General features: G+C 52.4%; 45 protein-coding genes and 1 pseudogene (1 of these 46 running past the window's edge). 26 read left to right on the plus strand and 20 right to left on the minus strand.

Annotation, left to right across the window (positions count from 1 at the left end):
• Nucleotides 1–265: 265 nt before the first annotated feature.
• Complete coding sequence (gene purB, locus FHS90_RS15570) at nt 266–1,618, minus strand: adenylosuccinate lyase (protein WP_182513729.1); 1,353 nt, start codon at nt 1,616–1,618, stop codon at nt 266–268.
• Nucleotides 1,619–2,060: 442 nt separating this feature from the next.
• On the opposite strand from purB, the gene FHS90_RS15575 reads away from it, so the two are divergent.
• Nucleotides 2,061–3,857, plus strand: a complete 1,797-nt coding sequence (locus FHS90_RS15575) for a biosynthetic peptidoglycan transglycosylase (protein ID WP_246387081.1) — start codon at nt 2,061–2,063, stop codon at nt 3,855–3,857.
• A 212-nt stretch (nt 3,858–4,069) separates the two neighbouring features.
• Here FHS90_RS15575 and FHS90_RS15580 read toward each other — a convergent pair whose 3' ends face one another.
• The 3 genes from FHS90_RS15580 to hemG form a co-directional block, all read right to left on the minus strand.
• The gene (locus FHS90_RS15580) at nt 4,070–5,023 is read right to left on the minus strand and encodes a TerC family protein (RefSeq protein ID WP_066835199.1); all 954 of its coding nucleotides are present in this window, start codon (nt 5,021–5,023) and stop codon (nt 4,070–4,072) included.
• Between the two features lie 195 nt (nt 5,024–5,218).
• Nucleotides 5,219–5,950, minus strand: coding sequence for a polyprenol monophosphomannose synthase (locus tag FHS90_RS15585; protein ID WP_182513730.1), 732 nt, complete (start codon nt 5,948–5,950; stop codon nt 5,219–5,221).
• A gap of 24 nt (nt 5,951–5,974) precedes the next feature.
• Nucleotides 5,975–7,294, minus strand: coding sequence for a protoporphyrinogen oxidase (gene hemG / locus FHS90_RS15590; RefSeq protein WP_182513731.1), 1,320 nt, complete (start codon nt 7,292–7,294; stop codon nt 5,975–5,977).
• A gap of 129 nt (nt 7,295–7,423) precedes the next feature.
• Between hemG and FHS90_RS15595 the strand changes: the two genes are divergently transcribed.
• A complete protein-coding gene (locus FHS90_RS15595; RefSeq protein ID WP_241499014.1) occupies nt 7,424–7,951 on the plus strand; it encodes a D-glycero-alpha-D-manno-heptose-1,7-bisphosphate 7-phosphatase in 528 nt (175 codons plus the stop codon).
• 388 nt (nt 7,952–8,339) lie between these two features.
• On the opposite strand, the gene FHS90_RS15600 is transcribed toward FHS90_RS15595, so the two are convergent.
• Nucleotides 8,340–8,504, minus strand: coding sequence for a hypothetical protein (locus tag FHS90_RS15600; RefSeq protein WP_182513732.1), 165 nt, complete (start codon nt 8,502–8,504; stop codon nt 8,340–8,342).
• 84 nt (nt 8,505–8,588) lie between these two features.
• Complete coding sequence (locus tag FHS90_RS15605) at nt 8,589–9,989, minus strand: type III PLP-dependent enzyme domain-containing protein (protein WP_182513733.1); 1,401 nt, start codon at nt 9,987–9,989, stop codon at nt 8,589–8,591.
• Between the two features lie 85 nt (nt 9,990–10,074).
• Between FHS90_RS15605 and FHS90_RS15610 the strand changes: the two genes are divergently transcribed.
• From FHS90_RS15610 to FHS90_RS15625, 4 genes are all read left to right on the plus strand, one after another.
• On the plus strand, nt 10,075–11,052 hold the full coding sequence (locus FHS90_RS15610; RefSeq protein WP_182513734.1) for an arginase: 978 nt from the start codon (nt 10,075–10,077) through the stop codon (nt 11,050–11,052).
• Nucleotides 11,053–11,059: 7 nt separating this feature from the next.
• On the plus strand, nt 11,060–12,856 hold the full coding sequence (gene argS, locus FHS90_RS15615; protein WP_182513735.1) for an arginine--tRNA ligase: 1,797 nt from the start codon (nt 11,060–11,062) through the stop codon (nt 12,854–12,856).
• A 117-nt stretch (nt 12,857–12,973) separates the two neighbouring features.
• Entirely contained in the window at nt 12,974–13,564 is a 591-nt protein-coding gene (locus FHS90_RS15620) for a glutathione peroxidase (protein ID WP_182513736.1), read from the plus strand.
• Nucleotides 13,565–13,570: 6 nt separating this feature from the next.
• Nucleotides 13,571–14,512, plus strand: a complete 942-nt coding sequence (locus FHS90_RS15625) for a 1,4-dihydroxy-2-naphthoate polyprenyltransferase (protein WP_343049736.1) — start codon at nt 13,571–13,573, stop codon at nt 14,510–14,512.
• Between the two features lie 89 nt (nt 14,513–14,601).
• On the opposite strand, the gene FHS90_RS15630 is transcribed toward FHS90_RS15625, so the two are convergent.
• Nucleotides 14,602–16,098: a DEAD/DEAH box helicase gene (locus tag FHS90_RS15630; RefSeq protein WP_246387084.1), complete on the minus strand. Its 1,497-nt coding sequence runs from the start codon at nt 16,096–16,098 to the stop codon at nt 14,602–14,604.
• 675 nt (nt 16,099–16,773) lie between these two features.
• Between FHS90_RS15630 and FHS90_RS15635 the strand changes: the two genes are divergently transcribed.
• The 4 genes from FHS90_RS15635 to FHS90_RS15650 all read left to right on the plus strand — a co-directional run bounded on the left by FHS90_RS15635 (nt 16,774) and on the right by FHS90_RS15650 (nt 24,295).
• A complete protein-coding gene (locus tag FHS90_RS15635; RefSeq protein WP_082893598.1) occupies nt 16,774–19,218 on the plus strand; it encodes a T9SS type A sorting domain-containing protein in 2,445 nt (814 codons plus the stop codon).
• A gap of 581 nt (nt 19,219–19,799) precedes the next feature.
• Nucleotides 19,800–22,091 carry a PKD-like domain-containing protein gene (locus FHS90_RS15640; protein WP_182513737.1) on the plus strand — a complete coding sequence of 764 codons (2,292 nt, stop codon included), beginning with the start codon at nt 19,800–19,802 and terminating at the stop codon, nt 22,089–22,091.
• A gap of 226 nt (nt 22,092–22,317) precedes the next feature.
• Complete coding sequence (locus FHS90_RS15645; protein ID WP_182513738.1) at nt 22,318–23,541, plus strand: CaiB/BaiF CoA transferase family protein; 1,224 nt, start codon at nt 22,318–22,320, stop codon at nt 23,539–23,541.
• A 73-nt stretch (nt 23,542–23,614) separates the two neighbouring features.
• Nucleotides 23,615–24,295 (plus strand): hypothetical protein, encoded by a 681-nt coding sequence (locus FHS90_RS15650; RefSeq protein ID WP_066835183.1) that lies wholly within the window; start codon nt 23,615–23,617, stop codon nt 24,293–24,295.
• 591 nt (nt 24,296–24,886) lie between these two features.
• Here FHS90_RS15650 and FHS90_RS15655 read toward each other — a convergent pair.
• Nucleotides 24,887–26,782: an ABC-F family ATP-binding cassette domain-containing protein gene (locus FHS90_RS15655; RefSeq protein ID WP_182513739.1), complete on the minus strand. Its 1,896-nt coding sequence runs from the start codon at nt 26,780–26,782 to the stop codon at nt 24,887–24,889.
• Nucleotides 26,783–26,916: 134 nt separating this feature from the next.
• Nucleotides 26,917–27,345: an SPW repeat domain-containing protein gene (locus tag FHS90_RS15660; protein WP_182513740.1), complete on the minus strand. Its 429-nt coding sequence runs from the start codon at nt 27,343–27,345 to the stop codon at nt 26,917–26,919.
• A gap of 157 nt (nt 27,346–27,502) precedes the next feature.
• Here FHS90_RS15660 and murI point away from each other — a divergent pair, with 157 nt between their 5' ends.
• The 4 genes and pseudogenes from murI to FHS90_RS15680 form a co-directional block, all read left to right on the plus strand.
• A complete protein-coding gene (gene murI, locus FHS90_RS15665; protein WP_066839456.1) occupies nt 27,503–28,318 on the plus strand; it encodes a glutamate racemase in 816 nt (271 codons plus the stop codon).
• A 95-nt stretch (nt 28,319–28,413) separates the two neighbouring features.
• Complete coding sequence (locus tag FHS90_RS15670; protein WP_066839459.1) at nt 28,414–29,046, plus strand: Cj0371 family chemotaxis-regulating polar lipoprotein; 633 nt, start codon at nt 28,414–28,416, stop codon at nt 29,044–29,046.
• Between the two features lie 428 nt (nt 29,047–29,474).
• Entirely contained in the window at nt 29,475–30,656 is a 1,182-nt protein-coding gene (locus tag FHS90_RS15675; RefSeq protein WP_182513741.1) for a glutathionylspermidine synthase family protein, read from the plus strand.
• Between the two features lie 1,597 nt (nt 30,657–32,253).
• A pseudogene (locus FHS90_RS15680) lies at nt 32,254–32,637 on the plus strand (flavodoxin family protein); the annotation flags it as partial.
• A 142-nt stretch (nt 32,638–32,779) separates the two neighbouring features.
• Here the strand turns inward: FHS90_RS15680 and FHS90_RS15685 are convergent.
• Nucleotides 32,780–33,373, minus strand: a complete 594-nt coding sequence (locus tag FHS90_RS15685; protein ID WP_182513742.1) for a DUF1801 domain-containing protein — start codon at nt 33,371–33,373, stop codon at nt 32,780–32,782.
• 318 nt (nt 33,374–33,691) lie between these two features.
• On the opposite strand from FHS90_RS15685, the gene FHS90_RS15690 reads away from it, so the two are divergent.
• From FHS90_RS15690 to FHS90_RS15715, 6 genes are all read left to right on the plus strand, one after another.
• Nucleotides 33,692–34,330 (plus strand): Crp/Fnr family transcriptional regulator, encoded by a 639-nt coding sequence (locus tag FHS90_RS15690; protein ID WP_182513743.1) that lies wholly within the window; start codon nt 33,692–33,694, stop codon nt 34,328–34,330.
• A 63-nt stretch (nt 34,331–34,393) separates the two neighbouring features.
• Nucleotides 34,394–35,251, plus strand: coding sequence for a sulfite exporter TauE/SafE family protein (locus FHS90_RS15695; protein WP_343049738.1), 858 nt, complete (start codon nt 34,394–34,396; stop codon nt 35,249–35,251).
• Between the two features lie 78 nt (nt 35,252–35,329).
• Complete coding sequence (locus tag FHS90_RS15700; protein WP_066839471.1) at nt 35,330–36,739, plus strand: MBL fold metallo-hydrolase; 1,410 nt, start codon at nt 35,330–35,332, stop codon at nt 36,737–36,739.
• A 453-nt stretch (nt 36,740–37,192) separates the two neighbouring features.
• Complete coding sequence (locus tag FHS90_RS15705) at nt 37,193–37,768, plus strand: YeeE/YedE family protein (RefSeq protein ID WP_343049739.1); 576 nt, start codon at nt 37,193–37,195, stop codon at nt 37,766–37,768.
• Between the two features lie 13 nt (nt 37,769–37,781).
• Nucleotides 37,782–38,195, plus strand: a complete 414-nt coding sequence (locus tag FHS90_RS15710; protein ID WP_182513744.1) for a DUF6691 family protein — start codon at nt 37,782–37,784, stop codon at nt 38,193–38,195.
• A 115-nt stretch (nt 38,196–38,310) separates the two neighbouring features.
• Nucleotides 38,311–39,012, plus strand: a complete 702-nt coding sequence (locus FHS90_RS15715; protein WP_182513745.1) for a hypothetical protein — start codon at nt 38,311–38,313, stop codon at nt 39,010–39,012.
• Between the two features lie 4 nt (nt 39,013–39,016).
• On the opposite strand, the gene FHS90_RS15720 is transcribed toward FHS90_RS15715, so the two are convergent.
• Nucleotides 39,017–39,445, minus strand: a complete 429-nt coding sequence (locus FHS90_RS15720) for a DUF6640 family protein (protein WP_182513746.1) — start codon at nt 39,443–39,445, stop codon at nt 39,017–39,019.
• A 202-nt stretch (nt 39,446–39,647) separates the two neighbouring features.
• On the opposite strand from FHS90_RS15720, the gene FHS90_RS15725 reads away from it, so the two are divergent.
• Both FHS90_RS15725 and FHS90_RS15730 read left to right on the plus strand, forming a co-directional pair.
• Nucleotides 39,648–40,925: a replication-associated recombination protein A gene (locus FHS90_RS15725; protein ID WP_182513747.1), complete on the plus strand. Its 1,278-nt coding sequence runs from the start codon at nt 39,648–39,650 to the stop codon at nt 40,923–40,925.
• Nucleotides 40,926–41,211: 286 nt separating this feature from the next.
• A complete protein-coding gene (locus FHS90_RS15730) occupies nt 41,212–41,550 on the plus strand; it encodes a DUF4844 domain-containing protein (RefSeq protein ID WP_161947696.1) in 339 nt (112 codons plus the stop codon).
• 221 nt (nt 41,551–41,771) lie between these two features.
• On the opposite strand, the gene FHS90_RS15735 is transcribed toward FHS90_RS15730, so the two are convergent.
• Nucleotides 41,772–42,083 carry a ferritin family protein gene (locus FHS90_RS15735; protein WP_182513748.1) on the minus strand — a complete coding sequence of 104 codons (312 nt, stop codon included), beginning with the start codon at nt 42,081–42,083 and terminating at the stop codon, nt 41,772–41,774.
• Between the two features lie 158 nt (nt 42,084–42,241).
• The gene (locus FHS90_RS15740; protein WP_343049740.1) at nt 42,242–42,754 is read right to left on the minus strand and encodes a hypothetical protein; all 513 of its coding nucleotides are present in this window, start codon (nt 42,752–42,754) and stop codon (nt 42,242–42,244) included.
• A gap of 292 nt (nt 42,755–43,046) precedes the next feature.
• On the opposite strand from FHS90_RS15740, the gene sppA reads away from it, so the two are divergent.
• Together sppA and FHS90_RS15750 are read left to right on the plus strand one after the other, a co-directional pair.
• Nucleotides 43,047–44,816: a signal peptide peptidase SppA gene (gene sppA / locus FHS90_RS15745; RefSeq protein ID WP_066831687.1), complete on the plus strand. Its 1,770-nt coding sequence runs from the start codon at nt 43,047–43,049 to the stop codon at nt 44,814–44,816.
• A gap of 181 nt (nt 44,817–44,997) precedes the next feature.
• Entirely contained in the window at nt 44,998–45,816 is an 819-nt protein-coding gene (locus FHS90_RS15750) for a purine-nucleoside phosphorylase (RefSeq protein WP_182513750.1), read from the plus strand.
• Between the two features lie 116 nt (nt 45,817–45,932).
• Here FHS90_RS15750 and FHS90_RS15755 read toward each other — a convergent pair whose 3' ends face one another.
• From FHS90_RS15755 to trxA, 4 genes are all read right to left on the minus strand, one after another.
• A complete protein-coding gene (locus FHS90_RS15755) occupies nt 45,933–46,697 on the minus strand; it encodes a DUF4249 domain-containing protein (protein ID WP_182513751.1) in 765 nt (254 codons plus the stop codon).
• Nucleotides 46,698–46,768: 71 nt separating this feature from the next.
• On the minus strand, nt 46,769–49,090 hold the full coding sequence (locus tag FHS90_RS15760) for a TonB-dependent receptor (protein WP_220483084.1): 2,322 nt from the start codon (nt 49,088–49,090) through the stop codon (nt 46,769–46,771).
• Nucleotides 49,091–49,315: 225 nt separating this feature from the next.
• Nucleotides 49,316–51,184 (minus strand): M61 family metallopeptidase, encoded by a 1,869-nt coding sequence (locus tag FHS90_RS15765; RefSeq protein ID WP_182513752.1) that lies wholly within the window; start codon nt 51,182–51,184, stop codon nt 49,316–49,318.
• A gap of 258 nt (nt 51,185–51,442) precedes the next feature.
• A complete protein-coding gene (gene trxA / locus FHS90_RS15770; RefSeq protein ID WP_066836602.1) occupies nt 51,443–51,751 on the minus strand; it encodes a thioredoxin in 309 nt (102 codons plus the stop codon).
• Nucleotides 51,752–51,924: 173 nt separating this feature from the next.
• On the opposite strand from trxA, the gene FHS90_RS15775 reads away from it, so the two are divergent.
• Nucleotides 51,925–53,145, plus strand: a complete 1,221-nt coding sequence (locus tag FHS90_RS15775; RefSeq protein WP_182513753.1) for an alpha/beta fold hydrolase — start codon at nt 51,925–51,927, stop codon at nt 53,143–53,145.
• A 254-nt stretch (nt 53,146–53,399) separates the two neighbouring features.
• Here the strand turns inward: FHS90_RS15775 and FHS90_RS15780 are convergent, their stop codons facing one another.
• A complete protein-coding gene (locus FHS90_RS15780) occupies nt 53,400–54,629 on the minus strand; it encodes an MFS transporter (RefSeq protein ID WP_182513754.1) in 1,230 nt (409 codons plus the stop codon).
• 309 nt (nt 54,630–54,938) lie between these two features.
• Between FHS90_RS15780 and FHS90_RS15785 the strand changes: the two genes are divergently transcribed.
• Nucleotides 54,939–55,247, plus strand: coding sequence for an HNH endonuclease (locus FHS90_RS15785; RefSeq protein WP_066836606.1), 309 nt, complete (start codon nt 54,939–54,941; stop codon nt 55,245–55,247).
• A 312-nt stretch (nt 55,248–55,559) separates the two neighbouring features.
• Here the strand turns inward: FHS90_RS15785 and FHS90_RS15790 are convergent, their stop codons facing one another.
• Both FHS90_RS15790 and FHS90_RS15795 read right to left on the minus strand, forming a co-directional pair.
• A complete protein-coding gene (locus FHS90_RS15790) occupies nt 55,560–55,847 on the minus strand; it encodes a DUF1456 family protein (RefSeq protein ID WP_066836608.1) in 288 nt (95 codons plus the stop codon).
• 172 nt (nt 55,848–56,019) lie between these two features.
• On the minus strand, nt 56,020–57,671 hold the 3' portion of the coding sequence (locus FHS90_RS15795) for a TonB-dependent receptor (RefSeq protein WP_182513755.1). It continues 850 nt past the right edge of the window; 1,652 of the gene's 2,502 nt are visible here — the last part of the coding sequence; its start codon lies off the right edge, out of view — the gene reads right to left on this strand; it ends in the stop codon at nt 56,020–56,022.

Raw genomic sequence — 57,671 nt, forward strand, 5'->3', positions numbered from 1 at the left:
CCACCACTCCGGCCATTGGGCCCCTGCAAACAGTGTGCCTTCAGCCGTTGCCCTGTTGGAACAGTGCTGATCAGCACTCCCTATTGCGTTACCTCATTCGCTAGTCTTTCTTATCAACCTGCTTTTGACTGCTTATTCACATTTATAAATTGCTCTTTAAATACCAATAGAATATTTGGGATTGGAATGTCTTTTTGAATTATGACCGACATAAAAAAGGGGGGTAGTGAAATTTTCACTACCCCCCTTTTTTATGTCGGTCATATTAATATAAACTTACTCCCACGTAATTGTAAGGCGAAATTTTTCTCAGCTCCTCTTTCACCTTCTCTGAAACTTGTAAGGTTACTATAAATTGGCTCATGGTAGAAGCAGTTACTTTTTCGTTGGTTCTGGTTAAACCTTTCAGTGCTTCATAAGGAGATGGGTAGCCCTCACGTCTTAAAACTGTTTGTATTGCCTCGGCTACTACAGCCCAATTATTCTCAAGATCTTTCTCCAACGCCTGCTGATTTAGCTCTAGTTTATTTATTCCCTTTTTCAATGACCTTAAGGCAATAAGGGTATGGGCAAATGGTACGCCCACGTTCCGCAATACAGTAGAGTCTGTCAAATCCCGCTGTAATCTGGAGATGGGCAGTTTTTCTGCTAAATATCCAAAGATGGCATTGGCAAGACTTAAATTCCCTTCTGCATTCTCAAAATCAATAGGATTGACTTTGTGCGGCATGGCAGAAGATCCTATTTCTCCGGCTTTTATCTTTTGCTTGAAGTACCCCATTGATACATATTGCCAAATGTCTCTTGCAAAATCTATCAAAATGGTGTTAAGTCTTCTGACATTGTCAAAAAGAGCAGCCAGATGGTCATAGTGCTCTATCTGGGTTGTTACCTGACTGCGGGTAATCTTGAGGGTGTCAGAAAGAAAATTGTTTCCGAACTCAACCCAATTGATAGTAGGGTAGGCCACATGGTGGGCATTAAAATTACCCGTAGCGCCTCCAAACTTACCGGCCATGGGTACTGATTTTAACAGCTCCAGTTGTTGCTCCATGCGTTCCAGAAATACATAAATCTCCTTTCCAAGTCTTGTAGGGGAGGCTGGTTGGCCGTGGGTATGGGCAAGCATAGGTATGTCTTTCCACTGTTGAGCCATTTGAAGCAGCAGCTCCTGTACCTGTTTTATTTCTGGAAGAAGTACTTCCTGCAAGGCATCTTGCAGAGAAACAGGAATGGCTGTGTTATTGATATCTTGAGAGGTTAATCCAAAATGCACAAACTCTTTCTGCTCGCCAATCCCAAGCTTTTCAAATTTATCTTTGATGAAGTATTCAACTGCCTTTACATCATGATTAGTGACTTTTTCTGTCTCCTTGATCTGTAGGGCATCTTCCTCAGTGAAATTTTGATAGATATTTCTCATCTCAGAGAAAAGAGAATGGTCAATACTTTGAAGTTGGGGGAGAGGCAACTCACAAAGGGCAATAAAATATTCAATCTCTACCAGCACTCTGTACCGGATGAGGGCAAACTCTGAAAAATAAGGGGCAAGTTCTGCCGTTTGGTTTCTGTATCGGCCATCAACAGGGGAGATGGCGGTTAAGGTGGTTAATTCCATGTAAGTGAAAGTTTCCCAAATATAAGCATGTTCCCGTTAATGGCTAATGGGTAGGGTTACCAAGAAAATCACTGTTCAGCCAGACATTTGAAAAGAGGAACAAATGCGGAAAGATTACGTATTTACGCACTTGTCCGCTAAGCCATTTTGAGGTAAAGGGTAAAGCCTTACATTTGCAGTTGGTGTGGTATACATTTTGTTATATAGGCACCCGTAGAACTTATTTTTAGAAGCCTTGTCTAAGATCAAACAATTTTTTGTTCGTAATAAAAAGAAGATACTCATAGGGCTGGGAGTGTTCCTGGGGCTATTATTAGTTGCGTTTGCCATCTTCTTCTTGAACAGAGAACGCCTGTTACAGTATGCGGTTAAAAAAGTTGTTCAGAAAGTTGAGAACAGATACCCGGCTGACCTTCAGATTGGGAAAGCCCAGTTCAAAGGCTTGGCAACAGTATTGGTGACAGACATTTCATTTGTGCCAGAGAACCAGCCCAAGCTTTTACAGATAGATACCGTAGAGGCAACTGTGAGCGTACGTTCGCTTTTTCTGGGAAGGTTGGTGTTCAAGCAGTTTGACGTTGCCAATGGGGACGTGACTGCCTTCAAGCAGGACAGTGTAGACAATTTCTCGTTCCTTTATAAGAAGAAAGCCACTGGTGAAGAAGAGAAAACCAAAGACGCGAAAGAAAAGTCAAACTACGGGACCATCTTAAACAGGTTGATTGAGACAGCTTTTGAGAATGTGCCAGATGGGGTGAATTTCAGAAATCTGGGAGTCATCTTTCAAAACAACGGCAGAACCATTAGTATGCGCTTGCCCACCCTTACGGTAGAAGACGGGCAGATACAAGGGCGAATGGCTATCACCACAGATTCCATCACCAACACCATGTATGTAAATGGGGTAATAGATCCTGATGAGTACCTGTTGGCGGCTAAGATGTACGCAGAGAAAGCCGGTGGAATCCAGGTACCCTATATCCAGCAGAAGTTTGGCGCCACCATGCGCTTTGACACCCTGAGCCTGAGCATCACTGACAAGGTATTTAAGAATGACCAACTTACCATTACGGGTGAATCCAGTGCCCATGGCCTGGTCCTGAATCACCCAAAGATTGCTGATGAAGATGTCTTTGTGAAGAACGGGGCCTTAAAGTATGTGATTACGTTAGGGAATCATTACTATTCGCTTGATACGCTTTCAGAAGTGCGGGTGAACAAAGCCGTTTTTTACCCGCAGCTTACCTATGAGACGCGGCCCAACAGGAAAATTGGGGTTAAGATAGATTCCCCTAACATACCGGCCAATGACCTTTTCGAATCAATGCCGCCTGGTTTGTTTGATACCTTCCAGGGCATGCGGGCCAATGGGAGCTTCAAGTACCACATGGACTTTTACGTAGACATGGCCAAGGTAGACAGTCTTACCTTCAACTCAGACTTAGACGGCCAGAACCTGGAGATTACCCAGTTTGGTGAGCAGGACTTGCGTAAAATAAACCGTGAGTTTGAGCACACGGTGTATGAGAATGGCAAACCCACCAGAACTTTTTTGGTGGGGCCCTCCAACCCTAATTTTACTCCCTATAACCAGATATCAAACTATCTCAAAAATGCGATCCTGACGGCAGAAGACCCCAGGTTCTTCACCCACAAAGGCTTCCATGAGGGTGCTTTCAGGCATTCCTTGATCACGAATATCAAAGAAGGGTCTTTTGTAAGGGGCGGGAGCACTGTGGCCATGCAGCTGGTGAAGAATGTGTACCTCACCAGAAAGAAGACCATCACCAGAAAAGTAGAGGAGGCTTTGATTGTTTGGCTGATAGAAAATCTGAACCTGAGCACAAAACAACGCATGTACGAGGTGTACCTGAACATTATTGAATGGGGACCTAACATTTATGGGGTAAAGGAAGGGGCCCAGTTCTATTTCTCTAAACGGCCAAGTGAGCTGACCCTGGAGGAGAGTATGTTCATGGCCAGCATTGTACCTAAACCAAAGCAATACCGCACGTATTTTAACCAGTATGGCGAGCTGAGGGCTTACCCAAGATATTTCTTCAATCTGATCAGCGGGAACATGCTGAAACGCGGACTGATCTCCCCCTCTGAGCATGCCAGTGTGTCTTCTTACGTGAACCTGAACGGAAGGGCGGGTAACTTTATCATGGCCAAGCCAGATACCACTCAAATCATGGACACCCTGCAGTTAGCACCTATTGACCTGCTTGATTTTTAACCTGCCACCGCTAGAACGGCAGAGGCCGGAGTGTGGTGAACATTCTGGCCTCTGCTGTTTTTGGGGCCATTACTGCAGCTGTATGCTCATGGTTTGGCAGTGCTGCATGATATGCCCAGATTCTGTTTTGGGGCTGATTTCTGGAAAACAGGCCCAAAATAGAACCAGGGCAACAACCCTTGCCTATAATCATAGAGAAGAAGTAGAAACTGTTACTCTTCCACCTCCTCAGGGAAAGGCATTTCAGGTTTATCTTTCTTGGGGAAAACAAGGGAGAGAATCACAGAGACAGCCAGGATAAAGGCTACCACACCCAGCGCAATGCGCATGTCCAGGTGGTAAATATCTGAGAGCACCAGCTTCATACCAATGAATACCAATATCAGGGACAGACCGTAGTGCAGATAGTGGAACAGCTGCATAATTCCTGCCAGCGCAAAGTAAAGCGCCCGTAAGCCCAGCAACGCGAATACGTTTGAGGTGTAAACAATAAACGGATCTTTGGAGATAGCCAGAATGGCCGGGATAGAATCTGCTGCAAAGACAATATCTGTGGTCTCTACCATAATGAGCACCAGAAAAAGCGGTGTGGCAAACCGGGTCTTGTCAATTTTGACGAAGAACTTGTCACCGTACTGCTTGTTGGTGACCGGCACGTACCGGCTCACAAATTTGACCACGGGGTTGGCCTCCGGGTCAATATCATCATCACTTTTGCTGAAGGCCATGCGTACGCCAGTAAAGACCAGGAAGCCGCCCAGAATGTAAATAATAAAGTGGAACTTGGCTATGAGTGTCACGCCCACCAGAATAAAGACAGCCCTGAAAAACAGCGCCCCCAACACCCCCCAGAAGAGAATCTTGTGCTGCACGGCAGAAGGCACCTTAAAGTAATTGAAGATGAGAATGAACACAAACAGATTGTCTACGCTCAGTGACTTCTCTATCAGGTAGGCGGTTAAGAACTCAAGGGCAGGGGTGCTGCCTTTCCAGAAGTAGATGCCCACATTGAACGCCAGCGAAAGGGCGATCCAGAAAGCACTCCAGAGCAGCGCCTCCTTTATCTTGACCACGTGGCTTTTCCGGTGAAACACAAATAGGTCCAGTGCCAGCAGAACCAGGACAAATACATTAAAGGCTACCCAAAAGATGATATCTGTATTCACAAGTCTTCGGTTTTACTTCGGCCCCGCCCTCTGAACAAGGTGTGAGTTAAACCCAGGTGTTGAGTTGGGCGGGCCGTTAGGTTACAAAACCGAAAGATACAGCTTCTGGTTGGCAAAACCATAGCAGAAGAGAAGCCGAGGTGGGCTGTTTTTGGCCTGTTTTCACAAAAACAGCTCCAAAACAGAAACCGCCCTTTAACGGGAGAAGCTTCTGAACATGCTGCTCAGCTTCATCTGAATCACCCCCAGAAAGGCTTCCTTGATAATGCCTTTGCTCATTTTTGACTGGCCTTTGGCACGGTCAGTAAAGATGATAGGCACCTCTTTGATCTTAAACCCAAACTTATAAGTGAGAAACTTCATCTCAATCTGGAAGGCGTACCCAATAAACCGGATGCGGTCCAGGTTGATGGTCTCCAGTACATGGCTTCTGTAACACTTGAAACCGGCAGTGGCGTCATGAATAGGCATACCCGTAATGAACCGCACGTATTTGCTGGCAAAGTAAGAGAGCAGCACCCGGCTCATAGGCCAGTTCACCACGTTGACCCCGTTGCTGTAACGGCTGCCAATGGCCATGTCATACCCGTCAATGGCGCAGGCGTGGTACAGGTGCAGGAGGTCCTCAGGGTTGTGGGAGAAATCAGCATCCATTTCAAAGATATACCGGTAACCGTTGCGCAGGGCATATTTGAACCCGTGAATATAGGCGGTGCCCAGTCCCAGCTTTCCCTTGCGCCGCTCCAGGAACAGCTGCTCCGGAAACTCAGCCTGCAGGCGCTCTACGGCCTCAGCTGTGCCGTCTGGTGAATTGTCATCTATGATCAGGACATGGAAAGGGTGTGGCAACGAAAAGACCTTGCGGATAATCGCCTGGATATTCTCTATTTCATTATAGGTCGGGATGACCACCACCGATTCTTTCATTCCCCAAATATAGCCGTTCTGGCTTTATTGGAAGGAAGGCCGTCTGGAATATATTTTCTGGGCTATACTTTTGGCAAATGCAATGCAGTCACGAACGGCCGGGCCAGCCACCCAGTTGGCACAGGCAAAGAGGTGCTCCTCTTCCAGTACCTCGGCCAGGCGGTGCACATCAAGTATAAACTGGTCTGGCTGCGGAAGCGCCTTAGGCCAGACGTGGCAGTGCTGAAACAAAGGGCTACCTGAGATGGAGTAGTTCTGCTGGAGCTCCCGGTGCACCTTCTGCGGCACCTGTGCCGCAGAAGCGGGGCCGCTGTGCACAAATGATGAAAACAACACCTCGCCTTCGGGGCATACCGCAGGAAAGACAGAGCTGCTCCAGATACTTCCTGTACTCACCGGGTTTTCCTTGCCGGGGTGCAGCGCGCCCAAACCGTTCAGCGTAAACCCTACGTTCTGCTTGCGGTAAGCGGTATGCACCACCGTTAACGGGGCATAGTTCACGTTTTGCAGCGCGGCTGACAGACCCGGGGCGGTGTACTCCAGCAGTTCGGCCGCGGCGTGGGCCGGCAGGGCCAGCACCACCAGGTCATATTCCTCATCGCTGAGACCTTCCTGGTCATGGCGTATGCTCAGGAAGAATTTCCCTCTGTTCTTATGGATCATCTCCACCTCATGGTCCAGGTGCAGGGAAACCAGTTTAGAGGCAATGGCGTTGGGCAGGGCTTGCAAACCAGGGGCCAGGGTGAAAATCTGGGAGGGTTCCCCTTTGTGCTGCTTCACCAACCCCTTCAGGACAGACCCATGCGCGCGCTCCAGCTCTTTCATGGCCGGAAACGTTTTCTCCAGCAACAGGGTATCTGGGTCACCCCCGTAAACACCCGCCACCAGAGGCTGTACCAGGTAGTCTACCACCTCCTGCCCAAAACGGCGCAGGAAAAAGTGGCCCACGGTTTCCCCCGGAATCTCCTGCCGGGGCTTTTGCACCTCCTGGCTGATCTGGAGCTTGGTGTGCCACGAGAAAAAGGAGTTCAGCAGCAGTTTGAGGGGCGAAGTGGGAATGCTGTGAAATTTCCCATTCCTGAGAATGAACCGTTGCCGCGCTGCCTGGGCAGGCCAGATGATCTGGGAGTCCAGTTTAAGCTCCTGCAGCAGGTCCTGCAGCTCCCCGTTCATCTGGAGGGCATGCGGCCCCAGCTCCAGCTGGTAACCGCTCTGCGCCCTGCTTTTGACCATGCCGCCCACTTCAGAGCTGCTTTCAAAGAGGTCATAGCGTATGCCTAGCTTCTGGAGGTAGTAAGCCAATGCCAAACCGGAGATACCTGCACCAATAATGGCTACCTTCATGGGGGATACACGTCAATGGAGCCTATAGGTACGCAAGAAGCCGGTTGCTGTTTTGAAGCTGTTTTAGAGAAAATAGCCCAAAAACAGGTTTTCATGGAAAGCTTCTGAAGTTCTCCTTACTTTTGACCTATGAACCAGACACAAATGCCTCTTTTAAATAAAGCTGTTTTTCTTGACCGTGACGGAGTGCTGAATGTAGAGCGGGGCGAGTACACCTACCGCTTAGAAGACTTTGAAGTGGCTCCCGGCGTGCCAGAGGCGCTGCAGCTGTTAAAAGCAGCGGGCTATCTCCTGATTGTGATCACCAACCAGGCGGGGGTGGTTAAAGGGCTTTACACCAAAGAAGATGTGCTGGCGTGTCACCAGAAACTACAGGCCGCCACCGGAAACCTGCTGGATGACATTTACCTGGCGCCTGGGCACCCCACTTTCTCTGAGTCCCTTCGCCGCAAGCCAGACAGCCTCATGCTGGAGAAAGCCATGGCTAAATATATGATTGACCCCGCCCAGTCCTGGTTTGTAGGGGACCATCTGCGCGATATGCAGGCGGGTCAGAAATGCGGCGTGCGTACTATTTTGGTTGGGGAGTGGCCTGCGGGCACCCATGAGCGCCAATCCGCAGATTTGCTGTCGGCTACCCGCGAGATACTGAGCTAGTCCCAATTTTCCTACCCAATGCTGTTTTCGGCTTGTTTTTGGGAAAACAGCCCCAAAACAGGAATTCCCCTGCCGGCAGCCAACCAAAAAGCGGGGGCAATGCTGGGGGGGCTTAAATAGAATAATAGAATTTCAGCTTGGGAAGGGGAATAGGGAGCCACTTTGGCGGGCATATTTTTTTGCCTGAAAAAAGGTTGTGACCTTCAGCAAAGCGGCAGCATACATTCCCGCAGGGGTTCCATGGTTCCTGTTTTTGGCTTGTTTTCAGAAAAACAGCCCCAAAACAGACCCGCTTTGGGCGCAAAGGCCCAAGGACGCAAGGGATGGATATAAAACAAAAAACCGGGAATCAAACCCGGTTCTTCATTGATGTCATGTCTGAGTATACTTAGCCGTTGATGTTGTGGGCGGCGGGCGTCTCAGGGTTGGCTTTCACCAGTACTGTTTTTTCAGTGGCTTGGCTAGGCTTAGTAGCATATGCCGGGCAGGTAGAAGACTTGCAAGACGCAAAGCCAAACATGCCAATAGCGGCCAGAAGTAAAAAGTTTTTCATAAACAAGGATGACAGATGTGGGTATAGTACGCCAAAGCTACACTTTTTGTGACAGCTTTGGCATACTTTTTCTGTAATTTTTTTCTAGTCCTTATACCCAAGTATCTGAAGCATAGATTCTACATTCTGCTCTTCGGCAAATACCCATGATTTTAAGCTTCCGTCTGCCTCCCGGTCAATAATCACGTGCTTGGGTGACGGGATTAAACAATGCTTAATGCCGCCGTACCCGCTTAAACTCTCCTGGTACGCCCCCGTGTGGAAGAAGCCAATGTACTGCGGCTCCTGCTGCTCTTTCTGGATCTTGGGCAGGAACACCTGGAAGCTGTGCATCTCAGAGTTGTAGTAATCCTGACTGTCACAGGTAAGCCCGCCAATGTTCAGGCGCTGGTAAGGTTTATCCCAATGGTTGAGAGCCATTAGAATGTAGCGCTGGTTCAAGGCCCAGGTGTCTGGCAGGTTGGTGATGAACGAGCCGTCAATCATGTACCAGAGCTCCTTGTCGTTCTGCAGCTTGGTATCTAAGATAGAGTAGATGTGCGCGCCGCTTTCGCCTACGGTGTAAATCCCGAACTCGGTGAAGATATTCGGCTCTGCCACACCCTCTTCACGGCAAATGCGTTGAATGGTGCGCAGAATCTCCTCAATCATGTACCGGTAGTTGTAATCAAACTGGATAGAGGTCTTGATGGGGAAGCCGCCGCCAATGTCAATGGTGTCCAGGTCTGGGCACAGCTTCTTCATCTCGCAGTACTTGTGCACAAAGCGGCTCAACTCTGACCAATAGTAAGAGGTGTCTTTGATGCCCGTGTTGATGAAATAATGGAGCATCTTGAGCTTGAACTTGGGGTTGTCCTTAATCTTGCTCTCATACAAGCCCACCACGTCATTGTAGTTAATGCCCAGGCGCGAGGTGTAGAATTGGAACTTAGGCTCCTCATCTGAGGCCAGCCTGATGCCCAACTGGCATTCGCCTTCTACAAATTGCTCATAATGGTCAATTTCTCCCAGATGGTCTAATACCGGCGTCACGTTCTTGAAACCGTCATTGATCATGCTGGTGATATGGTTGCGGTACAGTTCCCGCTTAAAACCGTTGCACACCACAAACACGTCTTTGTTTACTTTGCCCTTCTCATACAGCGCCCTGATGATGGGCATGTCAAAGGAAGAAGACGTCTCAATATGAATGTCGTTCTTGAGCGCCTCTTCCAGCACAAAAGAGAAGTGGCTGGACTTGGTGCAGTAGCAATAGGTATACGTTCCCTGGTAATTCAGCTTCTCCATAGACTCCTTGAAAAGAATCTTGGCCTTCTGAATCTGGGAACTGATCTTAGGCAAATAGGTGAGGCGCAGCGGCGTACCGTACTGCTTCACCAACTCCATCATAGGAATGCCGTTGAAAGAGAGTTCGTTGTTGGTAACTGTGAATTCCTCCGTAGGGAAATCAAAGGTTTGGTGTATAAGGTCGGTGTATTTATCCATTAGAGAGTTGTGGCTTTACGAAAGCCGATAACGTGCAATATTCCTGCTATTTTACCATCTTTGCAAAAAGTAGGTTCGCTTTCACATGAAAAAAATCAGACTGATAGAAGTTAAATCTGAGCTGGGGGCGGGTAAGCGCGGCGCCAGTCTGGGCGTAGATGCCCTCAAGATTGCGTGCCTCAACAAAGGGTCAGATTATTTCAAGCGGTTCACGTCTGTAGAAGTGCCCAACTTCAATGACGTCATGTTTGAGAAGAACCTCTTCCCGCACGCCAAATACATTGACAGCATTCTGCAGACCTACAAGCGCATCAGTAACACGGTAGAACAAACCTTTGACCTGGGAATGTTCCCACTGGTGCTGGCCGGTGACCATTCTAACGCAGGCGGAACCATTGCGGGCATCAAAGCCACGTACCCAGACAAAACCTTGGGCGTGATTTGGGTAGACGCGCACGCCGATATCCACTCGCCGTACACCACGCCCTCTGGCAACATGCACGGCATGCCGCTGGCCGCCTCTCTGGGCGAAGACAACCTGGACTGCAAAGTCAACGACCCGGCCCCTGAAACCATCTTCTTCTGGGAAGCCCTGAAACGGGTTGGCACCGAGGAGCCGAAGATCAGGCACGAACACATTGTCTATATAGTCACCCGCAGCTACGAGAAGCCCGAGGTCTACCTTTTTGACAAGCACAACATCAAGAATTTCACGTATCCGGAGGTCATCGCCAAGGGCGTGGAGCAAGTGGCCCAGGAAGCCCTGAACCGTCTGAAAGACTGTGACATGATTTACGTGTCATTTGACGTGGACAGCCTGGATTCGAAGTTCTCCAAAGGCACCGGCACGCCGGTAGAGGTGGGGCTGAACGTGGAACAGGCCAAAGAACTGTGCCATCATCTGGTGAGCGACCCCAGGGTGGTGTGCTTTGAGATGGTGGAAATCAACCCTACGCTAGACGCGGAAAATATTATGGCGCAAAACGCCTTTGAGATACTAGAACATACTACCCAGGCCATTGAAGACCGGCTGAACCAATCTTCTTCAACGGCCACCGCATAAAGCACCCATGAAACAATTAGAAGCACAAATTGCCCAGGCGCTGAGCCAGGCGCTGCAAGATACTTTCCAACACACTTTCCCCGCTGAGCAAATCAACCTGCAGCCTACCCGCAAGGAGTTTGCTGGCACCTTTACGTTTGTCACGTTCCCGTTCACCAAAGCCTTGGGCAAAGGCCCCGAGCAGATAGGGCAGGCGCTGGGCGATTCTCTGGTGCAGCACGCGCCGCAGGTGGCTGGCTACAACGTAGTGAAAGGTTTCCTGAACATTGAAATCAAAGACAGCGTGTGGCTGCAGCTGTTCGCTGAGCAGGTAAGCCAGTTTGGCGCTGATTTGGCAAAAACAGGCCAGAAACAGAAAGTGGTGGTAGAATATTCTTCGCCCAACACGAACAAACCGCTGCACCTGGGTCACCTGCGGAATAACTTCCTGGGTTACTCGGTGGCCGAGATTCTGAAAGCCGCCGGATATGACGTAGTGAAAGCCAACCTGGTAAACGACCGCGGCATTCACATCTGCAAGTCCATGATTGCCTATGAGAAGTTCGGGCAGGGCGAAACGCCGGAGAGCGCTAATATCAAAGGCGACCACTTGGTGGGTAAGTACTACGTGGAGTTTGACAAAGCTTATAAAGCCGAGATTGACCAGCTGGTAGCGCAGGGCATTGACAAAGAGCAAGCGAAAAAACAGGCCCCGCTTATGCTGGAAGCCCAGGAAATGCTCCAGAAATGGGAGCAAGGCGACGCCGAAACCATCGCCCTCTGGCAAAAAATGAACGGATGGGTGTATGACGGCTTCAATGCTACCTACAAAAACATTGGCGTTGACTTTGACAAGTTCTATTATGAGTCAAACACCTATTTATTGGGCAAGGACCGCGTAGACGAAGGCCTCGCCAAAGGCGTGTTCTTCAAAAAGCCCGATGGCTCCGTGTGGGTTGACCTCACAGAGGAAGGTCTGGACGAGAAACTGTTGCTCCGGGCAGACGGCACATCGGTGTACATCACCCAAGACCTCGGTACCGCCGAACTAAAGTACGAAGACTTTGGCTACGACCAGTCGCTGTACGTGGTGGCTGATGAGCAGAATTACCATTTCCAGGTACTGAAAGCAGTCTTGAAAAAGCTGCAGAAACCGTACGCCGATGGCATTGTACACTTGTCTTACGGCATGGTAGACCTACCCAGCGGCAAGATGAAATCCCGCGAAGGCACCGTGGTAGACGCCGATGAGCTGGTGCAGGAGATGATTGACACCGCCCGCCAGAAAACCGATGAGCTGGGTAAAATTGACGGCTTCACCCCCGAGGAGGCGCAGCAACTGTACCACACCCTCGCCATGGGCGCGCTCAAATACTTCCTGTTAAAGGTAGACCCCAAGAAACGCATGCTGTTCAACCCCGAGGAATCTATTGAATTCCACGGTAACACCGGCCCGTTTGTGCAGTACACCCACGCCCGTATTGCCGCCATTCAGCGAAAAGCCGCCGAAATGGGCATTGTTTCTGAGACTTCGGCGTTTGATGGCGTGTCTGATTTGCATGAGACCGAGCGTGACGTGTTGGTATTACTGAACTATGCAGAGGCCACTATTGCCGATGCCGCCCGCAATTTCGCGCCGAGCATCATTGCGCAATACGCCTTTGACATGGCCAAAGCCTACAACCGTTTCTACACCGAAGTGCCTATTTTCCAGGAAACCGATGCGAAGAAACTAAGCTTCCGGATTGCGCTTTCCCGTCAGGTGGCGCAAACCATCAAGCGCATGATGGTGCTGTTGGGCATTGCCGTGCCGGAGAGAATGTAGTTTTCCTGTTTCCGGGCTGTTTTCGCGAAAACAAGCCGAAAACGGAAAGGAAGAATTAAGGCCGCTTGGCAGAACAAAACTTTAGAAATCCGGTTAACCAGATAAGACAAAAGCATTATGCAACAATTACTCAGCCTTCTTTCCTTGAGCTTCCTGCTGGCCTGCTCTACGCCGGCGGCGTCTACCAAGGAAACCAAAACCCAAAAAACGACTGCTATGGAATCAACCGCGGCTTCTTCTATCTATGACATTGAACTGGTGACCAACGAGGGGAAAAAGACCACCCTCAAACCGTACAAAGGCAAGAAAATCCTGATTGTGAACGTGGCCTCCAAATGCGGCTACACCAAGCAGTACGCTGACCTGGAGAAACTCCACAAGCTGCACGGCGACAAGGTGGTGGTGCTGGGGTTCCCGGCCAACGACTTTGGCGGGCAGGAGCCGGGCTCAGACGAAGATATTGCCGAGTTCTGCCAGAAGAACTTCGGGGTGACGTTCCCGCTGTTCCAGAAGGCATCTGTGATTGGCGCTGAACAGCAGCCGCTCTACAAGTGGCTCACCAACAAAGACCTGAACGGCGTGACCGCCGAAGCCCCGGCCTGGAACTTCAGCAAATACCTGATTTCAGAAGACGGCAAAATCCTGAAGTTCTATCCCTCAAAAGTGACTCCGCTGAGCGAAGAACTGCTGCGCGACATTAACCTCTAGTTTTACGTGGATTTGGAAAAAACAGGCCAGAAACGGCCTAGTGCGGGTACGTGGGTATCGGCTTTCCGGTTACGCACGCTGCCCCTTTCTTTGTCTTGCATTGGCATGGGCGGTTTCCTGGCCGCCGCAGACCATCTCTCACGGTGGCCGGTGCTGCTGCTCTGCGTGCTGACCACCCTGTTCCTGCAGATTCTCTCCAACCTGGCCAATGACTACGGTGATACCAGGCACGGCGCCGACAGCCAACACCGTGAGGGTCCTAAGCGGGCTGTGCAGGCGGGGCAGATAACGCCGGGCCAGATGAAGGCAGCCATCATTGTGTTTAGTTTGCTGTCCCTGGTGTCTGGCGTGGTTTTGCTGTGGGTGGCGCTGGGAACGTCTGGGTTGTACCTGTTTCTCTTTTTCTTGCTGCTGGGCATTGGTGCTATCTGGGCGGCCATTGGCTACACCAACGGCGGTAAACCGTACGGCTACGCCGGATTAGGCGACATTTCGGTGTTCTTCTTCTTCGGGTGGGTAGGAGTGCTGGGAACGTACTTTCTGCAAACAGAGCGCATTTTCTCTGAACTTCTGCTGCCGGCCTCCAGTCTCGGGTTTTTCTCGGCGGCCGTCTTGAACGTGAACAACATCAGAGACATCAAATCAGATGAGTTGGCCGGGAAAAGGTCGGTGCCGGTGCGGTTGGGCGCCCTGCGGGCCAGAAATTACCATTGGCTCCTGCTGCTGGGCGGTATTGTCTGTGCGGCGGTGTTTGTGCTGGTGCGGGAAAACCACACGCTTTGGCCGTGGCTGTTTTTGGGGTCTTTGCCCATGCTGCTGTACAATGGCCGTGAGGTGAAACGCAGGCAGACGCCCGCTGAACTGGACCCGCTCCTGAAGCAGATGGCCATGAGCACGCTGCTGTTTGTGGTGCTGCTGGGCATTGGGTTGCTGCTGGATAGAGCTTAACCTGATAGAAAGTGCGTTTTTGGGCTGTTTTTCTAAAAGTAGCCCAAAAACAGAAGGCCTCCCGTTGGGGAGGCCTTCTGTTTTTTAATCTATTCTGCCGCTGAAGTTGGGTTGGCGGCTGGTACTTGCCCGCCGCCTTCTGCTTGCGGACGATTGGCCGGCTTCTTGCGGCGCTTCTTCTTGCGTTTCACTTCTTCGCCTTCGGCCCTGGGGGCCTGAGGCTGGCCTTCTGTTCTAGGTGGGCGGGGAGCCGAAGCCGGTGCGGTGCCGTCAGCTGGCTTTTCGCCGCGCGGTTTGCGGTCATCTCTTCTAGGGCGGTCACTCCGGCGTTCGCCGCCGCTGCTTTGGCCTTCCCTGCGTCTGCCGTCTGGGCGGCCTCTTCCGGCCGAAGAACCGGGCTTTCCTCCGCGGCCGCCTCGGCGGCTGTTGCCCACCGGGTCAAAGGCTGGGCCTTCGCCTACGCCTTCCGGCAGCGGTAACTTGGGCAGCTCGCGCTCAATCAGCTTTTCAATTTTCACCAGACGTTCCTGGTCTTGCTCGTTCACGAACGTGATGGCCATGCCTTTGGTGCCGGCGCGGGCGGTACGGCCAATGCGGTGTACATAGTCCTCGGCGTCTTGGGGCACGTCAAAGTTCACCACGTGGCTAATGTTGTCTACGTCAATGCCGCGGGACATCACATCGGTGGCCACCAGCACTTGCAGCTGCTTGTTTCTAAATTTCTGCAAAGTGGCTTCGCGTTCGTCCTGGGTTTTGTCTGAACTAATGCCTTCGGCCTCAAAGCCCATTTTCTGCAGGGAGCGCACAATATCATTCACTGCATTTTTACGCGACGTGAACAGAATCATGGTCTGAATCTGGGCGTCTTTTAAAATGTGCTGCAACACACGCAGTTTCTGGTTGTCATATACCAGGTAAATCTGCTGGTCAATGTTGGCGGCCGGTTTGGAGATGGAAAGGCTTATTTCCTCAGGGTCATGTAGAATCTGCTTGGCGAAGGTCCTGATCTTAGGCGGCATGGTGGCCGAGAACATTAGGGTCTGGCGCTCTTTGGGCAGTTGCGAGATGATTTTCATCAAGTCATCCATGAAACCCATGTCCAGCATCTTGTCGGCCTCGTCCAGAATGAGGTATTTTACCTGGTCCAGCCTAACGTAGCCCATCTGCATGTGCGCAATGAGGCGGCCGGGCGTAGCCACAATAATGTCGGCGCCGCTGGTGAGGGCCTTTTTCTGCTGGTCCCAGTTTTGGGCGTTGTTGCCGCCATAGATGGCAATAGAAGTGGCGCCGGTAAAATAGCTGAGGCCTTCTACCTGGTCGTCTATCTGTTTGGCCAGTTCACGGGTGGGAACCAGAATTAACGTACTGGTGAAATCAAACTTCGCTTCTGCGATCTTGCTCAGGGTTGGCACCAGGAAAGCGGCCGTTTTACCGGTTCCGGTCTGGGCGCAGGCAATCAGGTCCTTGGCCTCTAGTATGTGGGGAATGGCTTGAGCTTGGATGGGGGTGGCTTGTTTATACCCCATAGACCTGATGCCGTCTAACAGGTCATGCTGCAGGTTAAAATCTTCAAATGTAACACTCATAGTATTGATTCAATGGTTGCCTGCATTCAAGTTTTACCGCAGGCGGTCATGTAAAGTCTGTAAATATAGCTTTTTCCGGTGAGACCATTTCTCCTTAGTGGAAAGTCAGTGGGCTTACCCGTAGGCTGGAAGTGCCTTAAGAGTCTTTTCTGGTAGGCGAAGGCTGATAAATGGCTGATCCTGCGGAGGCTACGGAAGTGGGGGATGGTCATTTCCTGAAGTTAGGTTGAGGTGAAATAAATTGCATTGCTGTGATGGTTTTACTAGCTGTTTGCAATAGGTTGAAAAAAGGGATTGCCTTGAAAAATTACATATGTATATAGTGGTATATAGGATGAAATGCGGTTTTTAGCGATTATATATCTGATAATATTGTATTTATAAAGGAATGTGCTTGTGACATTAGGTGAAAGTGCAATTGTGTGAAACAGGTGTAGGGCGTGGCCGTTAGACAGTTTATAACAATAAAATAGTATGTTGTTGTGATGTCTAATCTGAGTAAAACTGTGAAATATGAAAAAAGCTGTACTTTCTCTTTCTGATGAGCCTAAAGCGGCAGCCACTGCCTTTCAAGTTTTTCCTTTTAGACTTTTGCTCTCCACATGCACGCGGTAGCCGTGTTTGAAACGCCAATTCTTTAGTAGAAATACAAAAACCTTCTTTCCTCCTATTGCCATGAAAAAAACTTTACATTCATGGGGTTGTACCCTATTGCTTATACTTTTCGGGATTACCCAGCAGGCTTTTGCAGCCAAATGCGGTGAAATCATCACTTCAGTGAAAGCTGGAAACTTCTCTGACCGTTCTATCTGGGACAAAGGCAGAGTGCCCTCTTCCTGTGAAAAAATTGTCATCAACCACGCCGTGAACATCAATCAGGAAGTTTGGGTTGGTAAAGATGGCAAAGGGGAGTTGTTGATCAACCAGAACGGGTCTTTGAAGGGCTCAGGAAAATTGTTGGTGCTTAATAACATGTCGGCCGTGACCGTGAACGGAGTAATGGAGCTGACCAACCTTGACTTTGGGATCAACAGCAATGACTCTGCCTACTTTGTAAACAACGGTACTGTAAAAGTGCAGGGAAATGTATTCTTCAAGAAAGGGTCTGTGATCAATAACGGCGACATGACCCTGGCCTTGGGCAGTCCAGAGGCGTTTGAAAGAATCACCTTGAAAAACAACAAGAACATGGTGTTCTCCAACAGTGTGCATTTAAATTCAGGCGCCACTGTGTATAATAAAGGTTTATTTGAAGTAAAGGCTACTGCAGATGACGCTTTGAACATTAACACTGGTTATTTCTACAACTGCGGAACGGTGAAGATTGCCGGCCGTCTGAACTTCCCCAGCGGGGTAAGCGTGGGAAAGCCAAACCTTTTGCTGAATTATGGATCAGTAACCTCAGATAGGATTTATGTGAATTCACAAGCTTCTATCAAAAACTGGGGCCGCATCTACAGCCATAAAAATATTGAAAGCAACGGCAGTATCTTCAACTACGCTTGTGGGTATATAGAGCAGTCAACCGCTGGTTTTACGTTCCATAACATGAACAGCATCTCTGAGCTGACCAATGATGGTTTCATCAAAATCAAAGGTAACTTCAAGAACACCCATGGCAAAGTGACAGGGAAAGGAACTTTCCATGTGTACGGCACCTCAACCAATACTGATCAAGGTACTATCACCGGCACTCTTTGCTTTTTAGACTTCACCAAGGCGTCTGCGAGTTTGATCGTAGATGAAGTAAGAAACCAGGCAACCATTTCCTCTTCTGTAAAAGCCTGCGCTACTGCTGCTGAACCAACCCTTTGCCCACTGCCTGACTGCGGTGGACAGGACAACGGTGGTGAACAGCCAGGTGAGGGTGATTGCGTGTCAGTAGATGAGTGCTTCAAGTTTATTTACAAAGGGTATGTGACCCTCCCTAACGGAAATGTGAAAATAGTATTTGAGGTGATCACCAACTGCGGGAACGCCTTGAGTAACGTTGCTTTCCAGTTGCCGGCCGGGGCAAAAGCTAAAAATCCCCAAGCCACTACTTTTAAATACACGGTAGAGAATACCACTAACAACCCTTTCTACTCTGTGAAATTTGAGGCCAAAGCGGCGGAAGGTTATAAAAACGGAACCTCTGACACCTTCTCTTATGAGTTGACGGCTGCTGAGTTTGCAAAACTGACTACCATTAAAGTACAGGCGAAAGCTGCTGGAACCATTGGTGCAGTTGCTTTCAACCCTAAAGGCTGTAACCCAACTCCTTGCCCTGCCGGCGCCCCTAAGGTTTCTTTGCTGGCCCCTGACTCTGTTTGCAACCTTTCTGATGACACGTACCGCTTTGAAGTGGCCAACCTGCAGGAGGGCGTGAGTTATGAGTTCCAACTACCGGAGGGCTTCGTTCCGGTGGAAGAGGGCAATGGGTACGTTGAGGTGGTGGCTGTGTTTGAAGAAGAGCAGTTGGGTCAACCGCAGACGGTAAGGGTGGTGGCCACCAGCGAGTGCGGCACCGCAACGGCAGAAGCTACAGTGGTGGTGAGTGAGTGTGGCGCTGGTACCCCACTGCCGGTATCACTCACAAGATTTGACGGTGTGTCAAGGAACGGAACGGTGGAGCTGTCCTGGACCACGGCCACTGAGATCAACAACGACCGCTTTGAGGTGGAGCGCAGCCTGAACGGTAAGGATTTCGTGAAGATTGGCGAAGTGAAAGGCTCAGGTAACACCAGCGTAGTGATTGACTACACCTTTACTGACAACGGCGCCACAAGTGGTGCGGCTTACTACCGCCTGCGCCAGGTAGACCTGGACGGCTCGCAGGAATACTCAAAGGTGATCTCTGTGAAGCATAACGCAGGGGTGGCCAACGCAGGGGCCTCTGCTAAAGTGAGCGTGTTCCCTAACCCAGTGACCAGCGGTAACGTGAGCATCCGCTTTGCTGAGGTGCCTAAAGGAGAGGTGAGCGTGCGTCTGGTTGACCTGGGCGGAAGGGTTCTGCACACTGCCACGCTGAGCACAGACGGCACACTGAACCTGAGTGGCCTGGGGTTGAGCAGCGGGGTCTACATGATCTCCATCAATGGCGGCGGTGTAAACGAGACCCAGAGGCTGATGGTGAGATAGGTAAGCGTAGTTGCAAAAGGAGGCCCTGGAAAGGCGGTAACCATATGGTTACCGCCTTTTTTTTGTGGCTTAACTGGTATTATTCAGGAGTGTGAAGAAGATGGTTAATGGATGGTTTTGTAGAGGTTAGCAAGCCTCTTAAGATGGTTTGTTATGTGTTAAACTTTGAAATGTTATATAGTTAAAAAGGTGGTTTTGGTGTTAAAGTTATTTAAATCGCTAAATGCAAGTAAAAATATATAATAAAACAAAGAAGGTGTTTGTAAGATTGATTGAAAGTGCAATTAGCGTGAAACTGCTAAAAATTGCTTCCGTTAAAGAAGATATAACAATGAAATAGAACATTGTTTAGTTGTTAGACCTTTAAGAAAAGATAAAAATATGAAAATAATTGTACTACCTCTCTTGATCAAATCTAAGATTACTGATCTTACTTATCAGATCTTCCTGAACTAAGGTTCCATTCTTTCTTTACCCCCTTGTGGGTCTTTGAGTTGCTGCTTCTTTAGCGAAAATATCCAAACTGCCATTTTTTTCCTATTGTCATGAAAAAACTAATACTTTCATGGGGTTGTACCCTATTGCTTATACTTTTGGGTCTGGCGCAGCAAGCGCAGGCACAGTGCACTTCTTCCAATCAGTGCTTTGATTTTACCTTTTTAGGTGCTGAGAACCTTGAAAATGATTATGTGCGGTTGTCTTTCAGAATCAAAACCAACTGCTCCAATGATTTAAGCTATGCAGCTTTTGAATTGCCAAACGGAGCAGGCGTTACCTCAAACGCTGTTTCTTATGCCTCAGAAAAGTATAATTACAAAGTAGAGAATGGTACTAACAACCCTTTCTACTCAATTAAATTTGAGGGTGTTGGCATTAACGGTTATAAAAACGGAGCTACAGACGTCTTTACCTTTGATGTAAGTGCTTTTGAATTTTCAACCATGCGCACCCTGCGGGTGGCCGCCAAGGCGTCAACTACTGTAGGCATGGTAACCTTTGACTTAGCCAAATGTGGAGTATTAACTGGTGGTGACGGCTCAACTGGCGGAAACACAGATGGTAACAATGGCGGTGGCAAGGGAAAAAACAACGCTGGAAAAGGAAATGACAACAACGGCGGTGTAAAATGCAACACTTCCCAGCCTTCAGACATTTTAGGTCCTGCCAATCCTTGCCCTGGTGATGTGGTAACTTACTGCATCAAAGCTGATTCAAAATATACTTCTTACGTGTGGGATGTGCCAAGAGCGCACGCCGGTAACGCCCCTTCCGGATGGGAGATCATCTCTGGCCAGGGTACCAACTGTGTGACTGTAAGAGTGGGTATGAAGCCTGGTACAATGAAAGTGAAAGTGAACCATGCTGACTGCGGTACCAAAGTTCGTACAAAACCTGTGCACCCAGGTAAGAAAATGGAAGTAGTGATCACTGGTCCGGCCCAGTTCTGCCAGGGAGATGTGCTCAAGTTTGAGGCAGATGTAGAGAAAGTAAAAGCCAACGGAAATGGCAACGGCAATGCCGGGAACAAAAAATCTTTCGATTATGACTGGTCAGTGCCTGCTGGCTGGGAGATTGTTTCTGGACAAGGAACCGACTTGTTGATTGTGAAAGCAGGAAATACTACCGGTGAAGTTTCTGTGAGTGTATCAAGCAACCAGAAGAAAAACAACAAAATCTGCGGCGCTGGGTATGATGCCATTCCGGTAACTAAAAAGCCAAACTGCAGCCCATGCACCAAGCCTGATCTGCAAGTGAACGCTCCAGATGAAGTTTGCCCAAGCCCAACCAAGAACTATACGTTCTCTGTGAAGAACCCAGATGCAGCCGGTAAAATCAAATACCAGTTCTTCTTGCCAGATGAGTTTGAAGTAGTGAGCCAGGCCTACGGATCTGTAACCGTAAAAGTGAATGCACCAGTAGATACCACTCTTTATGTAACAGTGGTAGCGGTAAATGCCAACAACTGTGGTGCTGAGGCGGTTTGCTTGCCAGTGAAAGTGGTTGAATGTGAAAACACCTGCCCAACCGGTGCCCCGCAAGTAACACTGGTAGCCCCAGACACTGTGTGTAACCTCTCTGATGATACCTACCGCTTTGAAGTAGCCAATGTGCAGGAAGGCGTTACTTATGAATTCCAATTGCCAGAAGGTTTCATCCCGGTTGACGAAGGAAACGGATATGTTGAAGTAGTGGCCATCTTTGAAGAAGACCAGCTGGGCCAGCCATTGACTGTGAGAGTAATTGCTACCAGCGAGTGTGGCACAACAACAAGAGAGGCTACAGTAGTGGTGGCTGACTGTGGCGCCGGTACCCCGCTTCCTGTATCCCTGACCAGATTTGAAGGCGTGTCCCGCAACGGTGCTGTAGAACTGGTTTGGACAACAGCCACAGAGATCAACAATGACCGCTTTGAGATTGAGCGTAGCGCCAACGGCAAGGACTTCGTGAAAGTGGGTGAGGTAAAAGGCTCCGGTAACACATCAGTGATCATTGACTACGCCTTCACTGACCGTAGCGCCGCCAAAGGAACTGCCTACTACCGCCTTCGTCAGGTTGACCTGGATGGTACTACAGAATACTCAAAAGTAATCTCTGTCAACAACGCAGGTGGCGCAGAAGTAAATGGAGCGGCAAAAGTGAGTGTGTTCCCTAACCCAGTGACCAACGGCAATGTGAACATCCGCTTTGCAGAACTTCCCAAAGGCACTGTGAATGTTCGCCTGGTTGACCTGAGCGGCAGAGTGCTGCACACAGGGGCCATGAACGCTGACGGTACCTTGAACCTGACTGGTCTGGGTTTGAGCCAGGGAATCTACATGATCTCTATCACGGCAGACGGTGTAACTGAAACTCAACGCCTGGTAGTGAGATAACAGAAACAGAAGTTTTTACAATAGGATGCTTTGGAAAAGCGGCGGCCACAAGGTCGCCGCCTTTTTTTTGCCTATCCTGGTTTGGCAGATTGGTGGGGTGAAAAGTAAATGAAGGCGAGTTGCATAGTGAGGGCATGGAAGAGAAGACTGTTTTTGCCTGGACGGTGCCTGCACTTTTCATTTACCTGTTTTTTGCCCATTTTTGGAAAAACAGCCCAAAAACAGAATGCCGCAGAACCAAGGTGTGTTCCATGATCTACTGGTAGTGGAATTGGCAAGTGTGCTGGCCGGCCCCAGCGTAGGTCAGTTCTTTGCCGAGATGGGAGCCACAGTCATTAAAATAGAAAACCTCCGCTCCCGCGGAGATGTGACCCGGCAATGGAAACTTTCATCTGAAGACCCTTCCCAGGACGTGTCTGCCTATTTTGCCGCCGCCAACTGGGGAAAGAAGTCTGTTTGTCTGGACCTGGCCTCGGCTGAAGCCAAAAGAGCGGTTTATGAACTCGTGGCCAAGGCAGATGTGGTGCTGGTGAGCTTTAAGCCGGGAGACGCTGAGAAATTAGGAATGGAGTATGAAACCCTGTCAGCCAAAAACCCCAGGCTCCTTTATGGCCATGTGACCGGGTATGGCAATGAAAGCAAAAGGGCCGGATATGATGCTGTGCTGCAGGCCGAGGCGGGTTTCATGTACATGAACGGAGAGAAAGGGGGCGGGCCAGTGAAAATGCCGGTAGCCATGATAGATCTTATGGCGGCCCACCAGCTAAAAGAGGGGCTGCTGGCGGCGCTGTACCTGCGGGAAAAAACCGGGCAGGGGCAGTATGTAGAAGTTTCCCTGCTGCGGGCGGCGCTCTCTTCGCTGGCCAACCAGGCCACCAATTACCTGGTGGCAGGAAAAGCCCCTGAAAGAATGGGTTCTGAGCACCCCAATATTGTCCCTTACGGTACGGTCTATACCACGGCAGACGGCAAAGAGCTGGTGCTGGCGGTAGGAGATGACCGGCAGTTCTCCTCTCTGTGCCAGGTGTTGGAGGAGCCCGCGCTGGCGGGGCAGGAGATGTATAAAACCAATAAGGGAAGGGTAATAAACCGGGTGGCGCTCAATGTGCGTTTATCTGAATTGGTAAACCGGTTTGAGCGGGAACCGCTGCTGCAGGCGTTGATTCAGCAACATGTGCCGGCAGGGGCGGTGCACACGGTGCCTGAGGCGCTGGCGCAGCCACTGGGGCTGGGGCAGTTGCTGGCCGGTGAAAACGGGCAGTGGCAAGGGGTGCGGCAGGTAGCGATTACCGCTGAGATGGTGGCCCGGGCAGAGTTGTCATTCCCGCCCGGGTTGGGGCAGCATACATGGGAAGTGCTCCAGGAGGTGGCTGGGCTAACCAGCCAGGAACTGGCGCGCATGGCAGGTCAGGGGCAGATTTACCCGGCCGGTTCAGAGAATGAAAACTAAATTGGCGCTGCCAGGGTACAATTGAAGAACAAACACTAGTACGCAGTAAGGCAACAAAACCAAAAGATGAGCTATGGAAGACAGGATAGAGTCAATTTTTGAAGGTTTGCGTCAGAAGTCAAGCACCAAGCAGGCTATCTTCAGAAACACCAAGGAAATCTTTGAACAGCTGCGGTCTTGTGCCATTAAGATTGTAGACAGCTTAAAAGAACGTTTTTCTGGGGTAGATGCCAGTGTGGTAATTGAATACCGCAGCTACAATGACTTTGAATTCCATATCAAGTTCTCAGGTGATCTGCTCATTTTTGTCATGCACTCCAACATCATCACCCTGCCAGATGAGCATGAGCTGATGCGCAGCCGCTACGTAGATGAAGATTTCAGGCGCCGGTTCTTCGGGCATATCATGGCGTATAACTTCATGGCTGACTCTATCAGGTACAACCGGTTAAATGACCCTGGCTACCTGCTGGGGCGGGTGTTGATCAATATTGACAACCATTTCTACCTGGAAGGGGTGAAGCAGCTGGACCTGTCTTACAATGACATGGCTAAAAATAAAATAGACGAGGAGACGCTGCGTCTTTTCATTGAAAGTGCCATGATTGCCGCGGTCAACAATGACCTGGTGGCGCCAGAGGTAGATGAGATCAGGAAAATCACCGTGAAGCAGAAGCTGGAGGAGCAGCAGGTGAGTACTCCTCAGAAAGTAGGCTTCTCCTTCAGTTACCAGAGAAAGCCCAACGTGTATTAAATAGAGCTATTTTCCGCGGTGCGGAAAGAAATTGGGAGGAGCCCGTGGCTGAGTAAAATCTGCAACGGGCTTTTTTCTTAGCAGTTAGGGGAGATCAGACGGTTAAAGCCAGCTCTTGTGCCTCTATTCTGGGGAGGTGTTGGTTTGTAAGCAGCCCATAAGCCCCTTTTTGTATATTAATTTGCAGGCGAAACCGGGGAGCAAAAGGTTCTTCTGCAGTTTTTTAAGCAGCATGACAGCGCTACGGGGGCGAGGCAACCGTTGGATTCTTTTAATATCCGTTTGCGGCACAAAAGACACTTGTGCTCAGGCTCTAATCATGGAAGCCCCTTCTCTCTTTGGTTCTAAGCTGAACTGGGGTGGGTGGTTTAGGTCTGGTGCTTGTGCTGAAAACCAGCTTAGGCGGGTTTTTCTGTTTTGGAGCCGTTTTAGCCAAAACGGCTCCAAAACAGAAAGGCACAGAAGTAGGGTGCCCTGAAATTGTTGGAGTTTTGATGGAATGGATTTTCTGATGAATTGGTGGTGGGTTTCCTGTTTCCGGGCTGTTTTCAGAAAAACAGCCCGGAAACAGGAATTTGGAATTCACGGCTTCTATATAATCTCCGCCAGTTCCAGCCAGCGCATGGTTTTAGAATCAACCTGGTCTGTGATCTGCTGAATGCGCTGGGCCATTTCTGCCAGACGTTTGTGGTCGCCTTCGCCTGAGTTCATCTCTTCTGTCAGCTTTTCTTTTTCTGCTTCCAGCTCCTCAATTTGTTTCTCCAGTTGCTCGTACTCCTGCTTCTCCTTAAAGGTGGCTTTGCGCTTGGGTGTCGTTTCTGCAGGCGCTGCCGGGGTGGCAACGGGGGCTGGGGCGGCGGGGGTAGAAGAGGGGCTTGTTTCTTTCTCTGCGGTCAAGGCTTCCCGCTCTTTTGCCCATTCCCGGTAATCTGTGTAGTTGCCCGGGAAATCACGCAGGTGGCCGTTTTCCTCAAAGACAAATAAGTGCTCCACCAGGCGGTCCATGAAATAGCGGTCATGGGAGACAATCAGAAGGGAGCCGCCAAAGTTGATCAGGAAGTCCTCCAGAATGTTCAGGGTCTGAATGTCCAGGTCATTGGTGGGCTCGTCCAGAATCAGGAAATTAGGGTTCTTGATCAGGACGCGCAGCAGTTGCAGGCGTCTTTTCTCACCGCCGCTCAACTTGCTCACAAACGTGTACTGTTGCGCGGGCGGAAACTGGAAGTGTTGCAGAAACTGGCTGGCCGTAATGGTTTCGCCGTTGCCGGTTTCCACTACCTCGGCCACTTCTTTCACCACGTCAATCACGCGCTGGTTTTCATTGAAGGTGAGCTCAGACTGGGTGTAATACCCAAAGACGGTGGTCTGGCCGGCAATGATTTCACCGCTGTCTGGGGCCAAGCGGCCGGTCAGCATGTTCAGAAAAGTAGTTTTGCCGGCTCCGTTGGGGCCTACAATGCCTACGCGGTCTTTCTTTCTGAACACATAGCTGAAATCATTCAGCACTACTTTGTCGCCAAACCGTTTGCTCAGGTGGTCAATCTCCAGAATCTGGTTTCCCTGCCGGGTGCTTTTCACTGACAGCTCCAGCTGGGTGCGGGTATCTTTCTGTGAAGTTTTGTCTTTAAGGTCGTAAAAAGCGTCTACCCTTGATTTAGACTTGGTGCCCCGGGCGCGCGGCTGCTTGCGCATCCAATCCAGTTCTTTCTTCAGCAGTTGTTTGGCCTTGCCCATCTCAGCGGCATTGGCTTCCTCCTGTTCTGCCTTCTTCTCTACATAATAGCTGTAGTTGCCTTTGTAGGTGTACAGCTGGCCGCGGTCCAGTTCTGCAATCTCATTGGCTACCTGGTCCAGAAAGTAGCGGTCGTGGGTCACCATGAGGAGCGTAGTCTGCTCAGTGGTCAGCAGGTTTTCAAACCACTCAATGGTTTCCAGGTCCAGGTGGTTGGTGGGCTCATCCAGGATCAGCAGGTCCGGTTCCTCAATCAGCACCCGGGCCATGGCCACGCGTTTTTTCTGTCCGCCAGACAGGTGCTCTACCATCACCTCCAGGTTCTGTATGCCCAGTTTGCCTAAGATTTGTTTGGTGCGCACCTCATATTCCCAGGCGTGCAGGTTCTCCATGCGCTCCATCACCTTCTGCATTTTGGCGTCAGACACGTGGGGGTCGGCAATACAGGCCTCGTAGTCTCTGATAGCCTCCAGTACTTCGCTTTGGCCTGAGAAAATGGCCTCCTGCACGGTGGCGCCGGCCGGGAACTCGGGCTGCTGCCACAGGTACCCTACTTTGATGCCTTTGCGTACGCTCACAGTGCCGTTGTCTGGCGGAATGGTACCGGCCAAAATCTGCAAGAGGGTGGTTTTTCCGGCGCCGTTGGCTCCAATCAAGGCTACGCGTTGCCCGCGGTTAATGCCAAAGGTAAGGTTCTGGAACAGCCAGCGGTCTCCGAAGCTTTTAGATATAGCGTCTGCTGATAGGTAATTCATAGAACAAAGGTACGCAATGGGAAGGGTGTAAGCTACACCGGTTTTTGCCCCGGGGGTAAAGCAGAAAAAAGGCCGGGGAGATTTCCCGGCCTTTTTTCTGCTTTTTCTTTAACTAACTGGCGTCTACACTAGAATTAGTGTGTATGGCCATGGTTCATGCTGCTCCCTCTGTAGGGGTGGCGGGCATTGGCAGGACCGGCATTGGTCACAGCGCCATGCTCAGGAACCACACGGGTCATCATAGCCTGCAGCAGGATCACAATACCTACAATCAGGTGCGGCAGGTACACATACTCATCAAAATTAAAGATCCAGGGTGAGGCCGCCAAGAAAATACTAATCAGGTAGTCCATGTTCAAGTGCATGTTAGCAGACATGGCTCTGAATACGCCCACTTCCCAGTTTGTCATGAGGTTCTGCAGTAAAATAACAGCACCCACTATAATGGGAACCCAGGTTTCGGCGCCGCCTCGGTCAAAATCAAGGATGAACGGAGCCGCAATCAATAAAATGCCCACCAGATAATCCATAATCCCGTGGGCGCGGGTTGATAACATTTTCATTTTTATTCCTCCTTTTTTAGTTTCAACTTGTATGGTCTTTTACGCCATCGTTTTAGGTGTTGTTTCGGAAAAGTACATTTTTGGTTTGTATTTTACGAATATGGGTATTTATACGGGTGTGTATTTTGACGGTTTCTGGTGATCATAAAAATTGCTGATGCAACAAGAGAAAAGGCAACGCCCCATTGGGGTGTTTGACAGCGGAATAGGTGGTTTAACCGTGGCAAAAGCCATTAAAACCCATTTGCCCGAGGAACAACTGGTGTATTTTGGAGACACGGCCCACCTGCCGTACGGTGACAAATCTACCGCTGCTATACAGGCTTACGCCGTCAAAATCTGTGACCTGTTGATTAGGCAGAATTGTAAAATTATTTTGATTGCGTGCAATTCAGCCTCGGCGGCGGCGTATGAGCTGGTGCGGGAGTACGTAGGCAGCAAGGCCCATGTGCTCAATGTCATTGATCCCGTGGTGGCGTATGTGGGGGAGCAATTTGCCCAAAAAACGGTGGGGTTGATTGGCACCAAGCAGACCGTGAACTCCAATGTCTATAAAAAGAAGATTGACGGGCTGGACCGGGGGGTGCAGCTGAAATCACTGGCCACGCCGTTGCTGGCCCCCATGATTGAGGAAGGCTTTTTCAACAACACCATCTCAGAGAGCGTGGTGCAGACCTATCTGTCTGACCCCGCGCTGGCCGGCATTGAGGCGTTGATTCTGGGGTGCACCCATTACCCCCTTATAAAGGAGCAGATTGATTCTTTTTACCAGGGCGCCGTGCAGGTGCTGGATGCCTCTGAGCTGGTGGCCCGGCACGTGGGGCAGGTGTTGCAGGCGCTAAACATGGCGGCTCCCCAGCTGCTGGGCGAACCGCATTTCTATGTCTCTGATTACACCGCCTCCTTTGAGGCCTCCACCCAGATCTTCTTCCAGAAGAAAGTGAACCTGGAGCACTACCCGCTGTGGGAGTAGTAATATTTTCCGCCGCCGGGCGACTTATGGGTAGATTTCTGTTTTAGAGCTACTTTTACAAAAACAAGCCAGAAACGGCTTCCGTACTCACTGTTATGAAAAAGCGTTACTTCCTTATTGGTGATTTCTCGCGCAACGTGTTGCTGGTGAGCGCCGCTGCGTGCCTGGGTCTTACTTCCTGCTCAGACAACCGCTCTGCCCGCAATGAGGCCTCAACTGAATGGAATGCCGGTGAAAGTGCTCCCGCCTATACCCAGGGGGTGGTGACTGAGATGACCGAGGTAAGCCCAGACAACTGGAAAATCACAGACGAGCGTCCCGCCGGGGCGGGGCAGGTGATGGCCATCCTGAAGCACAACAACGGGCAGGTAGACACGCTGCAAGGGCTGGAGCTGGAGCGCCGCATGCAGGAGTACACGCAGGCCAACCCGCACAACGGCTCTGGTTTCGGGCTGATGAACGTGCTCATGTGGAGCGGCATTGGCTACATGGCCGGCCGTATGATGTCTCCCAACCCGCGCTATTACGCCAACCCCAGCACCCTGCAACGCACCGAGGCGTGGCGCCAGCAGACTGCCACTGAACGCAGCCGCGGCGCCCAGGCGTTTAGAGGCACCACCGGCGCTTACAGCCGTCCGGCCACTTCCTCTGGCGGGGTGCGCTCCACCCGCCCCAGCAGCAGCCGCTCCGGCACCTTTGGGGGGCGGTCTGGGGGCTTTGGGGGGTAACTGTTTTTCTAGTGCTGCTAGCGTTCTATAGTTCTATAGAGCTCGTAAAACACGTAACTACCCTTTTGCCACCTGAAAGGATCTTAGGGAACAGTGGCCGACTATGGAAGCATCTGCTATCTCTGTGTTATTATCGCAAGAAAATTAGGAGTGTTTAAGTGCCAAAAGATAAAACCTACCAATTCCTGTTTTCGGCCTGTTTTTCAGAAAGTAGGCCGAAAACAGAAATCACCTCCTGGTTTTGCAGAAAGCCTTAGGCGCTTCTATTTAAAGTTTGTCTAGTTCGCCCAAAAGATCCTTTCAGGATGACAAAAGGAGAAGGAACTCTCAAGGTGACAAAAGCAAAATACCCAAAAAGCGGGCGGTATATCTGAAACGAACCTTCCCAAACAATCATCAATCTACAATCAACCATCAGCAATTTTAAAATGCCAGAGCAACCGCAGCCTGTAAAACTTCTTCCGCACCACGGCGACGTCACCCAAATGGTCAAGCAGATGGGTTGGGAGTGGGTGGTGGAGGAGGAGTGCCAAACCTACCTTTCCGGCAAAGCCGTAGTCTTGCCGCAGGCCCAGGCAGATGACCTGCTGGAAGCGGCCTCTACCCTGTACCAGATGATGGTAGAGGCGGTGCCCGATGAGCTGCCTGATGACTTCCTGCAGAAAATTGGGATTCCGGAGCGGCTGTGGCGGGCGGTGCGGCATTCCTGGAACGATGACCGCCACTGGCATCTGTACGGCCGCTTTGACTTTGCGCAAACCCCAGACGGGGTGAAGCTGCTGGAGTTCAACGCTGACACGGCCACGTCTGTTCCGGAGACGGCGGTGGTGCAGTGGGCCAGCCTGGCTGCCGCCGGAAAAAACGAGAACCAGCAGGCCAACGGCTTATATGAGGCGCTGGTGGAGCAGTTCCTCACCTGGAAAGGCTTGAATCCTGACCTGGAGCCCGCCCTATTGTTGATTTACCTGGGCGGAAGCAAAGAGGATTTCACCAATTGCCAGGTACTGGCCGAGGCCGCCCACGAAGCCGGGTTTGACACCCATATCTGTGCCGCAGATGAGATGGAGGTGTCTATGCTGGGGGCCGAACGCGGTATTTGGGCGCAGACCGGGGCAGAGCAGTGGCGCAAGTTCCCGTTCCTGTTCAAGCTGGTGCCGTGGGAGCTGTTTGCTGAACTGGAGCCCGAGCTGTGCACAGATGTGGTGGACCTGCAGTTTTCGCGCAACGTGGTCATTGCCAACCCGGCGTACTCGCTTATCTTTCAGAGTAAAGGGTTTTTGGCGTGGCTGTGGCAGCAGTTCCCATACCACCCGCTGCTGCTCCAGACTGATTTCCAAGTCTTTGCGGGGAAAGCCGTGGCCAAGCCCTTTTTTGGAAGGGAGGGCCAGAACATTCAGGTGCGTGAGCTTTCAGAGGTGGCCTCCACTACTGGGGATTACGGCAGTCAGCCGCAGGTGTACCAGGCGTGGGCCGAGCTTCCGCAAGACAGCCAGGGCTACCGTTACCAGGCCGGCGTCTTCTGGGCCGGTGAAGGCTGTGCCATCGGGTTCCGGCGGGAACGCGGGATCATCACCAATCTGTCGCAGTTTGTGGCGCATGTGGTGGAGTAAGGAAGGGCTTTTCTAAAGCTAGGGAGTCTCAGTTAGTGCGGCTTGCAGGATATCTTGTAGGGTTGATTGCTTCCGCTGGAATGTGTATTCTGGTGCTTCCTTGGCTATCTGCTGCAGTGTCAATGCGTAGTTTGCTGTTTCCTTGGTTAGCGGCTGCTGCAGTGGCAATGCGTAGTCTGCTGTTCCCATGGCGGTGCCGCTTGCTCCGGTGCCTCACTCACTGTGTTGTTTCATCTTTTCCGGTAAGCGCTCACGGCCGCGGGGCCCCGTCCTGGCGGTGAGCACTGCTGTTAAAACTAGGCCCTCCGGCCTTGCCGCCGAAGCGGCACCGTATTAACAGAGGCGCTCACCCCCAGGACTGGTTTCGGTTCCTTTGCTATTACTGCCTTACTTACTCTGTCTGCCTCTGTAGGTAACCACTGCTGATCCGCTAGCCTGTGGCGAGCCCGTGCTGCGCACATCAGCCAGGGGCAGAAGTGCTAATTAACCCAGGTGCCACTAGCAGAAGTGTTGATTGTTCATTGCTGTTTGTTTACTTCTTGCTGCTTGTTTGCCGCTTTCTCTGGTTCAAGTTTCTAACTTGGACCTATAATGGCGGAAGCTTTCAGCTTCCATGGGGTGGCAGCCTCACATTGCTTCTGCTTCTTCTGCCCTTTATGGCGCGGAAGTTACTTCCGTGCCTTCTAACGCCAGCTGATACTCACGTGCTGGCGCGAGTCTCCGGACTCGTGCCTACAGATGACGGGCGGCCTTCCCCGCGGCGCGGCAGCGAGAGCAGGCATTGCTGCTTCATTCCTGCTGAAGTGCCTAAGGAAAAAGGAAGGACTCAAGACTCAGGACTCAGAACTCACTCCAATACTCCCCCTTTGAAGGGGGCGAAGGGGGATGTTTACACAGGAGGACGCGCATTGCTGTAGGGGCGTGTAGCATACGCCCCCACGCATTCCCGAACACTCCCCCCTTAGAGGCAGAGGGCTTTTACTTTCTCCGCTTTTCGCGATTTGTAATCCCGAATCAAAACTTCCCGCGGATTTGCAATCCGCAGTAATAGTTGTTCAAAGGCGGCGTAACGGGGATTACAAATCCCCTCAGTACCTGCTTCCGGATTATAAATCCGGAAGAGCGGCGTGATGGGCGGTCTCTGGCTGCCTCGCGGCACGGCTGCGAGATCAGGCAAGGCATTGCTGCCTCATTCGTGCTGAACTGCCTAAGATGAAAAGAAAGGACTCAAGACTCAGAACTCAAGACTCAGGACTCAGGACTCACTTCGATATTCCCCCTTTGAAGGGGGCGAAGGGGGATGTTGACACCTGCTGGTTCACGCATTGCTGAGGTACGGGTATACCGCCACTTGCCCCACTTATACCAGATACTCCCCACTTGGGAGGGGGTTGGGGTGGGGCTTCGGTCACTGCGTTTCGCCTCCCTGTTCCGCTTCAGGAGAATGACAAGTTTCCGCCATCCCTTGCTTCCCATCGTTTTCCGTTTTCGGCCTGTTTTCTGCAAAACAGGCCGAAAACGGAAAAGTTCATGCCCGGTGGTAGGGCCAGAAAGTCAGAAACTACTACCTTGACAGACGCTTCATCGGCTGAAAACCATGCCCCACCAGAAACCGCTCATCCTGCTGGCCAGTGCCCGAAAAGACAGTGATACCAGACAACTGCTGGACAAAGTATTCCAGGATACACCGCATACGCTGCTTGACCTGCTTGATTATCCTATTGGGCCTTACCGCTATGAGAATGACTATGGGCCTCAAGATGCGTTTGCGAGGGTGGTGGAGCAGATGCTGCCGCACCCGGTCATTGTGTTTGCCACGCCGGTGTACTGGTATGCCATGAGCGGCCTGCTGAAAACCTTCTTTGACCGCCTCACAGATCTGGTGACGGTGCAAAAAAGCCTTGGGCGGAAACTTGCGGGGAAAACTGTTTTTTTGCTCGCCGTGGGCGCTGACCCGGATTTGCCAGACGGTTTTGAGGTGCCCTTCAAACTGACGGCCAAATACCTGCACATGACCTACGGGAGCAGCCTCTATGCCTCTACTGAGGAGATAGAAACTGCTATTTACCATCTGGGGGAGCACCGGGAGTTTCTGCGGGAGCTAACAGAGGCCTTGAAGGAAGTCAGCAGAATTTTTTCCCAATGGCCATGCGCTCCACCGTTTTCAGGATGCGGCTGTCACGGGTTTCCTGCTTTCTGGCTTCCTGGACCCAGCGCAGGTACTCTTTGCGGTGGGTGTAGGCCATCTGCTCAAACTTTTCCAGCTGCTGGCCCTCCTGCAGTGCTGCTTTCAGGTCTTCTGGTATCTCCAGCAGATCCCGTTCTGTAGATTTTGCCGCCGTACCAGCCGGCAGTTTCACCGCTGCCTGCAGGTATTCTACCAGCAACGCTTCTGGCACCTGCGCCACATCTGTGAACTTGATGCGGCGCAGGGCTTTGGCATCTTGGCCGCTGGTGAACAACCCATGCTGGTCTAGAAGAAGCGCCCCCTGAAAAAAAGAGAGGTTGACATGTTTCTTGAAAATGCCAATGGCGCAAACCATGCCGGGGCCGGCTTTCTCATACACTGGTGCATTCCATTTCCAGCTGGGCTTCAAGGCCGGGTCAGCCTGGCTAATGGCGTTTCTGATCTTGTCACAGATAGGCTGCGCAAAAGCAGGGGCATGGGTGAAGTAGGTCTCTATCTTCTCAGCCGTGGTGGGGGTGGCGGTGGCCATGGGTTAGCGGGTGGTGAAATGTTGAAAGGAAGTTTGGGGCTAATGTGCTGTTTTGAGGCTATTTTTCAGAAATCAGACCGAAAACAGCTTTTAATGTATAGCTGGCTTTACAACCGCGGGCGGCAATGAGGCTGGCCGGGGCGGGTTAGACAACCTCAGGTGGTTAGAGCAGCGTTTGTGTAGCGGTGGCATAGAAAAGGCGCATAAATCAGGTTCTAAAATAAGCAGATAATTTTAAGCGGAGTACCTGACCGGAGGAATTGTGCCATAAAAGATTGAAATTAGCCCGCCTGAACGTATGTAACCCTTCTCCGCCACATGAGCCACCTGCCCGCCCTTCTGCAGCAACATTTCCCCCATCTGGAGCCCACGCTGCGGGATGAGCTCCTGCAAAAGAGCACGCACCGGCAATTGCAGGAAGGGGAGGTGGTGGTGCGCACGGGGCAGTTTCTGAGGTCATCTGTGCTGCTGCTGAGCGGGCTCCTGAAGGTGTACCGTGAAGACGAAGAGGGAAATGAGTTTCTCATGTACTTTCTGGAGCCCGGAGACGCCTGTGCCCTGTCTATGCTGTGCGCGGCCAGAGAGGAGCAGAGTGCCATTTCGGCGCAGGCCGTGACCCCGGCCCAGGTGCTGCTGGTGCCCTTGCCCGTGACGGAGCGGTGGCTGACCCAATACCCCAGCTGGCATGCGTTTGTCATTGGTACCTACCGGCAGCGGTTTGAGGAACTTCTCCAGACCTTAGATGCCGTCGCGTTTAAAAGCCTGGATGAGCGGCTGCTTTTCTACCTCAAACGCCACCGGCAGGTGCAGGGAGACCACCTGAAACTGTCGCACCAGCAGATTGCCCAAGAACTGAACAGCTCCCGCGAAGTCATTTCGCGCCTCCTCAAAAAGCTGGAGCAGCGGGGCATGCTCACCCTGCACCGGAACTCTATTGAGCTACACGGGCTGGCGTAAGTCTCTAAGCGGCTCCTTCCTGTTTTTGGCCTGCTTTTCAGAAAACAGGCTAAAAACGCCTCTGTGACAAAAGTCACTGTGACAGCCCAAAGTATCTTTTACCTTTGCCCTACCAAAACAGAATACATGGAGATACTGGGGTACATTTCGGCATTGTTGATAGGGCTGTCACTGGGTTTGACCGGAAGCGGCGGCTCTATTTTAACGGTGCCCATTCTGGTGTACCTCATAGGGCTGAACCCGGTGCTGGCCACTTCTTACTCTTTGTTTGTGGTGGGGGTGACCAGTGCGGTAGGCGGGGTGCGGTTCTTCAGGCAGGGGCTGGTGAGTTTTAAGACGGTGCTCACCTTTGGGTTGCCCTCTCTGCTGACCATTTATTTCACCCGTTTGTATGTGGTGCCGGCCCTGCCCCAGACATTTTTTGAGATACACACGCTGGTGGTAACCAAAGAGGTGTTTCTCATGGTGCTGTTCTCCCTGCTCATGGTCATGGCGTCTTTGAGCATGATCAGAAGCGGGTTCTTTCTGAGCTGGCAGGGATTCTCCAGCCGCAGGCTGAGCCTGCTGCTTACCTTTCTGGAGGCGGTTTTTGTGGGGCTGGTCTCAGGGCTGGTGGGCGCGGGCGGGGGCTTTCTGATTATTCCGGCATTGGTGCTGCTGCTGCGCCTGGACATGAAAATGGCGGTGGGCACGTCACTGGTGCTTATTGCCAGCAACTCGCTCATTGGGTTTCTGGGGGATCTGGGGCACTATCCCATTGACTGGGCCTTTCTGCTGTCGTTCTCGTCGCTGGCGGTGCTGGGTATTTTTGTGGGCGCGGGCATTGCCCATAAAGTAGACAGCCAGCGGCTGAAAAAGAACTTCGGGTGGTTTGTGCTGGCCATGGGCCTATTTATTATACTAAAAGAATTTTTCCTTTAATCCCGGGTAAGTGACCAAAGTCACTGAACCCCGGTGAAATCCTATAGAACTTTGTCACCGCTAAAGACAAGTAACCCTATGAAAGTAGAACAGATTTATACCGGCTGCCTGGCGCAGGGAGCCTATTATATTGAAAGCAACGGCGAGGCGGCCATCATTGACCCGCTCCGCGAAATAAAACCCTACCTGCTGCAGGCCCAGAAAAACGGAGCCCGTATCAAATACGTGCTGGAGACCCATTTTCATGCAGATTTTGTGTCTGGCCACGTAGATCTGGCCCAGGCCACCGGGGCCCAGATTGTGTTCGGCGCAGCCGCCACCCCTGCCTTTGAGGCCCATCTGGCCCAGGACGGCGAGGTGCTGACGCTGGGGAACGTGACCCTGCAGGTGCTGCACACGCCGGGCCATACCATGGAGTCTGTCACTTATCTGCTCAAAGACGAAACCGGGAAAGACTACGCCCTCTTCACGGGAGACACCCTGTTCATTGGGGACGTGGGCCGGCCTGATCTGGCCGCCAAATCTGACCTCACCAAAGAGCAGCTGGCGGGGTATCTGTATGATTCCCTTCGGGCCAAGATCATGCCGCTGGCAGATGACGTGCTGGTGTACCCCGCCCACGGGGCCGGGTCTGCCTGCGGCAAGAACATGAGCAAAGAAACCTTTGACACGCTGGGGCACCAGAAGCAGACCAACTATGCCCTCCGGGCGAATATGACCAAAGAGGAGTTCATCAAAGAGGTGACAGACGGTCTGTTGCCGCCGCCGGGGTATTTCCCGCTCAACGTGCAGATGAACAAGCAAGGCTACGCCAATATTGAGCACGTCCTGACGCAGGGCCTGCAGGCACTTTCCCCGGCTGCCTTTGAGGCCGCGGCCAATGAAGCCGGGGCGCTGGTGCTGGACACCAGAAAAGCCGCTGATTTTGCCGCCGGTCATATCCCCAACGCCATCAACATTGGCCTGGACGGAAGTTTTGCCCCGTGGGTGGGGGAGTTGATCCCAGACATTCAGCAGCCCATTTTGTTTGTCTCAGATGCGGGCCGCGAAGAGGAAGTGGTGACCCGCCTGGCCCGGGTGGGCTATGACCACACCCTGGGTTATTTGCAAGGCGGCCTGGCCGCCTGGGAGGCTGCGGGCAAAGAAGTAGCGTCACAGGAGTCCATTTCGGCCCAGGAGTTTGCCCGCCGGTTTGCCATAGAGCAGCCTCTGGTCATAGACGTGCGCAAGCAAAGCGAATTTAACGCCGAACACGTGGCCGGTGCCCTCAACCTGCCGCTGAGCTCCTTGAATGAGCACTTGGCAGAGATCCCTAAAGACAGACGGGTTTATCTGCACTGCGCCGGCGGCTACCGCTCTATGGTGGCAGCGTCTATCTTACAGGCCAGGGGCTTTGACAATTTAATTGACGTAGCCGGGGGCTTCAAAGCCATTGCCGAGACAGACGTGCCCAGAACCGAGTTTGTCTGTCCTTCTACGTTAAAATAAGGAAGTGCCTGGCGCTGGTGCAAGCATACACTGGTGCCTGTGGTAGAGAACTGCTGTGCTGGGGTCTCCAGTGGAACGTTTCTCCTCTTACACCAGGAAGCGGGGAGTCTATTGCTGCGTAATCTGCTGGCCATAAGGGAAGCGGTTTTTTTGCTGGCGCCTTCGCTGGAAATGACATTCCCCTGCTGCTTCTGCGGATGTATTCCCCTCCTGCGAGGGCTAGGTTGCTTACGTACCACTGGAGTACCGTATCATCTGAAACCGTTGGCACAGGCAAACGCTTGCGCACAGGCAAAAGGGCTTTGGGAGCGGCTTTGCGGAGGATACCCCATGACCAGAAATGCTTCTGTTGTTTCCTGTTTAGGAAAGTCAGAAGGGGTGCGGGTTGCTTGAACAATCAATTAGTAAAGTAAACGTGGGAGACCTGGCGGCGCCTGGTTTCCACCTACGGTAATGAAAATGGAAAAAATGCTGGAATATCTTTCGCAGCCGTGGCCCTGGTATGTGTCTGGGGCGGTGATTGCGGTGGTGATGGGGCTGCTGCTGTTTTTTGGGAAGTCGTTTGGGTTCTCTTCTAATTTCAGGGTGATCTGTGCGGCCTGCGGCGCCGGAAAGCGGGTGCCGTTCTTTGATTTTAATTGGCGGGAGCAGCGCTGGAACCTGCTGTTTCTGGTGGGAACGGTGCTGGGCGGCTGGGTCTCTGAGGCGTTTCTCCAGAACGGGCAGGCGGTGCAGATTTCACAGGCCACCGTGCAGGACTTGCAGGCCCTGGGTTTTTCCGCGCCCAGGGGGCTGCAGCCAGAGGAGCTGTTCGGGCTGGAGGCGGTCATGAGTGTAAAAGGCTTTCTGCTGCTGCTGGTAGGCGGCCTGTTGATTGGGTTTGGGACGCGGTATGCGGGCGGTTGCACGTCTGGGCACGCCATCAGTGGCCTGTCTAACCTGCAGTGGCCGTCACTGGTGGCGGTGATCGGGTTCTTCCTGGGTGGCCTGATCACGACCCACCTGCTGCTGCCGTGGCTGTTCTCTTAAAAGCTTGAAAAAAATGAAAGGTATAAAATTCATCCTGACCGGCCTTCTGTTTGGCGTGGTGATGAGCAAGTCTGAAGCCATCTCATGGTACCGTATTCAGGAGATGTTCCGGTTCCAGAGTTTTCACATGTACGGGATCATCGGCACGGCCGTGGTGTTGGGCATTGTGCTGGTCTTTGCCATCAAGAAGTTCCACCTGAGAGACGTGCAGGGCCACCCCATCACCTTTCAACCCAAGGAAAAGACCGTTGCCCGCTATCTGCTGGGCGGCACCATCTTCGGGCTGGGTTGGGCGTTGGTGGGGGCTTGCCCGGGGCCGTTGTTTGTGAATCTGGGGCACGGGTACTGGGCCATTCTGATTTCCATAGCAGGGGCCGTTCTGGGAACCTACTTCTACGGCGTGATCCGGGACCGGCTGCCGCATTAAGGTGCTGCCCTTTCCGTTTTTGGCCTGGTTTGGGAAAAACAGGCCAAAAACGGGAATTGGCTATTCATGTGCAACTTCTTACCTTGTAGGGCTGCTTATTTTGAACACAATCTCCATGGGAAAATATCTAACCCTGCTCTTGGTAGCCTTATTCTTTTCCATGGATGTTGGCAAGGCGCAAAGTCCGGTGAGGTACCAAACCATTGAAATTCCCCCGGTCAATGAGACAGCGGCCGTGCCTGGTCTTGCTGATTTCATAAAGCGGTTGGTGATTGCCTGTGACAAGAAAGATACGGCCTATGTTTTACGGGTGGTAGATGAGGAGGTAGCCGTTTCTTACGGCGGTGGGCTTTATGGGAAGGCGGCCTTTTTAGAGGAGTTCCTGCGGCAGGGAGGAGGTTTTACCACCCTGAAAGAGGTGCTCCTGTTAGGGGGGACTCACGAGCAGGACGAAGAGTACCCGGGCAAGGCTGTGTACGTATTCCCTTATGTGCAGGCAGGGAAATTGTATAAAGGCAAAACCGACACGCTGGAAATAGATCCCTTTTTAACCGCGGTTGGGCTGGAGCGGCACCTGGTGGTTTTTAAGAAGCCTTCCCTGACCGCACCTCAGGTAGGGGTGCTGCGTTACCCTTTGCTGAAATTAGATCCTGATACTAATCTGTTGCATAGCAAATGGGCGCAGGTGGCTACGTTTGACCATAAAATAAAGGGCTATGTGCTTTGGGAAAAGCTATACCATCTGGCGGGTACCACCCTGCGGCTAGTGAACATGGAGGAGGGGTACAGAATAGTCTCTGTCGCTCCATTTGATTAGGTTTTTACCTGCTCCTCTTCTGCCGCGCCAGCCAATACCCCACTCCCAAACCCGCCAGCATGGCTAGACTGAAAGGCCCTTCGTTCAACCTGAGCTTTCCCACGGAGGGGATTTTCTCCGGAAACTCTGCGTCTAACCCCTTCGCGCCGGGAAACGCGAACGCGCCCGCCTGGGCGGCGTAGAAAAACGCAGGCAGCAGGGCACCGGTCCGGAGGTTTTGCGCGGCCTCCCCTTTTTTGCGTTGCAGAAAATACAGGCCGCCGCTGCCCAGCAAGGTGCCCAGAAGAATGGTCATGCCGTCATGGAATTTGGCGTGGGGCGTCCAGGCGGGGTTGAAGAGGTGCGTTTTGTTCCAGTCCATGAGAAAGCCTCCCATGGTGGTGAAGGCGGCAATGGTTTGGAGAAGCGTACGTCCGGTTTGGTCCTTGTTCATAGGCGGCGAATAAAATCTGCTCTGGAAAGGTACGCTTCTTTTGCGCCATAGTTGAACAATCTTCCGGTTCAGGGCTTAGGTTGAGGGATTCTGTTTTTGAGCTGTTTTTCAGAAAAGAGGCCAAAAACGAAAAGGAAAGGAAGTATCTTAGCCTTCGGTTTCGCGGCCCCGCCGAAGACGTTGTACTTATTGACTTTCGCCCATGTTCCAGACCACCAAAGCCCCCTTGCCCGAGCGCATGCGCCCCTCCAACTTAGACCAATATGCGGGTCAGCAGCATCTGGTGGGCCCCAAGGGCGTGCTTCGCCGCTACATTGAGGCGGGCATGGTGCCGTCCATGATTTTCTGGGGGCCGCCGGGCGTAGGCAAAACCACCTTGGCCAACATCATTGCGGGGCACCTCAAAGTGCCGTTTGTAGCCATGAGCGCCATTAACGCGGGTGTGAAAGACGTGCGCGAGGTCATTGAGCAGGCCCGCAAGCGGCAGGGTACGGTGCTGTTTATAGATGAGATCCACCGGTTTAACAAATCGCAGCAAGATGCGTTGTTGGGCGCCGTGGAGAAAGGCGTGGTCACGTTGATTGGCGCCACCACTGAGAACCCGTCGTTTGAGGTGATCCCGGCGTTGCTGTCCCGGTGCCAGGTGTACGTTTTGAAATCACTGGAGAAACAGGAGCTCATTGACCTTATCCAGAAAGCCCTGAAAGAAGACGAAATCCTGAAAAACCGTGCCATTGCCGTGCAGGAGTACGAGGCGCTGCTCACCATCTCTGGCGGTGATGCCCGCAAACTGCTCAACCTGCTGGAGATTGTGATTGACGGCAGCGGCAAAGCCGAAGAGAAAGTTGTCATCACCAATGACTTGGTGAAGCAGATTGCCCAGCAGAACCTGGCCCTGTATGACAAAGGCGGCGAGGCACACTATGACATCATCTCGGCGTTCATCAAATCCATGCGCGGGTCAGACCCCAACGCCACGGTCTATTGGCTGGCGCGCATGATTGAAGGCGGCGAAGACCCCAAGTTCATCGCCCGGCGCATGCTCATCATGGCCAGTGAAGACATCGGCAATGCCAACCCCACGGCCATGATCATGGCCAGCGAGTGTTTCCAGGCGGTCACGGTGATTGGCTACCCTGAGTGTGACATCATCCTGTCGCAGACGGCTATTTATCTGGCTACCTCGCCCAAGAGCAACGCGGCGTACAAGGCCATACGGGCGGCGCGGGCCTACGTGCGGGAACAGGGCAGCCCGCCGGTGCCGCTGCACCTGCGCAACGCGCCCACCAAACTCATGAAAGAGATTGGCTACGGCCAGGAATACAAATACGCCCATGACTACGAGGGCAGCTTCGTGGCCCAGAATTTCCTGCCCGACGAACTCAAAGGCACCGTCTTCTTCAACCCCGGCAACAACGCGCGTGAAAACGAGATGCGCAAAAACCTGAAAAACCAGTGGGACGGCTGGTACCGGTATTAATGCGTGAAGGAGTGAGTTTTATTTGGAGAGAGAAACGCGTTTTGGGCCTGTTTTTCTGAAAACAGGCTCAAAACAGGAAACCGGCGGCACTGAGCACATCTTGGGCTTCGCCCGAAGGGATATTCTGAAAAGTCTTTTGGCCAGCGCGCAACGGGGTCTATCCTTACTGAAACAGCTGGCGTATTTAAAAAATGAAGCGTCTCCTAATGAATTGCCAATGAAAAAGTCCCTGCTGTCTCTGGCTCTGATTTTGCTGCTCTTTTCTTGTCAAAGGGCTGAACAGCAGTTGGTACTGACGCAGACGGTGCGGGAACAGTTGCTGGAGTTTAAGGAGAAAGAGAAATTCGCTCCCGCTGAATGGGAGAAGCGGGGCGCAGTGCCACCCAGGAAGGAGGTGAGGCAGAAGCTGGAAGCCGTGGTGAATCAATCTATTGAAAGAATTCTACAGGCAGAGCAACCGCTGCGGCAAAGCCAGATCAATACCATAGTGAGTGCAGAACTGAACCAGATTGGGCTGTTTGAGTTGGCGCCAGAAGAGAAGAAGTTTTTGGCAGATACCTTTCATGCGTTATCTGGCCTGCTGCAAATGAAGGTTGACGCGGTGGTGCTAGATGAGCTGTATTAAGAGCGTGTTTAAAATTTGGCTTTCATGCTGCAAAAGGCCACACATGAACCGGCCTGCTCCATTTTCTAGCACCGTAGCTCTGCTTAGACCCTCATCAATCGCTTCGTCAGAATCTTTTGTTCCCACTTTTAGCGGCTAAAACCAAAGATAAACAAGCTGTAAGGTGTTTCCGGGCTGTTTTCAGAAAAACAGCCCGGAAACGCAATTTGGGTCAGCGAGGCTTACTCTGCCGCCTCTTCGCCTTTCTCGCCCAGCTCTACAATGTCACCGTCTTTGAACAGAATTTCTTTGACCGTGGCACGCCAGGTAGGCATTTTGCGCAGCAGAAATTCAAGGTTCATCCCGAAGTGCTTGAATTCCTCCTGCTGTGCGTTCTGCAGAATGGCCTTCGCCTCTGAGTCTTTCTCAATAGAAATGCGCTGCTCGTACCAGTTAATGGCCTCCACCTCCTCAATCAGGGACGTGAGCATGCGCACCAGGGTGCGGGTAGAGTCAGAGAGTTCGTGGGCGGGTTCGTGGTATTGGTCTGCCATGGTTTAATTAAGTGAAGGGGAGAATGAGTGATTATCTCTTGGGACTATAACAAAACTCCTTTACGCAAAACGCCTCTACGGTGTCTGTTTTTGGCCTCTTTTTCTGAAAACAGCCTGAAAACGGCATGTTCCATTTCCTGATTTAAGCATTGCTTTCTTCACTCCTTGTTCTTCAGCCAGTAGCGTACGCCAAAAGAGAGGCTCATAATATTGGGGTAGCCCGGCACAAACGAAACCGAGAAATCTGTGCGTTCTTTGAACCGGTAGTTGTACTCAAACTCGCCGGCGTACCAGATCATGCGGTATTGCCATTTGTCTTCGGGGTTCCCCCCGAAGAAGGAGGTGGAGAGGTTGTAGCCGTCCAGCTCAGACCAGTTGCGGCGGTACACCAGGGTGGGGCCCAACCCGCCGTTCAGGGAGTGTCTCCCCAGCTGGAAAACCACCGCCCGTACCCCCAGGTGCGTGAACCCGGCAAAACGAAGAGCACAGTCTGCGTACAGCGCCTGAATGGCTTTCACAGAGAATTTGTCAGAGGCAAAGAAGTGCTCATAGCTCACGCTGCCGCCCACGTTCAAGACCAGATAGCCTTTGCCGTCTGGGTTCAGGGGCATGAGCTCGGCGTTGTCATCGCCCTTGGGGTGCAGGCTCAGCCCAAAATATTTCAAGCTCACATTGCGGGTGTACTGGGCGTGGCAGAAGAGCGACAGAAGAAAAAGTGGAAGAAAAAGAAAGTATCTTTTACCCATTAGTATTCTACCTATTCAGTTGTAAGGCTATTACTGCCTATCTGCCAGATTGGTTATATTTGACCGGTCTGGGCGCTCCTGCGGGAGACAAAGTAAAAGTAAACAGTGCTGTAATATTTTACCTTTTCACCGACTAATGAGCCAGAAGGGATCTGGGGAAAGAAATTTCGTTTTGTTTCTCTGACTCTGTTCAAATTTTGCATTTCAATATTCCTGTATGAAGCAGTTTTTTAAGTTTGTTTTTGCTACCGTGGTAGGGCTCTTCGTTTTTATGGGCGTGGGGCTCATGTTCCTGCTGCTGCTGGTGGCGGCGGCGTCTTCCGGTGATGAAGTCACCATTGAGGAAGGCTCAGTGCTGGAGATCAAGCTCAGCCAGCCGGTGGTGGAGCGCACCCCCCGCAGCCCCTTTGCCGACCTGGGGTTGGGAGACGTACTGGGGGAGACGGGTATTGGGCTGGATGAAATCAAGGCCTCTATCAAAAAAGCCAAGCATGATGACAACATCAAAGGGATTTTCCTGAACCTGGACCTGCTCCAGGCCGGGATGGCCAGCATAGAGGAGATCAGGAACTCACTGCTGGACTTCAAAAAGTCTAAAAAGTTTGTGGTGGCCTACAGCGAGTTCTCCACAGAGAAAGCCTATTACCTGGCCTCAGTGGCAGACCGCTTTTACCTGAACCCATCAGGCACGCTAGAGTTTAACGGCCTCAGCTCTGAGGTGATGTTCTTTAAAGGCACCCTTGATAAACTGGACCTGCACCCCTATATTTTTAAGGTGGGGGAGTACAAAAGCGCCGTGGAGCCTTTCATCAGGGAAGACATGAGCGAGCCCAGCAAAGAGCAGACCCGTTCTTTCCTGAACTCCCTGAACAATTTCATGCTCCAGAACCTGGCCAAGACGCTGAAGAAGGACCTGGGCCAGCTCAGAAATATATCAGACTCCATGCTGGTGCACAACGCTGATGACGCCCGCCGTCTGGGGCTGGTGACCCACCTGGGCTATTTTGATGAAGCCACTGACTTTATGAAGGGCAAGACCGGTGTCAAAAAAGACAAGGAACTGAAAATGGTCAACCTGGGCACCTACAAGAAAGCCGCAGACCCCACCAAGTCAAAAGGGTCCTCCAGCAACAAGATTGCCATCATCTATGCCTCCGGCGAAATCACCACCGGCAAAGGCGGCGAGGGCACTATTGGCAGCGAAAGCCTTTCTGAAACCCTCAGAAAAGCCCGTCTGGACAAAAATGTAAAAGCGGTGGTGCTGCGCATTAATTCGCCGGGCGGAAGCTCCCTGGCCTCAGACGTGATCTGGCGCGAGGTGATGCTTACCAAAAAAGTAAAGCCTGTCATTGCCTCCATGTCTGATGTGGCCGCCTCTGGCGGATATTACATTGCCATGGCCTGTGACACCATTGTGGCGCACCCCAATACCATTACCGGCAGCATTGGCGTGTTTGGGATGATGGTCAACGCCCAGGATTTCCTGAAGAACAAGTTGGGGATCACCACAGACCGGGTGAACACCGGCAAGTTTTCTGATGTGCCCTCTGTTACCCGCCCCATGACTGAGTATGAGAAACTGCACATTCAAAAAGAGGTGGAGCGTATCTACCAGGATTTCACCACCAAAGCCGCCCAATCCCGCAACATGCCCGTGGCTGACCTGAAAGCAATCGCTTCCGGACGCGTCTGGTCAGGGGTTGAAGCCAAAGAGCGGGGTCTGGTTGACGTGCTGGGCGGTATGGAAGACGCCATTGCCCTGGCCGCCAAGAGAGCCAAACTGAAGGAAGGGGAGTACCGCCTGCGGGCGTTGCCGGCCCAGAAATCATTCCTGGAAAACCTCATGTCAGACTCTGAGGCCCAGATCAGAGCCTATTCCCTGCAGAAGGAGTTTGGGAGCTTACTGCCGTACTACCAGCAGTATAACCGCGTTATAAACATGCAGGGAGTACAGGCCCGTATGGCCTTTGACCTGGAGATACAGTAATCCATTAGAGCTTTCCCACCTGCAAAAAAGACTGCTGCTGGCAGTCTTTTTTGTTTTACAGGCACCCAGCCCCCCATGCCAGCTTGCAAATTTTTTACGACCTTGCAGGCCACAACCAAATCTGTTTTGGAGCTGTTTTAGAAAAAGTAGCCCATAAACAGAAACACAGCACGTAAACCACATGATACAGCAACTGCAGGAAGCCACCGACTTCATCAGATCCAAAACAAACCAGTACCAGCCAGACTTTGGGGTAGTGCTGGGCACCGGCCTGGGAGCCCTGGTGCAGGACATCTCCATTCAGCATAGCCTGGACTATGCAGACATACCGCATTTCCCGGTGTCTACCGTTGAAAGCCACTCCGGGAAACTCATCTTTGGTGAACTGGGCGGAAGAAACGTGGTGGTCATGCAGGGGCGGTTCCATTACTACGAAGGCTATAGCATGGACCAGGTGGTATTCCCCATCAGGGTGATGAAGCTGCTGGGCGTGAAGAAGCTGTTTGTGAGCAACGCGGCCGGGGGGTTAGACCCTGAGTACAACACCTCTGACCTGATGGTGATCACAGACCACATCAACCTGCAGCCCGCCAACCCCCTCATTGGGAAGAACATAGACGAGCTGGGGCCGCGCTTCCCAGACATGAGCGAGCCGTACAGCCAGCACCTGGTGCAGCAGGCGCTGGACATTGCCAACCAGCACAACCTGAACGTGCGCACCGGTGTGTACGTGAGCGTGCCCGGGCCCATGCTGGAAACCATTGCCGAATACAAATACCTGCGTACCATTGGCGCTGATGCCGTGGGCATGAGTACCGTGCCGGAGGTCATTGCCGCCGTGCACATGAACCTGCCCGTCTTTGCCGTCTCTGTGATCACTGATCTGTGCGTGCCCGGCAAAATCAAGAAAGTGGTGCTGCTGGATATCTTAGAGGCCGCCGCCAAAGCAGAGCCCAATATGACACTGCTTATTAAAGAGCTGATCAAGCGGCAGGGGTAGTTTTCTGCCTCGCTACCTGATCATGTATCAAAAGTAAAGGCCGAAGGAATGTGAATTTCTTCGGCCTTTACTTTTGGGTTGTTTTAAGAAAAACAGCCAATAAACGCACAGATGTGTTATTTGATGATCAGTTGTTTGGCAGAGTAGTTCAGGTGGGTGAACACGCCAAAACCACCGGCCACCGTAGACTTGATGGATACCGGCTGTGCAAAAGGGTTCCCATTCGCCCGGCGGGCATCTTCTATACTGCTGATGAAATTATAGTATGCCTCGTCAATATGGAAGAGCTTAATGTTAAGGGTGTCATCATGCTTAAAACGGTAGGTGGTGGTATAGGTGATCTTTTTGCCATCCCGCAGCCGGTCATTTAATTCTGCATCCATTTTGCTGTCTACCACCCCGGCACTGTCCTGGTGGGCCAGCAGGCGGTAAAAGTTTTTGACAGAGGGCTGGTCCTGCCAGCGTACCAGAAGGTATGCTTCCTGGCTTTCTACCGGCTTGTCATTGAATTTATAGCCTACGCTGTCAAACGGCACCGGCGCCAGTACGGTGGTGGTGCCGGTAAGGCGTCTGCCTCTAGGGTCAGTGATCAGAAGGGTAAACACATCGCCGGGCTTCCCGTCAACCACCCTAGTGTTCTGGTGGGTGTATACCTTCTCGTTTTTCTCATCTGCCACTAATTTAAAGGTGAGGGAAACAGGGGGCTCGTTGTTTTTAGTGATAGTGACTTTGGCGTCATCTACGGGGCTGGGTTGGTTGCCGGCAAAATAGCTCTGAGACTCAGACAAAGCTAAACGGTAAGGCTGACCGTTTTCCAGATAACACTCTACCACCAGCTGTGACGGCAGGGTAGGCAGTTTCACTTCAATTTCCTGTTCCATGTCACAGGCGCTGAAAGAAACCAGGGCCAGCAGGCCCCAAAGGAAAAGTGGTAGGCGAGCGAAGGAAATCATCAGAATTTAAAGTTATAGGTCACAGACGGAATCACAGGGAACAGTGATACTTGTTTGGCTACAAAGCCGGTGATTTGTTCTGTCTCTTCGTCTTTAAGGGTTTCAAAGTAAACGAAGTACGGGTTGCGGCGGTTGTAGGCGTTGTACACACTGAACGTTAGGTCAGAGGCCCCGCGCTTAGGCCGCAGTTTGTACACCAGCCCCAGGTCAAGGCGGTGGTAGGCGGCCAGCCTGAACGAGTTGCGTTCTGTGTACACGGGTATAACAGTGTAGTCTTCGCCGGGAACGTCCTGAAAAATAAACCGCTGCACCGGCAGGGAGTACGCGTTCCCGGTGCCGTACACAAAGGTAGCCGTAGTGCTCAGGCGCTTGCTCAGTTCATGGATCACCACCACAGAGAGGTCATGCCGGCGGTCAAAGCGGGTGGGGAAGGTTTTGCCGTTGTTGATGTCTGGGAAGGTGCGGTTGGTCCAGGAGAGGGTGTAGCCAATCCAGCCGGTAGTCTTGCCGTCTTTCTTCTCCACGTAGAATTCCTGGCCGTAGCTTTCGCCTTTGCCGAACACAAACTCCTCCTCCAGCACCGGATTGCCAAAGATCTGCGCCCCGTCCCGCAGGTCCAGCTGGCGTTTCATGGTTTTGTAGTAGGCCTCAGTGCTGAACAGGTATTTGTCTTTGTACAGTTTGGTAAGGCCAATGGCCACCTGGTCAGAAACCTGCGGTTTTACACCCGGGCTGGAGGGGTACCAGATGTCAGTAGGCAGTGATGCCCCGGAGTTAGACACCAGGTGCACGTACTGGAACATGCGGGTATAGCTGGCTTTGAGGGAAAGGGTCTCATTGAACCGGTAATTGGCAGAAACGCGCGGCTCCAGCCCCATAAACGTTTTCTCGTTCCTGAACCCGGAAAGACGCAGCCCGTAGCTCAAGGTAAACGTGGGGGTGAAGCTCCAGTCATGCGAGGCGTACAGCCCAAACTCCTGGCCAGAATACGAGTTGCCCGCCTGCACATCAACAGAGCCATCTTCACTGCCCGCCTCTAACCGGCCTACTACAAAGCTGTGGTCAGTGCCAGAGGCGCCAAACCGCAGGTGATGGGTTTCATTAGGCACGTATTCAAAATCTGTCTGCAGCGTGAGGTCAGTGATGTTAGACGTAAGGCTGAAACTGAAGATATCTAACTTGTTGGCAATCTCATACTCATAGTTGGAGGCCGAAAAAGTGGTATTGACAAAGAACTTAGGGTTGAACTGGTGCGCCCACCGGGCACTGGCTACTCTGTTCCCCCAGAAGAAATTGAAGTTGAAGTTCTCGTCTGCAAAGTTGAAGAAGTCACGTCCGTAGTAACCGCTAAAGAAGAGGCGGTCATCTGGCCCCAGCTCAAACGTGGCCTTGGCGTTGAAGTCATAAAAATAGTAGTCAGGGATAGGGCTCCAGTCTGGGTCGTCTTCTTGGGCTTTGTTGATCATGCGGGTGAAAACATCTACGTAGGTGCGGCGGCCAGACACTATAAAAGAGGATTTGTCTTTCTGGATGGGGCCCTCTACGGTTAGGCGGGAGGCAATGAGGCCAAGGCCGCCGGTCACGTCATATTCCTTCCGGTTGCCGTCCCGCATAGAAACATCCAGCACGCTGGAAAGGCGTCCGCCAAATTGTGCCGGAAAACCGCCTTTATACAGTTCCACGCCCCGCACCGCGTCTGGGTTGAACACACTGAAAAACCCGAACAGGTGACTGGGGTTGTACACCAGGGCATTGTCTAAGAGCACCAGGTTCTGGTCATTGCTTCCGCCGCGCACAAAGAGGCCGCTGGTGCCCTCCCCACCTGACTGTATGCCCGGTTTGAGCTGCAGGGTTTTCACAATGTCTACCTCGCCAAACAGGGCCGGCAGCAGCTTGGCCTCGCGGGAGGTGAGGGTTTCTACGCTCATTTGCGGGGTGGAGAGCCGCTCCTGAAACCGGTTCCGGTCAGACTCTATCACCACCTCATTGAGTTGGGTGTTGGCGGGCTGGAGCTCCACGTTGAGCCGGGTGTTGCCTCTAAGCCTGATTTCCCTGATCAGGTTCTCAAAGCCCAGGTAAGAGAACTGGATTCTGTAAGTGCCGGGGGCAACGCTGAGGGTGTAGGAACCACTCTCATTGGTGATGACCCCGCTAGACGAACCCACTACCGCCACGCTGGCCCCAATCAGCGGCTCACCGGTGCCTGCTGAACGTAACGTGCCGCTGAGAGATACCTGCGCCTGCGCCTGAGCGGCGAAAGGAGTGAGGCCAAACACGGTGAGTAGAAGTAGAAAGAGCCTGATAGGTACTTGTTTAACCAAAGAATACACAAACAATTCGTTCAGATTTTTTAGGATAACGCCTAAAGGGATGATATGTTTTTAAGGTAGGAACTTTAAACCTGGTTTCCTAGAAAGGAGAGACAGGTGAAGCGTCCGTATCCCCTAAAGCGCCGCCGGATTGGGCTCTAAAAAGAAATTTCCGTTTTGGGGCTGTTTTTTGAAAAACAGCCCCAAAACGGAAATCAAAAACATGTGCCAATATGGTTACAGGCCAGAGTACAGCCACGCTTGCTGCAGCGCTTTCTGTGCCGCGGTGGCGTTAGGGTCTGGGGTCAGCAAATGCGAAACGGTTTCTTCGGCCGGTACTAGTTTGGCTTGCAGTTTCACCGGTTTTACTTCGCCGTTGGCGTCTTTGCGGCCTACGGTAAGGGTGAGCATTTCGCCTTCTTTGCCATTGATCACGTACTTGTTGATCAAATCTGTGGCGTTGCGCAGGGTTACGTCTTCCCCGTTGATCTGCCACAGCTGGTCTCCAACCTTATAGCCCAGTTGCTTGCCAAACGCGGTAAGGTTTTCAGTGCTGGCTACAATGATGTGCCCAGAAGGCTGGTCATACCCCAGGGTGGGTTTACCCAAAGAAATGCGTTTCTGCACGCCTGACGGCTGATACGTAACCCCCACTTTCTGGAACAGCTCAGCATACGGCAGCGGCTCATTGCCCTCTACGTGTTTTCTGAAAAAGTCCCTGATCTCAGGGTACGTCAACGAGGCAATTTTATCAAACAGCTCCTCATCTTTAAAAGACACATCTTTGCCGTACGTGCGGCTCAGGTCTTTCATTAAGTTGCGCAGGCCGTATTTACCGCCAGACAATTCTCTCAGCCTGATGTCTAAGGCCATGTTGAGGAGCGCGCCTTTCTGGTATACGTTGCCGTACTCCTTCTCATACTTGTCAAGAGCACCTAGGCTGAGCTCAGTAAAGGCCAGGTCATCATTGTACTGCTGCTTAGAGGCAATGATCTTGTCGCGCATCTCCTTCAGAAAACCGGTCAGGTCAGTCAGTTTCTGGTTCACCTGCACGTGGTGGGCAAAGTACTCCGTGGCGCCTTCATACATCCAGAGGTGCTTAGACATCTTGGGGTTGCTGAAGTCAAAGTTGCCAATTTCCTCTGAGTGAATGTTCAGCGGGGTCACAATGTGGAAGAACTCGTGCGCGGCAATGTTGCGCACCTGCTCAGCCAGCATGGCAGGCGGCATCTCAGGGAAATAATACACAGATGAGTATGAGTGCTCTAACGCGCCGTACGCGCCCGTGCGATTCTGTTTGTTGTCAATGTAAATCAGGAACGCATATTTGTCTACCGGCAGAGTACCCCCCAGGTAGTTTTTCTGCGCCTCCAGAATGGTTTTGATGCTTTGCGCCAGGTTTCTGGAGCGCTGCCCGCCGCCGGCGGCATAGGTGGAGATCAGCACCTCTGCGTTGCCCACCTTCAGCATGGCCGTGTCAGGGCGGCTGTAGAGCATAGGGGCGTCTACCAGGTCGTTGTAGTTGGCCAGGCGGTAGGTGTCTGAGGTAGGGGTGCTGCTCACGGTGCGCAGGGAGGTGGCGCCGTAGAACTCTTTTGGTTTGTTCACCTGTATCTGGTAGGGCTCTTTGGTCAGGCCGTCAAAATACCCGAAGAAGCCGTGCGTGTTGATCAGGAACACTTTGCCCTCCTCAATGTCTGTGGCGGCCGGTTCAAACACAATGTCTTCTTTCTTAGGCGTGTCCCAGGTGTCGTTGACCAGATAGGTGATCTTGGCAAGTTTTTTCGCCTTTTTGATTTTCCAGCTGTTCTGGTCTACCCGCTCCACGTCCAGCTTTTTGCCTTTTTTGTCATAGGCGGCAAAGTCCTCAATAAACTTCCCGAAGTCATACACCGCATAGGTGCCCGGTACCATCTTGGGCATGTGGTACACCACCTCGTCTTTGTCAAAGTCAGGGGTGAGCAAAGACACCTGCAGTTTGTCTCCTTTTACCTGGCCCAGGTCAACAGAAAAACGGTAAGTGGGGGCAGATTTATCTTGCGCCTGCATAGGGGCCTGCAAGAGCACGGCCAATCCTAGTGCCGCCAAAGATCTTTTTAACATCATATTAGTTGAATAGAATGATCAGAAAACGAAAGATACAAGCTTTCAGGGCGAGTCTTTGCAAAATCCTTGCCTTTTCAGGGCTGTACAGTTCCTTTCTGCTTCTTTAGTCGGTGGGGCGGGCTAAAAATTACACGGCAGCCGGCTAAAAATAACCCCGTGAAATGGGCCGTGATGGGGCCGGGCGCTTGCAGAGGGTCTTGGAGAAAGAGCGAAAGCTTTCTGTTTTTGGCCTGTTTTCCAGAAAACAGGCCAAAAACGCTACGGCAGGTGCTGTTGTACCACCTGGGCCAGTTGCTGCGGCGGCACCACGCCAGACTGCCGCCAGAGCTGTTTGCCCTGGTGAAACAGCAGGAGCGTGGGTATGCCCTGCACCCGGTACTGCTGCGCCACTGCCGGGTTCTTGTCTACGTCAATCTTGATCACCTTCAGCTTGCCCTGAAACTGCTGGGCCACCTGCTGCAGAATGGGGGCCATGGTTTTGCAGGGGCCGCACCAGTCGGCGTAGAAGTCTACCAGCACCGGCATGCCGGGGCTGTTGATCAATTCCTGAAATGATTTCTTGGCCATGTCTGTTGCACGTTTGAATACAGGCAAGTATACGGAAAAAGCCAATTCCAGATCAAGCCATTCGCGTAAAAAGAGGGATTCTGTTTTAGGCCTGTTTTGGCGAAAACAGCTCCAAAACATCTCGCTGTAGAAGGAACTTAAATGAGGGGGAGATCCTTGAGAAAGTATAACTTATGAAAGGAAAGAAAGCGTTGAAGACTATATTTTTATCTGCGGTGCTGGCCATGTCTGGCTGGTTTTCGGGGTGCAAAGAGGCCGAGGTGCTGGAAGAGAAGCCGGTGCAGGAGGTCCAGAAAGACCTGCTGGTGTCGGCAGAGAAACTGACCACTATTCAGGCCGCCGGCCTGCGCCAGATTGCGGTGTCTAACGGGCAGTCACAGCTGGCCACCCTGGTGAAGTATGACGTGGACGTGTACCGGTTGACGTACCTCACCACCTACAACGGGCAGGAGATGAAAGCCTCCGGGCTGATGGTGGTGCCGTTGAACCTGACGTCGGCGGCGCCGATATTGAGTGCCCACCACGGCACCACGTTTGACCAGAAATACGCCCCCAGCAATTTCCAGCTGAGCTCTTTGACCGGTTTTGAAGCCTTCGGCGCAGCCGGATACCTGACCCTGGTGCCTGACTTTATTGGCTATGGCGTCTCCAGGCAGGTTCTGCACCCGTACTATGACATGAAGCACTCAGGCACGGCGGTGGTAGACATGATCAAGGCGGGTAAATCTTTTTTCAGGAAGAACAACATCAAGGCGTCTGAGAAGCTGTTCCTGGCCGGTTATTCTGAGGGCGGCTACGTGACGCTGGCGGCGCAGAAGGAGCTGGAGGAGCACCCGGAGCACGGGTTAACAGTCACGGCTTCGGGCGCGGGGGCCGGGGGCTATGACCTGGAGGGCATGCTGGGCCGGGTGGTGTCTGGCAAACCGTATGATTATCCCGCCAATCTGGCGTTCATCCTGCAGGCCTACAACCAGACCTACGGCTGGAACCGCCCGCTCACCCACTTCTTCCGGGAACCCAACGCCACGCGCATTCAGGAGCTGATTGACGGTACCCGCACCAGCGGCTCCATTAACAGCGCCCTGGACAAAGACCCGGCTAAGCTGTTCAACCCTACGTTCCTGGCGGCCTTGAAAGGCGATGGCGAGCAGGCGTTGAAGCAGGCATTGAAGCGAAACAGCCTCAAGAACTGGGAGCCTAAAAGTCCCACCAGACTCTACCACGGCACCGCTGATACCATGGTGCCCTTTGAGAACTCGCAGGTGACGGTTGACGCCATGAAAGCGGCCGGAGCCCCTGATTTGAAGTTTATCCCTATCAAAGGCGGTACGCACTTCAGCAGTCTGGAGCCCATGATCAAAGACCTGATTCCCTGGATGGAGGGCATGAAGTAGCAGACAATAGCCTTCTCTGGCAAACAGCAATCCCCGCCGGGTTCCCGGCGGGGATTGCTGTTTTTGGCCTGTTTTCAGGAAAAGAGGCCAAAAACAGCTTTCCTTATTATGGTAGGGCGTATTTTCTATTTGCTCATTCGCCAGGGTATGGCCGAGTCTGCCGACTCAACATGCGTGGGCACAGGCGTATGCTAGCGTGAGAGAACGCTTCACTGTTTTGAACCTGTTTTCAGGAAAATGGCCCCAAAACAGACTTAACTCACCTGTTTCAGTTTGCCCACCACCAGCATAGAAAGCAGGGTGAAGACGGTGGCAATGATGCCCACGGTGCCAAAGCCCATTAATTGCTGAGAACCGGGGGCGTTGGTGATGACCAGTCCTGAAAGGAAGGCGGCCAGCCCAGACGCCAACTGCTGCACAGACGAATTCACGCTCATGAAGCTACCGCGCAGGCGCGGTTCTACGCTGGAGGTAATCATGGACATGGCCGGTACAAACCTGGCCCCAAACACTATGAAGAACAGCGTGGTCACTATAAAGGCCTGCCAGTGCGGCACCTGGGGCAAATGCGTGACAATGAGAATGGGGATCACCGAAAAGACCGCGGCCACCATGAATACTTTCTTCTTGCCAAACCTGTCGGCCAGGCGGCCGGCCCATTGGGAGGTCACCACCGTCGCCAGCCCCCCAAAGAGGTAGATGTAGCTCAGCTCCGCCTCGGCGAAGCCCACGTTGGCCACCATGTACGGGCTCAGGAACGGCACCACGGTAAAGCCCGCCAAAGAGAGCACCACCATGAGGGCGAAGGCCCATAGGCAGTTGGGCCGGGTGAAAATGGCCTTGAGCACCTGCGCCGGGTGCTGCGGAACATGGTTCAGCAGGTGGTTGCGCATGGGGGGCAGCAGGCGCCAGGCCATGAGCAGCACCAGCACGCAGAGACCGGTCAGCAAAAAGAAAGGCGCGTGCCAGCTGGCGTGGCTGGCCAGGTACAACCCCAGCGGGATTCCGCCAATAGAGGCAATGGAAAACGCAGCCATTACTTTGCCCGTGGCGGCCCCACGCCGCTGCTCCGGTACGGTATCCCCAATAATAGCCAGCACCATGGCCCCTAACACCCCGCCAAAAGCGCCGGCAAAGATGCGGGCGGCCATCAGGAATTCAAAGGTGGGCGCCAGCGCGCAGGCCAGGGTTCCTGCGGTGAAGCCCACGTAGAGCGCCAGCAGCGCAATCTTCCGGTCAAAGCGGTCAATAAAAAAGGCACTCAGCAAACCAGAGAGGGCCGCACTGAACGTATAGGCTGAAACCAGAAACCCAAACTCACGGGGGCTGATTTGAAAAACACGCATGAGCTGGGGCCCCAGCGGCATCATGATCACAAAGTCCATGATGTGGGTGAACTGAATGGCGGCCAGTATAAAGATCAACCAGCTTTCGCGCAGGGCGGGGGCTGTGGTTTGTGATGATAGCGGTGGGGAAAGTGACATCTTCAAAGTAAGTAAGCCCAAAGCTGTACGCGGTTAAGTAGGAGAGGTTTAGGCCGCCCGTACAGCAGGGCCGCGAAGGTAAGGATTTTGTCTTGACCTGAAACAGGCCGGGGGCGAAAGTTGTTTAGGGCATGTGTAGGCCAGGCCAGAGCAAGGTTCTTCAATAGCAGTTCTTCAGCAGCTTTGCAGCGCTAGAAGGGCAAAAGCGGGTTCCTGCCATAGGTTTAAAATAATGTAGCCAAGCACCTGACCAGCCAGTTGCGTTTACCAAGTCAAATTGTAAACACGCTTTTACCACACAGAAAGACCGTGGCGAAAAAGAAAAAGAAACCAGTAGAGAGCGCTGACCCCACCTGTGCTTTGTGTGGCCGGGAAGTGGGCTTTACCACGCTGCACCACCTGATCCCGCGGGAGGAGGGAGGCCGCCACGGCCCCACCGCCCCGCTTTGCCAGCCCTGCCACAGTACTGTGCACCTCACGCACACCAACAAAGAACTGGCCGTGCTCTACAACTCCATTGAAGCGCTGAGAGGCTCTGAGGAACTGCAGAAGTACCTGAACTGGGTGAAGACCAAGCGGCTGGACAAGATTACCAACCGCCGGGGCAAGCGCAGATAAATAAATGGTTTTTGTCCCTGCTGGAGCCAAACCTCTGGTGTCTGGGAGATTTTCTTTCCTTCTCAAGAGAGCTGGAATGGCATTCCGCCGTGGGCGGATTGAGGGGGACTGAATCCAATGGGGGAGGGGAATTCTGTTTTGGAGCCGTTTTCAGAAAAACAGCCCCAAAACAGAAGGGAAAGCATCTGGTGACAGCAGTGTTGCCAAGTAAAAGCACGGCTGAAAAGCGGCCAGCTGAAAAAAGGCCAGCAGCACTAAGGGCCAGCAGGGCTGTTTTAGTGCTGTTTTCCTGAAAACAGGCCGAAAACGGAATTACCTGTTGTCTGGTTTGTTTCTCCTGGGCGGATACGCTTTGGGCTGGTCTGCTGCGGGTTTACGCGGTTCCTGGGGACCCCGCAGGTGAATGATCAAACCGTTCAGGAAATTGCGCAGCAGCTGGTCTCCGCAGGGCTTGTAGTTGGGGTGGTCCTCCTGCCGGAAGATGGCCCCCAGTTCGCTCTTGGTGACGTTGAAGTCTACCAGTTTCAGGATCTGTACAATCTCATCATCGCGCAGCTGCAGGGCCACGCGCAGTTTTTTCATTATATCATTGTTGGTCATGCCTGTGCGGGGTAAGGTATAAGAAGCCTCATTCTTATACGCGGTTTTTTCTGAAAGGCCAAAGGTACCGCTGTTCCGGTAAAATGAAACAGCCGCCCCTGTTTTTCGCCTGAAATTGGAAAAGGAGGGCAGAAACAGGGGCGGCCGCTGGCTTCACCGGGGATACGCTACGCTAGCTTTTCTTTTTAGACCCTTGGCCGGTCAAGCGCTCCAGGGCTTTGTCCCGCTTGAACTCCATCTTCCCAAAGCGGTAATTGAAGCTCAGGCGCACAATGCGGTTGTAGTTGTTGTTGAAGTTGAGGTTGTTGGAGTTGGTGTTGTTCACCGTGGTTCTGATGGTGTTGAGGCTGCTGATGAAATTCTCCACATTCAGGCTCACGCCCGCCTTGCGTTTGAGAAACTCCTTGCGCAGGCCCAGGCTGTAGGAGTAGTTGGCGGTGCTTCGGCTCTGGAGCGAGATGCGGGGCGAGTTGTAGGAGGCGGCGGTCTGCACGCTGAAGTCTTTCTCAAAGCGGTAAGAGAGGTTTCCGCTGAGGTTGTACATCCAGCCGGCCCGGCTCACGGCATACTTCCCTACAAAGCTGTACAGGTTATTATAGTACAGGTTGAGGTTGAGGCCCGCCTGCCCGTTTTTCTTGATGCGGGTAGAGGCAGATACGCTGGTGCCGTACACGGCGTTTTTGCCCAGGTTCTCAAAGGTGGTGTTGAGGGTGTCACTGCTGGGTGAAACCGGAAACTGGTAGTGGGCAATGTCATTGTTGGTCTGCCGCCAGTAGGCAGAGGTGTTGACGCTGGTATTTTTGATGAGCCAGCTGTAGTTGACCTCAGTGTTATGGGTGAGCTCAGCGTCCAGGTTGGGGTTGCCATACCTGATGTTCAACTGGTTGCTCTCATTGCGGTACGGGTTCAGCTGGCCAATGCCGGGGCGCTGAATGCGGGTGGAGTAGCTGAGCCGCAGGCGCTGGCCTTTGGCAAAGTTGCGCATGACCATCACGTTGGGCATGAAATTGTGAAACGGCTTGTCCAGGTTGGTGTCTATGTTGTTGGTGTTAAACTGCCCCTGTACGTTGGTGTACTCATAGCGGCCGCCCAGCCTGAAGGTGTAGGTTTTCTTGAACCGGTAGGTGTAAGAAAGGTAGGTGGAATACACATCCTGGTCATAATTGAACCGGTTAGACCTAACCGGATCCAGTTGCAGGGGGGCGTTTGCCGTTCTGGCAAACGAGAAGCTGTAGTCACTGGATGAGTTGCGCAAGACCGCCCGGGACCCAATATCCAGGCTGCCCCACTTGTCAAACGGGTGTGAGTAGTCTGCCTGAAAGGTGATTTCCCGGTTTCGGCCCTGGTTGTCGCTTTCCTCGCGGCGGGTGATGGTGCCGGTGCGGTTGTTTTCTGCCAACTGGTAGTCACTGCCAGACTGGTTGTTGTTGAGGATGGTGAGCACGTCCAGCTCCTGGCCTTTTTTCTTGAATTTCCTTTTGTAGTGCAGGTTCATGTCCAGCCCGCTGGAGCGGCCGGTGTTCTCCATGTCCCTGAACCGGAAGTTGTTCACGCGCTCTTCGCCCGCGGGGGTGAACTCATTGGTGGTGAGGGTGCGGTCACTCAGGTTGCGGCCAGCGTTCAGGCGCATGCTGGCGCTAAGGGAGGTATGCTCGTTGAACTCATAGTCGCCCCCCAGCTGCGCGAAGATGGAGCGCCCGTTGTTGTCAAAGGTGCTCACCTGCTGGATCTGTTTGGTGGGCGTCTGGATGGTGTTCTCCTCCCTGAAATACTGCTGCTCAGACTCAGAGTCCCCGTTGCGGTCATTGAAGTTGCCGCCAACCG

It is taken from the genome of Rufibacter ruber (assembly GCF_014138425.1).
GTDB classification, from domain to species: Bacteria; Bacteroidota; Bacteroidia; order Cytophagales; family Hymenobacteraceae; genus Nibribacter; species Nibribacter ruber_C.

Excerpts from the sequence above, each read along its gene's own strand:
- purB (WP_182513729.1), bottom strand. The coding sequence starts at position 1,618 with ATGGAATTAACCACCTTAACCGCCATCTCCCCTGTTGATGGCCGATAC.
- FHS90_RS15585 (WP_182513730.1), bottom strand. The coding sequence starts at position 5,950 with ATGAAAGAATCGGTGGTGGTCATCCCGACCTATAATGAAATAGAGAAT.
- hemG (WP_182513731.1), bottom strand. The coding sequence starts at position 7,294 with ATGAAGGTAGCCATTATTGGTGCAGGTATCTCCGGTTTGGCATTGGCT.
- FHS90_RS15595 (WP_241499014.1), top strand. The coding sequence starts at position 7,424 with ATGAACCAGACACAAATGCCTCTTTTAAATAAAGCTGTTTTTCTTGAC.
- FHS90_RS15600 (WP_182513732.1), bottom strand. The coding sequence starts at position 8,504 with ATGAAAAACTTTTTACTTCTGGCCGCTATTGGCATGTTTGGCTTTGCG.
- FHS90_RS15605 (WP_182513733.1), bottom strand. The coding sequence starts at position 9,989 with ATGGATAAATACACCGACCTTATACACCAAACCTTTGATTTCCCTACG.
- FHS90_RS15610 (WP_182513734.1), top strand. The coding sequence starts at position 10,075 with ATGAAAAAAATCAGACTGATAGAAGTTAAATCTGAGCTGGGGGCGGGT.
- argS (WP_182513735.1), top strand. The coding sequence starts at position 11,060 with ATGAAACAATTAGAAGCACAAATTGCCCAGGCGCTGAGCCAGGCGCTG.
- FHS90_RS15620 (WP_182513736.1), top strand. The coding sequence starts at position 12,974 with ATGCAACAATTACTCAGCCTTCTTTCCTTGAGCTTCCTGCTGGCCTGC.
- FHS90_RS15630 (WP_246387084.1), bottom strand. The coding sequence starts at position 16,098 with ATGAGTGTTACATTTGAAGATTTTAACCTGCAGCATGACCTGTTAGAC.
- FHS90_RS15635 (WP_082893598.1), top strand. The coding sequence starts at position 16,774 with ATGAAAAAAACTTTACATTCATGGGGTTGTACCCTATTGCTTATACTT.
- FHS90_RS15645 (WP_182513738.1), top strand. The coding sequence starts at position 22,318 with ATGCCGCAGAACCAAGGTGTGTTCCATGATCTACTGGTAGTGGAATTG.
- FHS90_RS15650 (WP_066835183.1), top strand. The coding sequence starts at position 23,615 with ATGGAAGACAGGATAGAGTCAATTTTTGAAGGTTTGCGTCAGAAGTCA.
- FHS90_RS15655 (WP_182513739.1), bottom strand. The coding sequence starts at position 26,782 with ATGAATTACCTATCAGCAGACGCTATATCTAAAAGCTTCGGAGACCGC.
- FHS90_RS15660 (WP_182513740.1), bottom strand. The coding sequence starts at position 27,345 with ATGAAAATGTTATCAACCCGCGCCCACGGGATTATGGATTATCTGGTG.
- murI (WP_066839456.1), top strand. The coding sequence starts at position 27,503 with ATGCAACAAGAGAAAAGGCAACGCCCCATTGGGGTGTTTGACAGCGGA.
- FHS90_RS15670 (WP_066839459.1), top strand. The coding sequence starts at position 28,414 with ATGAAAAAGCGTTACTTCCTTATTGGTGATTTCTCGCGCAACGTGTTG.
- FHS90_RS15675 (WP_182513741.1), top strand. The coding sequence starts at position 29,475 with ATGCCAGAGCAACCGCAGCCTGTAAAACTTCTTCCGCACCACGGCGAC.
- FHS90_RS15685 (WP_182513742.1), bottom strand. The coding sequence starts at position 33,373 with ATGGCCACCGCCACCCCCACCACGGCTGAGAAGATAGAGACCTACTTC.
- FHS90_RS15690 (WP_182513743.1), top strand. The coding sequence starts at position 33,692 with ATGAGCCACCTGCCCGCCCTTCTGCAGCAACATTTCCCCCATCTGGAG.
- FHS90_RS15700 (WP_066839471.1), top strand. The coding sequence starts at position 35,330 with ATGAAAGTAGAACAGATTTATACCGGCTGCCTGGCGCAGGGAGCCTAT.
- FHS90_RS15705 (WP_343049739.1), top strand. The coding sequence starts at position 37,193 with ATGAAAATGGAAAAAATGCTGGAATATCTTTCGCAGCCGTGGCCCTGG.
- FHS90_RS15710 (WP_182513744.1), top strand. The coding sequence starts at position 37,782 with ATGAAAGGTATAAAATTCATCCTGACCGGCCTTCTGTTTGGCGTGGTG.
- FHS90_RS15715 (WP_182513745.1), top strand. The coding sequence starts at position 38,311 with ATGGGAAAATATCTAACCCTGCTCTTGGTAGCCTTATTCTTTTCCATG.
- FHS90_RS15720 (WP_182513746.1), bottom strand. The coding sequence starts at position 39,445 with ATGAACAAGGACCAAACCGGACGTACGCTTCTCCAAACCATTGCCGCC.
- FHS90_RS15725 (WP_182513747.1), top strand. The coding sequence starts at position 39,648 with ATGTTCCAGACCACCAAAGCCCCCTTGCCCGAGCGCATGCGCCCCTCC.
- FHS90_RS15735 (WP_182513748.1), bottom strand. The coding sequence starts at position 42,083 with ATGGCAGACCAATACCACGAACCCGCCCACGAACTCTCTGACTCTACC.
- sppA (WP_066831687.1), top strand. The coding sequence starts at position 43,047 with ATGAAGCAGTTTTTTAAGTTTGTTTTTGCTACCGTGGTAGGGCTCTTC.
- FHS90_RS15750 (WP_182513750.1), top strand. The coding sequence starts at position 44,998 with ATGATACAGCAACTGCAGGAAGCCACCGACTTCATCAGATCCAAAACA.
- FHS90_RS15755 (WP_182513751.1), bottom strand. The coding sequence starts at position 46,697 with ATGGAACAGGAAATTGAAGTGAAACTGCCTACCCTGCCGTCACAGCTG.
- FHS90_RS15765 (WP_182513752.1), bottom strand. The coding sequence starts at position 51,184 with ATGATGTTAAAAAGATCTTTGGCGGCACTAGGATTGGCCGTGCTCTTG.
- trxA (WP_066836602.1), bottom strand. The coding sequence starts at position 51,751 with ATGGCCAAGAAATCATTTCAGGAATTGATCAACAGCCCCGGCATGCCG.
- FHS90_RS15775 (WP_182513753.1), top strand. The coding sequence starts at position 51,925 with ATGAAAGGAAAGAAAGCGTTGAAGACTATATTTTTATCTGCGGTGCTG.
- FHS90_RS15780 (WP_182513754.1), bottom strand. The coding sequence starts at position 54,629 with ATGTCACTTTCCCCACCGCTATCATCACAAACCACAGCCCCCGCCCTG.
- FHS90_RS15790 (WP_066836608.1), bottom strand. The coding sequence starts at position 55,847 with ATGACCAACAATGATATAATGAAAAAACTGCGCGTGGCCCTGCAGCTG.